Consider the following 57,671-nt stretch of genomic DNA (forward strand, 5'->3'; position numbering starts at 1 on the left):
TCGAGGTATCCAAAATCCGTGACGCGCGTACACGCGGAAACAAGGCTCGTTTCCCTCTAGGACTTCGGGCCCGCCATGCACTGTTCAACAAGGTGCTTTATCCAAAGCTGCGCAATGTCTTTGGCGGCGAATGCGACTACGCCATCTCTGGCGCCAGCGCTCTGACCCAAGATCTTGCGCACTTCTTCCGCGGGGCAGGAATCAAGCTGGTGGAGGGTTACGGCCTGACCGAAACTACCGCGCCGGCAACGGTGAATGAAGGATCTCGAACCCGTGTGGGAACGGTGGGTCGGCCCATCCCTGGCACCAGCGTGAAAATCGCGGAGGACGGGGAAATCCTCATTAAGGGCATCGGCGTCTTCTCCAGCTATCACAACAATCCAAAGGCAACCGCCGAAGCTTTTGATGCTGACGGATTCTTTAAGACTGGCGATACCGGTGTACTCGATGAAGCAGGCTTCTTGAAGGTGACCGGGCGCAAGAAGGAACTAATCGTCACCGCTGGTGGCAAAAACGTCTCCCCGGGCCTTTGGAAGAAATGGTTCGCGCCGGACGAATTGTTGCTCAGTGTGTGCTTGTTGGTGACCAGCTTCCGTTCATCGCGGCTCTGGTGACCTTGGACCATGAAGAACTGGTCTTGTGGGGCAAAGCTAAGGGACTGGGCGAGCTGTCCCTTGCTGAGGCAGCCACTCATCCTGAGGTCATTGCGGAGGTGCAGACCTACGTTGATACGGCAAACCTGACGGTCTCCAAGGCCGAATCAATCCGTAAGTTTGTGGTCCTTGACGACGAATTTACTGAAGCCTCAGGACATCTGACCAACTCACTAAAGCTCAAGCGTCAAGCCGTCATTGAGCAGTTTGATCAGACGATCCAGGGCCTTTACACAAAATAAAATCCTGACTTAAACGAGCTGAGGTGCCGCACTTTTTTGTGCGGCACCTCAGCTCGTTTTTATGCAGTTTTCTCTTAGCCACCCAGACCGAAGGCGCGTGCTTCCTGCCGAAGCCTTGCGGCCTCACGGCGGCGTCCGGTTGGCCAGCAACTGATAAGAACCACAACAACGGTGGCAACAACCAATACAGCGATTCCAATGGCACTGTCGACCCAGAACTGCTCAGGATACAAGCGAATCAAGGTGTCCTTGACGCTGAAGGTCCATGTACCTTGCGAGAAGAACAACGCGTGGAACTGGGTAAAGAAGTTTTCCCAGCCCATCAGCGCGGCGACAGTCAGGACCGCAATCATCACCAAAGTGAGAATAGCTCCAGAGAACAGGGCCCGGCGTACCCCCCGGCATAACGTTTAGCTAGGTACCAAACACCGACAATCAAGATGACTGCCAAGATGATGCCAAGGATGTAGGAGAAACCAATAAGGTGCTTGACGTCCACCATATGCTGAACCTCGCCCTCGGTGAACATAGCTGAACCGGTGGAAAGCTTAAGCCCCGACAAGTATTCCGGGCCAGCAAAGTTGTTCAGGTAGTCCAGTCCGTAGCTGCCGTAGGTCAGTCGTTCATCGTCGCTGAATCCGAAGAGGTCACTAGGGAATCCTGGGCGGCCATAGGACAGCGCTAGGAATGCCGGGGTGGCGATCAGGCGAATGGCCGTAATCAAGGTGAGCACGGGGAAGATCAGGGCAACAACAACCTGTGCAGTGCGCCCCAGTGGTGGTTTGGAGTTCAGCGCCCGCTCACGAGCAACCCGACGCTTCTGTGCTGCTTCGGATCGCTCTGGCTCTGGTTCGTAGCTACCAAAGACACGATTGCGTGCCTGGGCTACGGCTGCTTTGGTGGTTGGCAGTGAGCCGGTTTTCGGTGCAACTGCTACCGGTGGGACCTGCTGAACGGTAGTTTTGCTCTCGGTCTCAGCCTTGGGTTGAACGGTAGTTGCTGGAGCAACAGGTTCGTTCTTGGCCTTTTTCTCTGCTTCAAGTTCGTGAGGCAGTTTGATGGCGCGGATGACGTCTTCTACCGGCTCTTGAGCTTGAGGCTTCGCTGCTGGCTTGGCAGCGGCTGGCTTTTCAGCAGCAGATTTGGCTGGAGTGTTGGCCGGTGCAGGCGTAGTTGCCGCTGGCTTCTGCTGCTCAGTCTTAGCTGCTGCGGGCTGGGCCGTTGCTGGCTTCTGCTCTGCAGGCTTTTGCGCAGTTGGCTGGTCCGCGGTCGACTTTTGCTCTGCAGGCTTCTGTTCAGGCCGCTTCTGCTCAGCCAGCTTTGCAGGTGACGATTGTGAATCAGCTGGATTGGTCTCGGATTCGTTCGTGCCAGACTCAGACTTGCCAGACATGGCTCGGCGAACAGCTTCCTTGCGGGCAGCTACTTCGGCCTGAGCCTGATTCTTATGAGCTTCCAGACGCGCGGCAAGCTCTTCTGCTTTTGGCTCAGTGACGCCTTGGGTGCTCGCTCCGGGGCAGCCGGTGCAGGCTGACCCGCATTTCCTTGCCCCTCGGTTGGGTTTTTCGCCGCCTCAGCCATGAGCAGACCTCCTGCAATTCGCGCGATGGTGTGATGTTTTAGGTTACTGGTAAGCCACCGAGGGCTCACGCGCCTTCAGCTTATCCACCGCAAGGGCTCAACCGACGGATTACCACACCTAAATCACGTTTGGGCTAGGAGGTAAGCAGGACGTCAAAGGCTAAATACGTGAGCCTAGACTACTTTTCTTCGTCAGGGAGCATGGCCAAACGGACCCGAGAGTCAAAACGCTGGCTGCTGATATCGCGAGAGCGCACCGAATCTGCTGGCGTGCTGGAGGAATGACGTGATTCATGAGGTTGCGGCTGCTTATCACGCACCGCGTCCACGAGGGCGTTCAACTCATCTTCGGGCTCAAGCACTTCAGGCATGGCACCTCGAATCAGCGACCAACCACTGGGAACAGTGAGTCGATTGGCGTGCCGAGCGCAGAGGTCGTAGCAGTGCGGCTCGGGGTAAGTAGCCAATGGACCTAGCACGGCCGTTGAATCGGCGTATACGTAGGTGAGGGTGGCACGAGCCGTTTCACGGCACGCTGGGCGAGAACAAAGACGAAGACCTTCCACGCTATTTATTCTACTCGTGGGATGCCCTGATGCTGGGGATCTAGCAGTGTTCGTGGGCCGGAGGCGATCCATGAGCGTGCTAAGCGATAGGCTGAGACGATGAACTCGAAGTTGCCTGATCGTCCCAGTGGTCCGCGGCGTAATCGCCATGGCCGCGGACGGCGCGGGCCACTGATCCCCATTCATTTGCCGGCCTACCGCTCCCGTCCGGAACGGTTCGACGACGCAGTAATGGCCAGCGCTCAAAGGCTTTCTGAACGCTGGCCAAATAAAGTTGAACAGATTGATTTCCTCATTGAGCCGGTGCCCAGCGAGAAACTCATCAATCAGGCAGAAGCAGTCTCCGATCGTATCCCGTTGGCATCGTCAACTCCGGCCACCGCTCATAAGCGTGCCGAGTTGGTGATCTATCGTCTGCCGATTGAACAGATCGCCGATAGCACCGCAGAGCTGATGGACCTCGTTCACCAGTGTGTGGTTCACGAGGTGGCACAGTTATGGGTGAAACCGATCAACGAGATTGACCCGTCCTACTTCCCCGAAGATCCCGAAGACTTTTAGCTTCGCGTAGCCGCCGGCACTTGTGCTGGCGCGTGGGTGGCGAGCATCAGGCGCACCGCCCCGATCCATACCAGGGCCGAACCCACCAGGTGACAGACCACCAACAGTTCAGGCAAATGGGTCAGCGCCTGAACGATGCCAATCACACCCTGAGCGGCGAAAACCAGAACGTAGATCTTGGCCTTACGAGACACCGCTGCGACCTGCTGGGTCTTGGCTTTGCGCCAGATGATCAAGGTAACTGCCAACGCCGCAAAGGCCGCGATAGCGTGGATGAGGGTGATGCTTAGCCAGTCAAAGCCCATACGTGGAACGTCGGCCGAATCTCCGGCATGCGGTCCGGAACCCGTGACGGCGGTTCCCAAAACAACCAGCACCGCGTTGATGATGACCGCGATGGTGCCCCATCGCCTAAGTTCACTGGTGCTCGACGGTGGTTCGCTGGCTTCAAGGTTCTGAGTTTTATCCCAGGTAATAGCCGCAGCGGTCAGCAACAGAGTCGCTGCAAGGAAGTGCCCGGCGACCATAAACGGATTGAGCTTGACCCATACGGTCACGCCACCAAGTACCGCATTCAAAACGACCAACCAGAACTGTAGCCAGGCCCACCGAGTAATGGTGGGAACTGGTTCGCGTTGCAGACGAGCTGCAATGATGACCCAACCCACCGCGACGCAGAGCACCGTGGTGAGCATTCGGTTGGCGAACTCGATGGTTGCGTGGATGCCCATCTGCGCCGTGGGTGCAAGTGACCCATCGGTGCAGGCCGGCCAATCCGGGCAGCCTAGCCCGGAGCCGGTCACGCGAACCACGCCGCCACCCACGATGATCAAGATGGCAGCAGCTAGTGCCGTGAAGCTGGCCGCACGCAAGGCACGACGCTCCAAGGTGTATCGGCTAGCTAGCCAGCCGAAGGGGGTAATCATAAAACTGTTCCTTGGTGACGGGGCGCTACCCGCCGATATTTACCACAATGCCGTCGCGACCGGCATTAGCCTGAGGCATCGCAGCCCAAGCAATCGAACGATCCGAACCGAGCGCCACCTGAGCAATATAGGTATTGGCGTCGGTTGAGAAAATTACTGCCTGAGCATCATCCGAGACTGATTTTGGATCAAAAACAATAGAAGAACCGGCATCAATCTGTAGCTTCTTTGCTTTCTGCAGTTTGCCGTCCTTGGTTACTACGGTGGCTTCCACGGAGGAATCCGAATCTACGGCAGCCAAAGCAAATTTTCCGGTGCCGTTGGCAGAAATGGGCATGGCCTGAGTGCCAGCAAGAACATTGGAGCTCGCTGCCCACGCGGTGTCCGAAGAATCCTTCGGGTTAGCACCTCGTACCATGCGTACTGCTGCGGTCACCGGAGCGTCAGATTCAACCACGACGGTGTAGTAGCCACCGGCCAGCTGCTTCAAATCCACAACACTGGTTGCGTTTGATGCTGCCGCCAAGTTCTCGTCAAAGCTTGCTGCTACTTCACCATTTTCTCCAAGGACCTTTACCTTGTAGCCGGCCCCTGAAGACCCGGTGGCAGAAACGTGCAACTGTGGCACCAAGGAGCTATCGTCCTTGCTCAGCGAGGAGATGTTCTCCTTGCTATCAATCCAGACGCCCGGGATTACCTGACTGTTTGAAGCCGAAGCATTGGCACCAACAAAGTCCACACCCGAGGGGTCAGGCCGCGAAGCGCTGCCTGCTGAACCGTTGCGGTGATCTTTCCACCAACGCTGGTGACCTCAGCCGAAACAGAGCCCATATTCTGCGCGTAGCCGCCGAGGACCAAGGCTTTGTCCTCCCCCGGAGCAAGAACAATGCTCTGCAGGGTTGGGGTATCGATCAGTCCATCTGGACCACGCAGCTGCAGTGCAACCTGAGCGGTGGTGTGTGTTGGGTTGGACAGGTGCATTACGCTGGTTGATCCGGTGCTGGTCTGCAGGCCGGTGAAGCGCCAGTTGGAGGCAGGTGCCTGGCAGGTAGCCGTGGCCAAACCTTCAAGGTCACCGTCCGAGGCTTGGTAGCTGCGTAGTGCGCTACCTTCCGAGGCCAGGCCGCCTAATGGCTGCAACGAATACGACTGGATACCCTCGACGTTATTCAGCGTTGAAATCTTGCTGACTCGCCCGGTCTGTCCAGCATCATCTGCGCCGCGAGCTTCTACCGCTTCGGCTTCCTTGATGCGTTTGGTCAGTGTGCGGGGTGAGGAACCATCAAGTTTGGCAACCGAGGAGCCCGGGATACGTTTGGCTAGGTCTGAGACCGCAATGGAACGCACGTTGCTGTTCACGTTTTTGGCACCGGCAGCAAACTGCGGATCCGTTCCATCAACACCCTTGAGCAGCTGTGGAGTTGAAGCACAGATACTCGTGGCGTCACCTGCAGGCAGGTTGGTCACCGCCGCTGGCAGAGTACTTTCTGCCGCCTTGGGGGCGATAATCGATCCGCCACCAACAACCGCGCAGGCTGCAACAACGGCGGCCAGACTCAGGAGCACTGCCCCGGTCTTCTTACGAGTAGGAGCCGTTGCGGCATCCTTGCTCGCCGCAATACGTGCCTTTTCTAGCTTGCGTCGACGGGCGCTGACCTTTGAATCTTTTGGTTCGGACGCCGGGACGGTAGCCACTGCCTCCGACTTCTGCGACTGTTCTTCCTTAGCTGCCTCAGCAGCACGAATCTTTTCCAACTTACGGCGGCGCTTGGCAGCCTGTGCGTCTTCTGGCTCTTGCGCGGCAGGAACCTGATTCTTCTCATCTGCGGAATTCGATGCTGCGACACCGCCAGCGGCAGCTGTAGCACCGGCAACAGTTGCAGTCCCGGCAGCAGGTGTTGCTGAACTCTTTGCTGGTTGCGGGGCACTCTCAGGATCCTTGGTCGCCGCCGAATCCGAAGCCTTATCGGCAGCTACGGGTGCACCTAGCTGCTGCGAAGCAGGCAACGGTGCAACTAGCTGTGCAGGTTTTGAGGTTTCATCCTGCTGTGGCTCTGCCTTATGCGATGCGTGGCTTGGTTCCTCGGCCTTATGCGAGGCGTGCTTGTGCTCTTCAGCCTTGTGAGCAACCGGCTCAGGCTTCTGCGCAGCGACTGGCTTTGCAGGCTCCTGCGCTGGAGCATTTGCCGGTTCGGTATTCGATACTGCAAGAGGCACAGAAGTTGCAGACTTCTGGGAAGTCTCAGGCTGCTGAATGGTCTCGGATTTCTCATCCTTGGCAGACTTATCAGCCTGGTCAGACTTTTCAGCCTTGTCAGGATCGGCAACTGGTGCCGGGGTCACTGCAGGCTTCTGCTCGCTCTGATTCTGAGCAGTTGGCTTGTTCTCTGCCTTGGCGGCAGCCTTCTGCTCAGCTTCAGCCTGCTTGGCGGCCAGGGCTTCGGCCTTTTTGTCAGCCTTGGCCTTTTCGGCAGCGTCAGCTTCCTGCTGCGCTAAACGAGCCTTTTTGGCTTTAGCTTCAGCCTTGGCATCAGCTTCCTGCTGCGCCTTCTGAACCTTTTCAGACTCAGCAGCGTTTTTGGCGTCCGCCTTGGCGCGTTGTGTTGCTTCCTTCGCCCGAGCCTTGTCCAACTTTGCGTCGATTTTGGCTTTGATCTTGGCAGCTTTTTCTTCGGCGCGGGTCAGCGCTGCAGACATTGGATGCTTGGATTGCTCCGAAGCCTTGCTTTCAGGCTTATCAGCAGAATCCGCTGAGTTAACGTTCTTCTCGTCGCTCACTACTTCTTCTCCTGCTCGGCTTCATCGTCCGAAATTCGGTCGTTGAGCTTCGGGGTCAAGTTTTCTCGGATCTCACTGGCCCGCTCACGAGCCTCGCGACGGCTTTGTGGCAGGACGCCAGTAGCCGTTGAGGGGCTGCGAACTTCAGCTGCGGCCAAGACTTCATGACCATCAGCCAGCTCTTCGTCCGCAGCGCGAGGTTCGCGGAAACGATAATCGCTATTGCGGTAGTTGGCGAATCGGCGCGAGCTTGGAACCGGAATGGCCAGCAGCACGGTAATCAACAAGACCAAGGCGCCTAGAATCAGAACCGGGGTGTCCATGCTTTCCTTGTGCGTCAGCGACAACTTGCCACCGGAATTAGGGATTTCGTAGGCCTGAGCCCAGCGGGTATCCGAATTTTCCGGATAGGCCACCGAACGCAGTGCCACATCCCCGAGGCTGGCGCGCAGCTTCGAATCGGCAGTGGTGGACAGCACCAAGGTCCGCTTCAATTTGGACTCCGGCAGCTCAACGTTGCTCATCTTGCCACGCTCGGTTGGCAGTACGGTCACGCCACTATTTTCATCAATGATGCGAGCAAATCCAGCGCCTTCGGTTTCACCCGAAGTTTTGTAATCCACACGCCACAGCCAACCGCTGTCGGTCTGTCCTACTGAAGCCAAACCGGTAGCTGCGTTCAGGGTGCGCACGGTGGCGGGAACGGACTCACCGGTTTCGTTCAGTACAACGTAACCAATACCTAAGTCACGCAGGGAATCGCGAGAATCCAGTGCGGACTCGGAGAGCAACTTGGCAACTGCCTTGCTCTGGGTCGAGGAGGTAATCGAGCTTTCGTTGCGTTCCGGGTTTAGCAAGCTTCCATCAAGCTGCTTAACCTGCGAGTAGCGGCTGATGCTATCGAGGGTCTCACCTGAGCTGGAAACCAGCTGGCTGTCGATTTCACCCGATGAACGTGGGCTGAGTACCAAGGTGCGCTCTTGGAATTCAGAGCGTCCGGCGTCAGCGGCCGTGGCCGGCAAGGTGCGTGGCTGGGAGGACTGAACTTGCTGGGTATCCACCAGCTTGGTCAGCTCCTGCGAAGCTGCCGTTGGGTTCAGCTGGGAGGCCAAAAGTACGCTTCCTGAGCCGGCAACAGCGATCACGCTCAGGACTGCCATCAGCGAAACCAAGGATCGTGGTGCGCGTGCACGCAGGGTGCGAGGCTGGTTTTCGTGACGCAGTGCAGCCAATGCGTTGGCAGCTGCGGCCATCAAAGCAAAAACGGTGAACGAGACAAACGGTCCGGTGTAGGCGGTTACCGAAGTATGCGATTGAAGGCTGACCGGAATAAATCCAACAGCCCAACCAGCGGCCAACGAGATCACGCCGGCCCAGAGCAGACGGCGCGAGTTGCGGCGCATGGTGGCGTTGTGGCTGAAAGCCGAGCTCAACGTACCAATAAGGGCCATGATGATCACCGGTGCGCCAATAAGCAAAGCTGCTACGAGCGCCCAAGGGCCAGCGGGCAACATATCCCAACCGACCAAGCCCGCCTTGGCATCAAAAGCTTCTGGGAAACCAAGAAGCATCTGCCATGGCAATGCTGGCGAGAAAGCGGTAGGAGCTCCTGGCTCGGTGAACAGTAAACGTGGTTCGCTCAATGCTGCGAAGAGCAAAGGCAAGTTCCACACAACAGCTGGCAACGGGATCCACCACAGGCTACGTGCCCGGTGGAGGGAGGACAGCGCCAGAGCGTAAATCAAGATGGTCGCTGCCAGGAAGAACGCCATTGAACCGGCGGAAACTACCCACAGCAACAATGCGGCACAGGCCGACGCGGTCCATGCAGAAACTGACTGCGCCTTGGCCGTCTTTGGCCTGGCTCCCTCAACGGCAACCTGCGCGTTCATGGAGCGGATCACTACCATCACAAATACCGGCAGCACGATGTGAACCAAAGCTGAGCCGATTCGGCCCGAGGCCAGTGAAGAGGTGAGTGATGGAAGCAGGGCCCACACCAGTGCGGCAAAGAATCGCACAGCGCGCGATCGGCTGACTACCCCGATGCCCCACCAAGCGCTCAAGGCAGCCAATGGCATGGCGGCAAGGAAGAGGTAAGGAGCTACCTGGTTGGCGTGGCCAAAGGTCACTACCGAGTACAGCCAGAACAACGCATCCGTATTATCTGGTGGAGCACTCAGCCCGGTCCCAATGCTCTGCCACCAGGAAATCGCATTGGCTCCGATTTCCTTGGTGCTCTGCGAGAACGGACGCAAGGCGCCACCCGAAAGCGCAGACGCACCAAGTACGTTGCGCCAAGCGATTAGCGAAGCGGCCGTGGAAATCAGCAGGGCAAAAATCAGTGACAGTACCGCGGTGGTACGCGGTGGGCGGGCGATGCGAACAAAGTCCGAGAAGTTGTCGCCACTGGGTTCAACCATGGCATCGGCACCGCTTCCGTCGCCAAAGACTTCTGCATCATCGCGGCCGGTGGTCAGATTGCGTCGATATTCGCGAACCTGCGACGCCGAGGTCATCAGCTTGCGGACCTGGCGGCGTGGAATCTCACGAATTGTGCGCACATTGCGCCGGGAGGCCGACAGCTTGCCCGGGGTGAATAGACCGCGCAGCGTTGCGCGCAGGTGACCAAAACCGTGGCCTGGGTCCTTAGCCAGCAGAGCCAGCAGGAAGTGGCCGATACCGCCGAGCAAAAGGCCGATCCAGAGGAACGGCAAAGTTAGTGGGGCGGCAAACTTCAAACGCTGGAATACTTCCGAACGCTTGGCTTCGCTAGGCCCGGCCAGGGAGTCAACTACCTCAACCTGGTGGTACATCTTGGCTTCGGGGACAACAACAACACGGTATCCGGCCAGGCGGTTGCGCCAGCACAGGTCCACGTCGTCGCCACGGCCTGGAATTGCTGGATCAAATCCGCCAAGGTATTCAAAAACGTCGCGGCGGATGAACATACCGGCAGAGGACACTGCGAAGTAGTCGCTGCGTGCGTCGTACTGTCCCTGATCAACTTCGTCGGTATCGATCATGGTCAGTCGCTGAGCCTTGCGGTCTACGCTCAGTCCCACCTCGACGAGGTGGCGGGGGTTATCAATGTCCAGCAGTTTGCACCCGGCAATGGACACCGATTCTGACGCTTCAACGGCTCGGGTCAGTGCTTCAAGTGCCTCGGGTGCCGGCATGGAGTCATCATGGACGATCCATAACCATTCGTCGCGGTCTTCTCGTGCTTCTGGCAGTTGCGAGACTGCCGCTTCCATCGATAGGCCCAAAGAGCCTTCCTCGGCTTGCAGTAAAGCAGCGTTGGAAGGCAGATTGGCACGCAATACCTCAAGGGAAGCGTCGGAGGAAGAAGCGTCTACTCCGACAAAGCGTTCAATAGGCCTCGACTGGTTTCGCAGTGCGGCCAAAGTGCGTGGTAAAAGTCAGCGCCATCGTGCGAGGCAACGATGGCGGTGACATGAATTGGCGGACGAATTAGATTGCTCGTTTCCGTAGACGGCGACGTTCGCGCTCTGAGAGCCCTCCCCATATGCCGAAGCGCTCATCATTGCTCAAGGCATATTCTAGACATTCTGAGCGAACAACACATGCGCCGCAGACGCGTTTCGCGTCTCGAGTCGATCCGCCCTTTTCAGGGAAAAACGCTTCTGGGTCTGTTTGTGCACACAGTGCGCGGGCTTGCCAGCCCAATTCACCTTCATCAACTTCGCCGCCGACACCAAGCCAAACGGCCTTGATGCTCTCGCGTACGTCGTCGTCCTCGTCAAGCTCCGGTGCCCAAGATCCTACGGAAGGGATCTCTTCAGCATCCTGAGATGAGTCATGCTCTTTAAGATAATTGTCGGCTGCAGTTTCAAGATCAGCTGCGAGCGCCACTCGTGCGGACTCACCGGCTTGAGGGTCGACAAACCAGTCAGACGGTGCGTCTTCGAGCCCGTACTGAGCGGACGCAACAGCCGAGGTCGAAAATTCGGAGTACCCCTGCTCCAGATTCGCCATGGTGATGTTGACCTTTCGATTGGTTTGAGTGGATTGGGCCATCTATGGCGCCTACCCATCCGGCAGCATTTATTCCATCAAACTAGAGAATGTGATGGATTCCGCCGGACTCACCATCTAATTACATCCGTGTAACTCCGCTAGAGTCAAGTGGGGAGGTCATTCTAAGAACAATTTTCAGGAAACTCCCGGCACAACACGCCGTCAAAACGGGCAGAAGAGCGGGCGAGTCTCGACTTGCTTGAATTCCCGGTGAATTCTCAGTAACTAGTTTCAAAGGACGATCAATGAGTAGCAACCAACAACTTGGAACTTTCGTCGAAGCACTGCTCGCGGTGCGACGGTCCTCGGCGTCTCCTTGGCTTACTTGGCATTCTCAAAGTGGTGAACGCATCGAGCTCTCTGGACGGGTATTTGACAACTGGGTGGCTAAAAGCGCGAATTTGCTGGGCGACCTTTACGACCTCGGCGAAGAATCCATCGTCGTCATAGGCCTCGCCCCACACTGGAAATCGCTGGTTCTGGCCCTAGCTGCATTGCACCACGGCGCCAAACTTGTCGACCCAGCTCATCAAGATGCGCAGAGCGCGGCCCTGTTTATTACGGCCACGCCCAACGATGAAAACATTCCAGCAAGTAGCGAGATCCTCGCAGTGAACCCGGCAGCTCTCGCGCTGTCCTTCGGTTCGGATCTGGGGCCCGTTGCTGAAGACTTTAATGCCACGGTACGTTCTTATGGCGACCAGTTCTACCCATCGGCAGTAGCTGGTTCTACCGCGGCCATTGCCACCCCTGCTGGCGCAGAGCTGAGCATCGAAGAGCTCTTCGCACCGGCGGCAGATCCCAAGGGCACGATCTTGGTACGTGCGGATCAGCCAATTTTGAAACTACTCCCCTACCTAATTGGGCAGTGGAAAGCCGGGGACGGCGTAGTTCTGGTTGAAGATTCTCTAGAGGTCAGCGACCGCCTACGAGATGGTGAGCGCATCACCTTCGACTACGTGCCTGGGGCCTAACGAAAGACCTTAGGAGTAGAGCCGGTGTCGGTCGGTCCATTGGAACCTGTTGCTAGGTCCTTGCCGTCCGCACCGGTTTCGCTCTGTGGTCGACCCAAAATCTCGTGGTCGTGGGCGAACTCTTCTTCCTGATCCATTTCCTTACCAAAGACCCAGAAGCGGTAAGCGAAGAAGCGGAAGATGGTGCCCAGGATCAGGCCGACGACCGAACCGGCAATGAAGACCGAAGTTGCATCGGTTAGACCCAGCCAGTACTTGGTGACCCAAACACACGCGGCCGCAATGCCCAGACCGATTGCGTTCATGATGATGAACATCACCAGCTCGCGCACCACATTCGCTTGGCGACGATGGCGGAAGGTCCAGTATCGGTTAGCGACCCACGAGAAGATGGTCGCAACGACACCTGCAACGATTTTTGCCTTAACCTGCGAATCGCTCATTGAGCCATGCAATAGCCAGACATAGATGCCCGAGTCAATGATGAACGCGACGCCACCGACGACACCGAACTTCGCAACTTCACGCCAAAACAGCGATATGAGTCCGGCAATTTTTGATTTGATGCGCTCGAGCAAGGGTCCTCCAGGGAATCAAGTTCCCGTCTGGCTAGCAGTAACAGGGCGCGCAGAGCAGAACTCAGAGAACGCGACCTTGCTATTTTATCGGTAGTTTCTGGTGATTGACCGAATTCTGAGAGTAATCAGACAACGCGCATGCGAATCTACCGCGTGATTTCGATACCCTAGATATCGTGAGCTTTCCAAAAATTGGTGTGATTGGTGGCGGGCAGCTAGCCCGAATGATGGCCCCCGAGGCCCTGAACCTAGGTTTTGAACTTCATGTTCTGGCCGAAGGGCCCGAGGTGTCGGCAGCCCGAAGTGTTCCTGATGCACCCATTGGTGACTACAAGGACCTCGAAACCCTGCGCAAATTTGCTCAGGGTAAGGACGTGGTCACCTTTGACCATGAACATGTTCCCAACGAATTTCTCACCACGCTAATCAATGAAGGCGTAAACATTCAGCCGCGCCCGGCCGCCCTGATTCATGCACAGGACAAGCTGGTAATGCGTGAAGCTATCGAAGCTCTGGGCTTGCCCAATCCTGCGTGGGCCAAGGTAGATGATGTTGAGCAGCTGATCGCTTTTGGTGATCAAACCGGCTGGCCCATCGTGCTCAAAACCCCTCGCGGCGGATATGACGGCAAGGGCGTGCGCATGCTGGATAACGCACAAGACGCCAAAGACTCTGCCGACTGGTTCGCCAACGGTCCACTGCTGGCCGAAGACAAAGTCGATTTCTCCCGAGAACTTTCAGCCATGGTGGCACGCACCCTCCGGTGAAGCCAAGGCTTGGCCAGTAGTGCACACCATCCAGGTTGATGGAGTCTGCGACGAAGTTATTGCACCGGCCCAGGAACTGGATCAGGCTACGGCCCAAGCCGCTGCGCAGGCGGCACTGCTGATCGCCAATGAATTTGGTGTCACTGGTGTCATGGCTGCAGAACTTTTCGAAACGCCCGGCCAAGGGGCTGGTTTTGTGATTAATGAATTGGCCATGCGTCCACACAACACCGGGCACTGGACCATGAATGGTTCTATCACCAGCCAGTTCGAACAGCACCTGCGGGCGGTTCTAGATTTACCGCTGGGTGAAACGAGCGAGTTGGGTCTGACCGTCATGAAGAATTACCTTGGCGGAGCCAACCAAGATCTTTACTCTGCGTTTAGCGCTGCCCTGGCCGCCGCGCCCGAGGTGAAGGTCCATGCCTACGGCAAATCGGTGCGTCCGGGACGCAAGATCGGACACGTAAACGTAGTCGCTAATGCCGGGCAGAGCGTGGATGAACTTCGCTCCCAAGCCAATAAGGTCGCCGCGATAATCCGCGACGGCGTGGATGCTGACCACTAATCTTTTGACCGCCAAGAGCCACTGCACCCAACAACGCAGTGGCTCTGACACTTACTTATCCCAAGGAATATTCTGATGTCTGTTGCACCTCTTGTTGGCCTTGTCATGGGTTCGGATTCCGATTGGCCAGTACTGCGCCTCGCCGCACAAGCCCTGGCTGAATTTGGCATTCCCTTTGAAGCTGACGTTGTCTCTGCTCACCGGATGCCCACCGAAATGATTGAGTACGGTACAAAAGCTCACGAACGCGGACTGCGTGTGATCATTGCTGGCGCTGGTGGCGCAGCTCACCTGCCGGGCATGCTCGCAGCAGTTACTCCGCTTCCTGTCATCGGAGTGCCAGTTCCACTGGCTAAACTTGATGGAATGGATTCTTTGCTGTCCATCGTTCAGATGCCTGCAGGAGTCCCCGTAGCAACTGTTTCCATCGGTGGTGCACGCAATGCAGGATTGCTTGCAGTGCGCACTCTCGCATCGGGAACCGACGAGCTTGCACAGTCATTGCAGGTAAAGTTGCTTGAGTTCGCAGAATCTCTGCGCGAATCAGCCCACGCTAAGGGTGCTGCACTGCGCGAAGAAGTTGCCAACGAGAATTTCGCTTCCTAGGGAAAGTCACATAAGTACATGGGTTCTGCCAATCATCGCGCACAAGGTCCGTTGCGCAGTCCGGAGACCATAAGCGCTCCGCAACGCAGCAAACGTGCGCTGATCTTGGTCCTCTTGACCATTTTCTTCCCGGGCAGCGCTCAGCTCGTTGCCGGAAACCGCAAACTTGGACGTATCGCCGTCACGGTCACCATGATTTGCTGGGTGGCTATCCTTGCCGTCCTCGCAATCTATTTCATTAACCGTTCGGTGATCCTTGGCTGGGTCGCGCACCCGAACTTCCAGATGTTCCTGATCATCGTGCTCTCAGTATTGGCCGTCGGTTGGTTCGTCATGTTCGTTAACACCTTGGTGATCATCAAGCCAAGAATGTTGGCACCAGGTATGCGCGCTATCGTGACCGTGTTTACGCTAGCTGCGGTTGTGGCCACCAGTGGCGTGTTCATTTACGGAGCATCGATTCTGAACACCGGTCGCGAAACCATCGTGTCCGTCTTTGACGAAGGACCGGCCTTTGAACCGGTCAACGGGCGCTATAACGTCGCCGTGTTCGGTGCCGACTCCGGTAGCGACCGCGAAGGTGTGCGTACTGACTCAGTGGCACTGCTTTCGGTGGATGCCAAGACCGGCAAGACCCTATTGATCTCCATCCCGCGTAACTTCCAGGGTGCTCGCTTTGCCGATGACTCACCGATGAAGAAGATCTGGCCTGACGGCTACAACTGCGGTGACGAATGCATCTTTAACGCCATCTACCGCAACGCAACCGACGAGCACGCTGACGCTTTCCCAAGCACAGTTAAGAACGTCGGTGCGCAGGCCGCGATGGACGCTTTGGAAGGCACCACTGGCCTACCTGTTCAGGGTTACGTCATGGTCGACATGGCTGGCTTCGAGCAGTTTGTTGATGCCCTCGGCGGCGTGAACATCGATTCGGGTGGCTGGGTTCCTTACAACGGTAAGCGCTACGAAAACAGCACCATTCGTACCCACTGGTTCGCTCCGGGCAACCAGACCTTCACCGGAAAGCAGGCCCTGTGGTTTGCTCGCTCCCGTGACTTCACCGATGACTACCACCGCATCAAGCGCCAGCAGTGCTTACAGCAGGCAATCATCAAGCAGTTCACTCCGCAGACCATTCTGAGCAACTTCACCAGCATCATGTCCGCCGGTGAACAGCTGGTGGAAACCAACATTCCAGCCGGTCAGCTCGGTTCCTTTGTCTCCTTGGCAGAAAAGGTCTCCTCGCAGCCAATGGCTCGACTGACCCTCGGCGCTCCGGACTTCGAACGCACCTTCTCCACCTACCCAGATTTTGATAAGTTGCAGGGTCGAATTCAGACCTTGATTGCAAAGCAAAACGAATCGGATGATGAGAAGAAGGCTAAGAAGAGCGCCGCGGCTGAAGCAAGTGAAGACTCAACGGATTCCTCCAAGTCTGAAGAGAGCACTGAGAGTACCGAGGCTTCCGAGGACGCTTCAGATGCTGGAGATATCAATAACGCGCCGAAGCTGTCCGACAGTGGCGACGCGGAGTTCACCCAGCCTGATGGCAGCCCGATCACCGAGGAATACTTGGTTGAGCTGGAAATGGCCGGCGCAACCACCAGAATTTCTCAGATTGCCGCCAACAACGACGAGTGCACCGTTCCTTAGACGGATCATGCACTGCAGTACCAACGGTTAGACCCCCGACCGCAACGCAACCCAATCACTGTTAATGAAAGGCTATGGTCAAGCGACGTGTTCGAGTTGAATAACGCGATCAGGGACTACCACTGGGGATCCGATTCTGAGATCTCTGACTTGCTGAATCTGCCTGCGGAGATTACTCCGCAGGCAGAGATGTGGCTTGGTGCTCATCCTGGGTGCCCAAGCCGTCTGGCGGATGAAGATGTTGCGCTTAATGACTTCATCGCGCAAGACCCACAACACATCTTGGGTACTACTGTGGCCCAGCGTTTTGGCCGATTGCCATACTTGTTCAAAGTACTCTCGGCCACCCAGCCGCTATCAATCCAAACCCATCCAACGCTCAAGCAAGCTCAAGAACGTTTTGCCTCGGAAAATGCCAGTGGCAAGGCTTTGGATGCAGCTGATCGTAACTACAAGGATGACAATCACAAACCGGAGATGCTCTATGCGCTCACCGATTTTGTGGCTCTGTCTGGATTCCGTCAGCCAGCTCAAATCATCAAAGATCTACGCTTGGTATCCGGTGAGCTCCCAGCCAATCAGCTGGGTGAGGTCAAGCGGATCATCGGTCTGTTGCAAGGATCGGATCCTTTAGCCCAGACCTTTAAGCACATTCTCACCGCGGGTGAACCCGTGGCCCAAGCCGTTGAGCAGATCTGCGCAGCCATCGAGTCTTCGGCAAAGTTGAGCTCTAATATTCACTTTGCGGAGCTTGTCTCGATCAACAAGATCTACCCGAACGACCCGGGCGTACTTGTTGCTCTGTTGCTGAATTTGGTTTTCTTGGAGCCAGGACAAGCCATCAGTTTGGGTGCCGGAAACGTACACGCTTATCTGCGTGGACTCGGCATCGAGGTCATGGCCAATTCGGACAATGTATTGCGAGGCGGACTAACCAGCAAGCACATTGATGTTCCAGAGCTCTTGGACGTCACCATAGCCCAGCCCTCCCCCGCACCAATTCTGGAGCCGGTAGCGTTGGCTAACCATGACCGCTTGTACAAGCCAGAGTTTGAAGAGTTCCAGTTGCAGGTTCTGGATCCGACACAACCAGGCCAAGCATCGGATCTGCAATTGCACGGGGCCGCCATTATCTTGTGCACCGCAGGCGAATTCTTGATCAGAACCCAAGAAGGCCAACGGACAATTACCCGGGGCCAATCCTTGTTCATCACCGCTGCGGAACTACCAGCTTCAGCAACTCTCCAAGGTGATACTCGGGGCCAGCTCTTTGCTTCCAGCTCGCAGCTGGACTGACATCTCTGACACCAGCCGCTACGAACGTTGAGCGATTAAAGTCCTGCGGCCATGGACTTACGTGAGTCCATGGCCGCAGGTCTTTGTCTTACCTGGATTTAGCGGGTGTAAGCTTCCCACTTGTCCTGGTGGTGTTCGCCTTCAACGAAGCGGATGGTTCCGGACTTCGCGCGCATAACGATCGACTGGGTGCTGATGCGGTTGCCCTTGTAGCGCACACCGCGCAGCAGGTCGCCGTCGGTGATGCCGGTAGCTGCGAAGTAGCAGTTATCCGAGGTCACCAAATCGTTGGTGGTGAGAACGCGGTCCAACTTGTGGCCAGCGTCCAGCGCCTTCTGCTTCTCGTCATCGTCGGTAGGCCATAGACGTCCCTGGATGACACCGCCCAGTGCCTTGATAGCGCAGGCGGTCACAATGCCTTCTGGAGTTCCACCGATACCCATCAGTGCGTCAACACCCGTGCCTTCACGAGTTGCCGCGATAGCACCGGCTACGTCGCCATCCATGAGCAGCTTGGTGCGAGCACCAGCAGCACGGATCTCTTCGATCAACCCTGCGTGACGCGGGCGGTCCAAGATGGTGACGGTAATCTGGCTGATCTTCTTGCCTTTGGCCTTAGCGATCAGGTGCAGGTTTTGCTTCACAGGCAGACGTAGGTCAACTAGGTCTGCTGCTTCTGGTCCGGTGACCAGCTTTTCCATGTAGAACACTGCTGACGGATCAAACATGGATCCGCGGTCAGCTACTGCCAAGACCGAAAGTGCGTTGTTCAGGCCCAGGGCCGTTAAACGGGTTCCGTCGATTGGGTCAACGGCTACGTCGCACTCCGCACCGGTGCCGTTGCCAACTTCCTCGCCGTTGAAGAGCATTGGTGCTTCGTCTTTTTCGCCTTCACCGATAACAACAACGCCATTGAAGTTCACGGTGGAGAGCAGACCACGCATTGCATCAACTGCAGCGCCGTCTGCCGCGTTTTTGTCTCCGAAGCCAACCCATGGCGTGGAAGCGATAGCGGCCGCTTCTGTAGCGCGCACCAACTCCAGTGCTAGGTTGCGGTCCGGCTCCGCGTCGGTTAACGACAATCGCGGAGAAAGTTGGGCATAATTGTTCTTTTCGGTCACGAAAGATCCCATCACTGAGTCGTAGTCATTGCGCCTATGCAAACACTGACATTCTAGCTCTTTAGAAAATTACGTGACAGTTCATGTCGACGGTCCCTGCAACACATCAGCGTGGGCTTGGGCACGCAAGTTCGAATTACACAGACTCTTCAGGGAGAATAGAAGACGTGCAACTTGAGAACAACAACGGGAACAACGTGCCTGTCAACGAACCGCTGGATCAAAACGCCGAGCTAGATTCGGCCCCACGGCGCGATCTAAACGATCCCGAAGCTACCTTTGACGATCTTCCGTTCAAGCCACAGCTCACCGAAAAAGCCGCCAAGCGTGCCAATCAGACTTACAAGGGCATGATTCTTTCGGTCGGTTTCACCCTGGCGATTCTCATTCCGTTGATTCTTCTCAACCCGGCTCCTAAAGAACAAGCCTTTAAGAGCGATGTTAACCTGGCCCAGACTGCCGAGCAGACTGAATCCATCGCAGGATTCAAGATTTTTGCACCCGAGCTGGCCGAAGACGAGTACGCGAATTTTGCGCGTTGGCAGGCTAACAATGCCCAGGGCGTTCCGTACTGGGAATTTGGCGTTGTCTCCGATGACAAGAATTTTGTATGGGTTCGCCAAGCTGCCAAGGCCAACCAAACGTGGATCGCTTTGACCACGGACGCTGCCGTTCCTACGGGCACCAAAACAATTGGTGGCTGGAAGTGGGAAGAACGTGTGAAAGACAAAACTACCTACCTGATCGCAGAGCGCAAAGACTCGACTCTTATCCTTTCGACCGACACTTCCACCGAAGAGTTGGAGAACGTCGCAAAGTTGGCAGAATCGACGATGAATTAGTTCGCATTATGACTGCGACCTGACGCGACGAATTCGATATTCGAATTTGTTCCCGTAGACTTTAGCTTATGCCATCTGATTCAAATGCTCAGTCCCTGTCGCCCAACGAGGCATGGGAAAAACTCAGCGCCGGCAACTTACGCTTCGTCAATGAAGAGACCGAGCACCCCAATCAGGACAGTGCACGACGCCAGTCCTTGCTCACTGGTCAAGAACCCTATGCAGTGATTTTTGGTTGCTCAGATTCCCGACTTGCTGCTGAAATCATTTTTGATGCCGGTTTGGGTGACATGTTTGTGGTGCGCACCGCCGGTCACGTGATTGACCCGGCTAGCTTGGGCTCATTGGAATTCGCGGTTGAGAGCCTGAACGTCCCGTTGATTGTGATCCTTGGCCACAACTCCTGTGGTGCAATCACCAGCGCCATCAAGGTTAAAGAAACCGGCAACATGCCCAAAGGCTTTGTTCGGGACTTGGTTGAGCACATTACCCCATCGGTACTGGCCGCTGAGCGCAAGGGCATCACCGATGTAAACGGCACCGCCGTCGAGCACGTCAAGCAGACCACCGATCGTCTTGTTGATTTGTCCACCATCATTGCGCAAGCCATCGAAGAAGGCCGCACGGCAGTAGCTGGCGTGGCCTATCACTTGCACGACGGGCGAGCACAGCTGGTCTCCAGCTTGGGTCTGGACTAAGCACCCGAACACTGTGCAAACTGCCTTGTAGATCAACATTTATTCCCGATTTTCTGAAGCGTCACTGTGGGTTGTGATGTTTGCATCAGGGTCCTGTCTTTCGCCTGCCAAACAGGCGTAATCTGGGCGCATGACTAACAGTGACGATTTCCGCATTGAACACGACACCATGGGCGAAGTCCGAGTTCCAGCTCAGGCTTTGTATCGCGCACAAACTCAGCGTGCGGTGGAGAACTTTCCCATCTCAGGCAAAACCCTAGAGCCATCGCACATCAAGGCTCTCGCGCAGGTAAAAAGGCCGCAGCTGCCGCCAACCTCGCTTTGGGCGTCTTGGATGCCGAACGCGCCGAAGCAATTACCGATGCGGCCCAAGAAGTGGCCAGCGGTAAATACGATGCGCAGTTCCCTATTGACGTCTTTCAGACCGGCTCCGGCACCAGCTCAAATATGAACACCAACGAGGTTCTAGCTGAGCTTGCCACCCGCGCCTTGAAGGCCAAGAACAGCGACACCGAAGTTCATCCGAATGATCACGTGAACGCTTCGCAGTCTTCCAACGACGTGTTCCCTACTTCGGTACACGTGGCAGCTACCAGCGCATTGATCAACGACCTGATTCCAGCCTTGGGCCAGCTCGCTTCCTCGTTGGAGTCCAAGTCGACCGAATTCAAGGACGTTGTAAAGTCCGGACGTACTCACCTCATGGACGCTACCCCGGTGACTTTGGGTCAGGAATTTGGTGGCTACGCTGCACAGGTTCGTTACGGCGTTGAACGTATCGAGGCTGCCTTGCCACGAGTGGCCGAAGTTCCTCTGGGCGGCACTGCGGTGGGTACCGGCATCAACACCCCGGACGGTTTCCCACAGAAGGTCATCGAGTTCCTCCGCGAAGATACTGGCCTACCTATCACCGAAGCCCGCAACCACTTTGAGGCGCAGGCAAACCGTGATGGCCTGGTGGAAGCATCCGCCGCTCTTCGCACCATCGCAATTTCGCTGATCAAGATTGCCAACGACTTGCGTTGGATGGGCTCCGGTCCAAACACTGGTTTGGGTGAAATTGCCATTCCAGATCTGCAGCCAGGATCATCGATCATGCCGGGCAAGGTCAACCCAGTCATCTCTGAAGCCACCATTCAGGTTGCGGCTCAGGTGATCGGCAATGACACCGCTATCGCCTGGGCCGGAACGAACGGTGCCTTTGAACTGAACGTCGGCATTCCAGTGATCGCCTCGAACCTGCTTGAGTCAATTCGTTTGCTCTCCAACACCACTAAGGTCATGGCTGAGAAGATGATTGACGGCATCAAAGCCAACGTTGAGCGTGCTCGATTCTTGGCCGAGGCCTCACCATCGATCGTGACACCACTGAACAAGTTGATTGGCTACGAGAACGCCGCAAAGATTGCCAAGAAGGCCGTTTCCGAAGGGCTGACAGTGCGTGAAGCTACCGTCGCTTTGGGCTTTGTCGAGCGTGGCGAAGTCACCGAAGAACAGCTAGATCAGTTGCTCGATGTTTCCACCATGGTTGGTAAGCACTAATCAGGGATTTCATGGGGTTTCGCGTCGAACTGGCGCGGAGCCCCATTCTTGATTACAAAACATTTGTTTGCCGCAGTATTGCAAGTCAAACTGTATAAATGAACGATGAAAACCGGACTTCCAACCGGTATTTGCTGACGCCTAATTCGGCGCAATGGTCTTCGCTTCCCTTGCGTCGCTCAAGGCGATTCGCCGGTAATGTCGCGCTTGCCATCTTGGCGGCAACCCTGCTGGGCATTTTCCTTGGCTTCAAGCATTGGCTTGATGGTGACGTGCCTTCGTGGACGGGTGAGTACCGGCTGCTCGACATGTTGGGGCTCTCCAGCATTTCACTGATTATGGCCACGGCCATGTTCGGTTGGTTTTTCGCGCGCTACATGGTGTTTCTAGCCCCGCTATTTCTAGGCTACGCGGCAACGCTTCACACTTTGGATAGCAGCGCTGAGGCACCTTTCTGGTGGCTCGGAGCCCTTACCGCCCTGGCGTGGGGACTATACGATCTAGGTTCACTCGTCCATCAGACGAAGCAGGTCGGCAACCTAGCCCAGGCTCTCAGCGGCAGCAAGACTGTTGCGCTGACTGAAGATTCACGCGACGACTTACGCTTTAGTGCCTTCGTAGATGTCGCATTGGCCGCCGTATGGTTCGGCCTTGCTGCTGCAGGCTGGTGGTGGACTTTCAAGGTGTTCGCCGACGAAAAAGGTGCCACCGCAGCACAGATCGAAGAAACATCTTATGCCGACTTCATTGCAGCGGCATCAGTAATCGCCACGGCCTTTGGCCTATTGCTACTTCTTAGAGCAGTCACCGGGTGGTGGGCACGATCCACAGTCGGACTACACGTCTGGCGTATTCCTCTGCTTCAGGGGCCATTGGTTGACTTTGGCTCACTGCAGGGGGTGCCCACCGGATGGGTATCTAATGACCCTAAGCATGCTGTTGCCCGTTGCATCTGCACTGCTGAACTTGTTCAGATGTACCCGCACGATGCTGAGGAAATCCGGGAAAGTCTTGACGTTGTTGCCAGCCCTCATTGCCCAATTCACGGCATTGATGCCATCAATTCAATGAGCCCGACTGAGTTTACGCACGCTGCTGATCAGGCATGGCTCTGGGCGGCAGAATCGCCGTGGCCTTCACGAAATGGTCAGGGGTCAGGGTCAACGGTAGTTCTAGGCTTCACTGGGGCTGCGTTTACTGGCTATTACGCATCAATCGATAAAGACGGCCGAGTGGATACTGGTGAAGATTCGGACCGCGCCGAAGAATTCATAGGCCAGCAGCTTGATGAGCCTGAGGCACTTTCGGCACCTCCCCTGGGAGGCATCGACAAAATTGACCTTCATGGCTCAGGCTTCTCCGGTTTCGCAGTGCGCTACAAGCATTCGAGGGCTTGGTTTGTGGCAGATGAAACTCCAGCGGATTCTGATCAATCTACAGATTGATCCAATAACGTCGAACTGAATCGACCGAACCAAAGCGTGGCCCAACCTCGCTGAGAGGGCGAATTTCTTCGAGTACTCCCCGCTGGATTCAATGGTGCGAGCGGAGCCGATGTTGGAGTCACTACAGGTAATCAGTACTTTCGAGAGACCCAGTGCTCGCGCTTGCTCCAATGATCCGGCGAGCGCAAATTTGGCGAGCCCTCTTCGTCTGGCGCTAGGGCGAATGCCGTAACCGATGTGGCCGCCGACTTCCAACAAGTAGTCATTGCCTAACTCGTGCCTCAAGCTCACGGCACCTAAGTATTCGCCGTTTTCCACGACCCATAGCGTGCTTTGCGAGACGAATCCCGGCAGGGGTGTGAAATCCGGCTTTGCCAAGTCATTGAGCAACTGCACCCAATGCTCAAAATCAGTGCGGTCAGCCAAGTCCCAGCCATACTTTTCGGCGAAGAAGACTGAGGCGCCATCTTGGTCGACGCCGTTCCATTCGGCAGTACTTTGCATAAATGATGCATGGAGTTCAGGACTTGGTTTGCGCAGTTCTATTTGGGCCATAACCCAACCCTATGACACCAAGACTATGAGCTGTTTTCGGTGACCCTGAAGGCCACAATGTTGCAGATCACATAAGTTGCACCCTCGTTCCCATAGTGCAATACTGCACTATATGAACAATAGTGCAACAAGCGAAACTGAGGTACCTTGCGGGGCACCAACGCTTAGCGATCGCATGCAAAAACCAAAACGGCCATCACCCGCCACTGTCGCGAGTTGACCGCAGATCTTGGATTTACTGGGTTCACTATTGAAAATGTTTGCGAACGCGTAGGCATATCGCGTCGCACCTTCTTCAACTACTTCCCCAGCAAGCTTGATGCCGTCTTTGGCCATGAATCCGATGCTTTGCCAGAGGGAAGCATTGAACGTTTTATGGCCGCACGTCCTGAAGGCATTGAAGGAATCTCCCCAACATTGCTGGCCGACTTGGTGGAATTAGTCCTTGAACGACTAAGCATCGATGAGAACGAGATCGTGAGCACTCACGGGTTCTTCACCATGGCCCACCGCGAACCGGAGCTACTCCAACACATGGTTCAGACCGGCCCGAAAAAAGAGGCAAAGTTCCGTGAGCTCATCGCTTCGCGTGAAGGAGTGGATCCCCAAGATCCACGACTCAGCAGCCTGATGCACATCCTGAAACACACCATGCTTCAAGCTATCGATGCCTACGTTGCAGGATCCGGGAAACGCTCACTTAGCGAAGAATTCCTGAATTTGATGTCCCAAGTTCAAAGCATCATGGGCCAGCAGCTACGTCGCACCAACGACTAAAAACTTTTCGCACAAAATCTCGCAAGGATAAACATGGCTACAACCGTTAGTTCCCGGAAAACCCCGGGCGACGCGCCACTGGTATTAACTCAGCGGCGCATCTGGATCATCTTCTCGGCCCTGATCGCAGGCATGCTCCTGTCCTCACTGGACCAGACCATCGTTTCCACCGCGATGCCAACCATCGTTGGCAAGCTCGGTGGCGTTGAGCACCAGGCCTGGATCACCACTGCCTACTTGCTGGCAACCACTATCGTGATGCCGATTTATGGCAAATTTGGCGACGTCCTTGGGCGACGCAATCTGTTCCTAATCGCTATTGCCCTGTTCACCTTGGCATCGGTTGGCGCAGCCTTCTCCACCACCTTCTGGATGTTCGTGATTTTCCGCGCCCTTCAAGGTCTGGGTGGCGGTGGCTTGATGATCCTGTCGCAGGCCATCATCGCTGACATCGTTCCCGCTTCCGAGCGTGGCAAGTACATGGGTCCACTAGGTGGCATCTTCGGCTTGTCCGCAGTCGCCGGCCCACTGCTGGGTGGATTCTTCGTTGACCACCTCACTTGGGAATGGGCTTTCTACATCAACATCCCTGTTGGTATCGCCGCTTTCGCCATTGCATGGTTCGCACTGACCCTGCCAAACAAGAAGGCCGAAAAGAAGATTGACTACTTCGGTGTCTCTACTGCTGTCGATTGCAACTACCTGCTTGATCTTCTTCACCGACTTCGGTGGATCTGCAACCCACGGTTGGAACGCACCGGAAACCTGGGCATGGGGCGCAGGACTGGTTGTTGCTGCTTCGTTGTTTGTCTTTGCTGAAGCCAAGGCACAAGATCCAATCATCCCGCTGAGCCTATTCAAGAACCGGGTCTTTATTACCGCCACCGCCATCGGCTTCACCTTGGGTATTGGCATGTTCTCGGCTATTGCCTTCGTGCCAACCTTCCTGCAGATGTCCTCGGGCACCTCGGCTGCGGTATCCGGCTTGCTGATGGTTCCAATGATGGTCGGCATGATGGGTACCTCCATCTACTCCGGTATCGCAATCTCCAAGTCCGGTCGATACAAGGCGTACCCAATTGCGGGCACCCTGGTGACCATCGTGGCACTGCTGGCTTTCACCACGCTGACTGCTCAGACCCCACTGTGGCTGATCTGCGTTTACCTCTTCGTATTGGGCGCCGGCATGGGTCTGATCATGCAGGTTGTTGTCCTGGTGGTACAGAACGCGGTGGATCCCGAGATGATCGGTACCGCAACCTCGACCAACAACTACTTCCGTGAAGTTGGCGCTTCGCTCGGTGTTGCGATCTTCGGTGCACTATTCACCAACCGCCTCTCCGAGAAGCTGATGGACGTGTTCTCCGGTGCTGGCGCCAGCGCTGCCGAAGCTGGTCAAGCAACTTCGTCCTTGGACCCACAAACACTTTCCTCGTTGCCTCAGGCACTGCGTGACGGCATCGTGGATGCCTACGCAGGTTCGTTGGCTCCAGTGTTCTGGTACCTGGTTCCATTCCTGGTTGTCGCGTTTGCTTTGGCACTGTTCCTCAAGCAGATTCCACTGTCCGACACCGCCGGCATGGTGGCTCGTGGCGAGGCTATCGGCGGCGAAGAAGCAATCGCTTACGAAGAAGCCCACCTCGTACAGCACACTGATTCGGTTGACCCGGCCTTAGAGGCCGAAGGCTCTGTCCTCGTAGCTGAAAAGCCAACAGGCGAAGCCGATAGCGACATCAAATAAGACTGCCTTAGCCTGTAGCTAAAGCGTCGAAAGGCAGCTGGGGTGCGAACCATTATTGGTTCGCACCCCAGCTGCCTTTTCTTTGTCTCTACGCGAAGTAACCACCGGGACGCGGATCCAGCGCCCACGCCAAGGCTCGTTCGTGAAGTGGAGGTAGTTTTGGACGGTCCGCTAGGTCGAAGTAACCCACTTCAAGGTTTTCATCATCGTTGATTTTTGCCTTTCCAGAAACGTGGCGTGCTCTAAAGACGATATCTAGATACTGGGCGTGATCCCCATTGGGATAAACGGTCGGGGCTGTCACCCCAACACCAATCAGATCCGTAACTTCGCACGATACCCCGGTCTCTTCTAAAACCTCTCGCGCAGCCGACAACGATGGTTCTTCGCCGGGGTCAATGATTCCCGCTGGCAGGGTCCACAACCCGTTATCCGCGCGACGAACCAACAGAACTTTATTATCTTGGAAAACCACGACTTTCACCCCCGAGAGCCAAAGCATTTCGTGTCCAATATGCGTACGAAGACTAGTGATGAATTCCGGAGTTGCCATAATTTCATCGTGCCACAAGCAGCACCGCTAAGGCGCCAATGATCATGAACGGTCCGAAAGGAACAGCTGATTTTAAGGTCAGCCTTCTAGCAATCACTCCCCCAAGAACCCACAGCGTAGAGAGCACAAAAGTTACCAGCGTGGCCAGAAACAAGGACGCCAACGAATAGTAGCCAAGATTTATCCCGAGAACAGCGGCAAGTTTTACATCTCCCATGCCCATTGCTCCTAAGGACACGACACTGATCAACAGGTAGGCGCCACCAAGTAAGACCAGACCCAGGACCCCTTGCACGATGCCCAACCCATCGCCGCGTGCGATGCCCAAACCTACGATCACTAGGGTGCTGGCTACCAGCCAATAGCCCACCAGCCGGTTGGGTAAACGGTGGCTGGAAATGTCCTCCTTTGATAACAAGAATCCAAAGATCACAAAGCACAGCAACTGGAGCGCAACTAGGACGCCGATGACCGGTCCTTCGTGGGATACGCTCCAAATCTCTGACATGTAAAGAGCATAGGCAACTTCTGCGCCCAGTGGGAGAAGGAGATTGCCCTTGTGAATAATAGGGACACTTCTACAATTGAAGTATGGACGTACCATCAGCTCCGCTTTACTTCCCCGGCCATCCGGTTCCCGATTCGGCCACCCGGCGAAGGTACCGCGCGCTGGCTCGTTCGGCCCCTTGGCTGAGCACTTCAATAAACCTAGAAATTCAGGTGCCAACGCAGCTGGCGCAACAGCAACTCAATTTGGCCGGCACCGTCACGGTAAAAATCCGTGGGCGCGAAGCAATCGCTGTGCACAGCGCTGAAGGCGAACTGCTCTTCCAAAAGGAAACTTTCAGCGCGCAACGAAGCCGCGGGTACGTGGCATCCACCAACGCTTCCTGGCAGTTGCCTTCCGAACTTAGCACTCCAGTGTTCACCGCAGATCAATTGGTCCTTCGACGACCTGAAATCTCCGGGTTTGGCACGCTGCTGCCAATAGAGTACTGGCAAGCAATTCTGGATCCAGTAGAACTTGCTGGCGCTGAACCAGCTTCGCTGGATTTGGCTTTTGATCACCCGACGTATATCCATGAGGCCGTCGAGCTGATCCATGAGGGTCGCCCTGCACTAGCCGCCGTGCTCAGCGCCGGACATACTTATCAACCTGCAGTCGCCCACTGCCCACTCGTGCCAGAAAACACCCGCACCTTGGTGGTCTTAGATCAGCACACGGGAATTTGTCTGCTGCGAAAGGTAATAACTGAGGATGGTTCGGCCCCGGTTGCTCCCGATCTAACGGCTAGAGTCATTGCGCAAGACGAGTACTACATCAATTCTCAGTTCCAGAAAGTTCACTGGCTAGATCAGCCGACCGTCAATCCCTAAGGTTCTCGAACCCTAAGGACCCCGTTCCACAGCTCGCAATAGCGTGGGCTCCCCCTGTCCCGTTATTCTTTGAGACAGGAGGAGCCGGAGAACTATCGACGGTTAGGGAAGAGTTGGCGAGTCCAGCATTTGGGTCACCAACGCAGCGATAGCAGAACGTTCAGATCGAGTCAGCGTTACGTGGCCGAACAGCGAGTGGCCCTTGAGCTGCTCCACCACCGCGGCGATACCGTCGTGTCGTCCAACATGCAGGTTGTCGCGCTGGGCCACATCGTGGGTCAACACCACTTTTGAATTCTGACCGATGCGCGAAAGCACCGTGAGCAGCACATTGCGTTCCAGTGACTGAGCCTCATCAACGATGACATAAGAGTCATGCAGGGAACGGCCTCGAATGTGCGTGAGCGGAAGGACCTCGAGCATGCCACGTTCCATGACTTCATCGATGGCGTTCTTTGACACGATTGATCCGAGAGTATCGAATACCGCTTGCGCCCAGGGGCCCATCTTCTCACCTTCGGAACCGGGCAAATAGCCTAGCTCCTGGCCGCCCACGGCATACAGCGGACGGAACACCGTGATCTTACGATGTTCTCGACGCTCCAGCACCGCCTCCATGCCGGCACAGAGCGCCAGCGCTGACTTACCGGTACCGGCGTTACCACCGAGGGATACAATCCCCACCGAAGGATCCATGAGCAAGTCCAATGCGATGCGCTGTTCTGCGCTGCGGCCATGTAGTCCAAACGCTTGCTGGTCTCCGCGAACCAATTTCAACGTGGTGGCGTCGGTCTTGCGAGCCAAGGCGCTTCCGCGCGTTGAAGTGATGACAAAACCGGTATTGATCGGCGCATCAGCGACGGCTTTAAGGTTCAAGAGCTGTTCGTGCTCATAAAGCGTCGCCATGGATTCTTCGTCAAGCTCCAGCTGTTCAATGCCGGTCCAACCGGTGGAGGCGATCAGCTCGTTGCGGTACACCTCTGCGTGCAGACCCATGGCTGATGCTTTGATTCGCATCGGCAGATCTTTGGTCACTAGGGCAACGTCGAGACCGGAATCCAAGAGGTGTTTTGCCACGGCGAGAATACGGGCGTCGTTATCTCCCGAACGCATTCCTACCGGAAGCACGTCAGGGGCAATATGGTTTAGTTCAATGCGCAGCGTGCCACCGGAAGAAGAGACGGGAACCGCTTGGGCGAGTCCGCCGTGGTTGGCAATCAAATCATCAAGCAGGCGCAAGGCTTGACGGGCAAAGTAACCCAGCTCAGGGTCTTTGCGTTTCTGTTCCAACTCGGTGACCACGGTTAATGGAATCACCACATGGTGCTCTTCGAAGTGGAACATTGCTTTCGGATCTGAAAGCAAAACCGAGGTGTCAATGACGTAGGTTCGTACACCTTGTTCGGCAGTTCGGCTCATGGCAGCGCACCCAATCTCGAATCCGGCGTGAGGAATTTCCCCACGCGTCAGTGGGGAACCCCAACACCGGATGTCCAAGGCGTTTCCGGCAGTGGTACCGGCTTGCGCTGCTTTTGGTCATCTAGTGCGGAACCCTTCAGTCAGCTAGGGCTTGATGCCCCGGCCTTATGAACACCATAGACCTGTGAAGGTCACCATTAAGCAACAGCTGGGTAACGATTATTTTAACTCTGCGCGCTGCACAAAGATTTGACACGCTAAACCGAGAAAGAAACTAGGCGCCGAATCGGCGTTGGCGATCCGCAAAGTCGCGCAAGGCTCGCAGGAAGTCAACACGGCGGAAGTCAGGCCACAAGGCTTCGCAGAAGTAGAACTCTGAGTACGCACTCTGCCAGGTCAAGAATCCGCTCAGGCGCTGCTCACCGCTGGTGCGGATAACCAAGTCTGGGTCTGGCTGACCTTTGGTATACAGGGCCGATTCGATGTCGTCGGTGGACAGGTTTTCGGCCAGCTCTTCGATGGTGCGTCCGTCATGGGCGGCCTGCCCCAAGAGCTCTTTAAAAGCATCCAAGATTTCACGGCGTCCGCCATAACCGATGGCCACGTTCACGTGGACACCAGTACGGTTTGCGGTAATGGTTTCCAAGGCGGACAGCTTCTGAGCCAATTGAGGTGGCAGCAAATCCTTGGCGCCAACCTGTTGAACTTTCACCCGGTTGGTTTCGCCCAGTCGATCCAGGGTTCCACCGATGACCTCCAAGAGGTCTCGCAGTTCGCTGGCCTCGCGGTTCAGATTGTCGGTGGAGAGCATGTAGAGCGTGACCATCTTGATGTTGAGGTCTTCGCACCAGTCCAGGAATTCAAGAATCTTGTCTGCTCCGGCCTGATGACCGGCCATGGTGGGCGAACCGGCAAGCTTGGCCCAGCGCCGGTTGCCATCGACCATAACCCCGATGTGGTGAGGGAGCTTGTCGGCAGGCAGTGACTTCGCCAAGCGCCGTTCGTAGTAACGATACGCAAGGTTGGGAAGCTGCACCGTGGCACTGCCTTTCAATCGATTCAAAAAGTCTAGGTTCTAAATCTACCGCGAATCACTCGTTGCTTTGCGGATCTTGCAATCCCAGCAGTCCAAAGACACTCCTCGCTCACCGTTTTTTCGCCTAGTTGTTGTGGCTCACGCGCAGCAGCTCCAGTAGATCTTCAATGGATTCAACCGGCATTTGGCACAGTTCTTCACGGCAGGGTTGAATCTTCAGTGTTGAGCCTGAACCAGCGAGCTGCGGATCGTGATGGGCATTGAGGTCTAGGGCCCAGGCGATCTTGCGCGCTTGCGCAGCTTGAGGACCTTCCCAGTCGGAGAGTCCCACGTAGTGCACGGTGCTAGAGATGATGTTCTGGACTTCTAGGGCGGTAGCTACCTGGGTAGGCGCGTCAGCAGCCAACGCTGCAGCGTGGGCGCTTAGCTTGCGTGCACGTTCTAGTTCTTCTGCATGGGTTTGGGAGTATTCTCCCTTGGCCATGGCCCTAATTGCATGCATGGACAACGCCTTGGCATAAAGCGCTCCGGCTGCTGGCAACGCATCGTCAAGCACGCTCACGGAGGCAACATCACTGCGTTGCGCGGTAATGCGCTCATCAGCTTGAACGCTATCGCGTGGCACTCCAGATTCCGGATCCACAAAATCCTTGGCCCGTACTAATAACTGTCCTGCTCGTTCGGACCATTGGTCATCTTTCGTAGCTTGTCCCAGGGCCAGGAAACCAACAGCTAAAGCGGCATAGTCTTGCAGGGTTGCTTCGTTGCCGGTGGCCGCATGCGACGCAAAACTTACCCGCGCTAGACGTTGGGTGGATGAATCCCATTGTGTTTGCCACACACTATTTCCAACTTGCTTGGCCAGTTCTAATGCTTCTGAATCATCAAGCAGTACGGCGGCATCGCACAATGCTTGAATGGCTAGCCCGTTCCAGCCAGCGATGATTTTCTCATCACGGACCGGCCTGATGCGTGAGGTGCGCATATTGCGTAGGGCAGTTATCAGCTCGGTGATCACAGCTTGCTCGCCAGGCTTTGGCATTCTGGCGAAGGAGAAGCAGAAGTGCTCGGCGTCCTCGGCGATAGGCGCAAAACGGATCAGCCCCTGAGGCAAAACCTGCGTCAGCGATGAAGTGACGCTGTTGATCTCTTCGCGGCTGTAGCTGTAGTAAGCGCCTTCAACTTGGGCGCCATCTCGGGTGGAATCCGCGTCCAGTGAGGCGGCAAAGGCCGGTGCTGAAGTGGAATCTACCAGCAGTTCTTCCTTGAGGAACGTGATAATTCCCCGCGCGCTGCTTGCCGCCAGTGTTGCTAGCGCTTGTGCACGAGGGGCCGATTCGCGCTGCGTATTCGAGGCAACTTCTTTGGCCAGCACCGCGCTGCGCGCAGCTAGCGAAAGCAAGCCAGCATTGTCGTAGAGCATCTTTTCAAAGTGTGGGACCGACCAATTTTCATCCACACAGTACCGGGCGAATCCGCCATCAATATGGTCTTGTAATCCGCCCAAGAAAATTGCTTCAAGGTGAGTTGCTACGGCGCCAAAGGCGTCTTCGGCGGTGTCTGGACGGGTAAAGACCGAACGCCACATGGTCTTCAAAGCCCAGGTGGGAGGGAACTTAGGCGCAGGCGTAAATCCGCCTTCAGGATTTGTTGCAGCCAGCCAGCGTTCGGTGGCAGTGCTCAGTGCCTGCGCCGCTGGTTCTGCAGATTCTAAGGACAGCAACGCACTCTGCCGGGTACCAAGTTCAGCTAGGTGATCCGCGAGCATCTGGGCTTGTTCTTCTAAGCCCTCGCGCTTGGATTCCCACGCTTGGTGCACAGCATCAAGTACTTGCCTGAAGCCAGGAGTTTTGCCGCGCTGCTGTGCTGGGTAATAAGTCCCAGCGTGCACCGCGCGTCCATCAGGCATAGCGAAGATGGTCATAGGCCAGCCACCAGCACCGGTGAGCGCTTGGGTGGCCATCATGTACGTGTCATCCACCAAGGGGTGCTCTTCACGGTCCACCTTGATGGCCACAAAATTTTCGTTGAGTAATTCAGCGATTTGGGGATCGTCAAAAGATTCGTGGCTCATCACATGGCACCAGTGGCACGCGGCATAACCGATGGAGAGCATCACTGGTACATCGCGCAACCGAGCCTGTTCAAAGGCTTCGTCCCCATAAGGGAACCAGTCCACTAGTTGATGCGCATGTTGTCTAAGATATTGGCTGGCAGCGCCAGCGAGTCGTTGAGCCACGCAATAATGCTATCGCGCAGCTCACACAACTGTTTACCGCTCTTCGCTGGTCTTAGGGGCGATCGGCTCTTCAGGCTCCTGAAGTTTGCGTTCGTTGCCCTTGGTAACCATTTCCTGCTGCTTGGCTTCAGCTTCCGAGGTGTAGCGCACCCGGCGAACACGGCGAACCATGTCACGGATCAGGAAAATCACTGCGATGACCATGACCGCGGTGAAAATAAATCCAAGGAATCCGGGACCGTAGTCGCTACTGGTCTCCGTGCCCAATTTGGTGGTCTCGGAGGCTACTGCGAAGGACGCGAAAATCGTATTCACGATATACGGACAACTCTTTTCTACAACTGGGAAGTGCTTAGTGCTATCTTAGTCCGGCAAACAGGTCCGACTCGGGCAACTCGGTAGCCACCTTCGAAGAGATCAAGGTGTAATCCTCCCACGGCCAGCGCTCTGCGTACACATGTTCAGGGACCGCGAAGAAGAAACCCTCCGGGTCAATCTGGGTTCGGTGAGCCAGCAACGCTTGATCACGCTGCGAGAAAAAGTCTGCGCAGTGAATCTGAGTAGTGGTCGTATGTGGTGAAACCCACTGGAACATCTGGTTATCTTCATCGGTTTCCCACTGCGCAACACGTTCTGCGTACGGGGACTCGATGCCGGCCTCGACCATCGCGTAGTGCAATGCGCGGAAACGGTCCGGTGCAAAAGCACGGTCGTAGTACAGTTTGCCTACCGACCATGGCTCCCCCAGTTCTGGGTACATCTCTGGGTTATCGGCATGCTCAAATGCGAAGGTTGCCACCTTGTGGCTGTGGATGTGATCCGGGTGCGGGTAGCCACCGTTTTCGTCATAAGTAGTGATGACATGTGGACGGAATTCGCGGATCAGCTTAATGATGCCAGCGGCAGCCACCTCCACTGGTTGTAGCGCAAAAGCGCCAAAGGGAAGTTCCGGTAGCGGGTCACCTTCAGGCAGGCCGGAGTCAACGTAGCCGAGCCAGCGGTGCTTAATGCCCAGCACCGAAGCGGCTTCTGCCATCTCGGTACGGCGAACCCCTGGTAGATCGCGGTGCGCGTGAGCCAACTCGCCTGCAGCTGCATTAAGAATGTCGCCACGTTCGCCGCCTGTGCAGGAAACGACCATGACCTCAGCGCCGGCGTCAACGTAGGCAGCCATGGTGGCAGCGCCCTTCGAAGATTCATCATCCGGGTGCGCGTGAATCGCCATGAGACGCAAACCTTGCGATGGGGCAATTTTCTTCACGTTGTGAATCTCCACTTATCTACTTTCCTTCGTCACTATGCTGCACAGTCGAAAATATTGATGACTGTCCACCACTCATAACAACTGATACTCGACTGCCGGTTATTCCCGATTCAGCTCAGGCGGTAAACTTGTCGAAGGAACCAACATACGGCATTCCCTGTTCAAATGCCGCCAAGGCATATAGAGAGTGGTGCAAGACAAGCAATGTCTGATCCAAGCTTAACGGCTCGCTACAACAACCCCAAGAAACGCAACCTCAGCAAACGAGCACGTAACTGGCTTATTGGCGCTGCGCTGAGCATTGGTGTTGTTGGAGCTGCATACGTCGGGTTCAATAACTACAGTGCCATCACGGCTCAGGACGTGAACTTTGAGGTTGTTTCTCCAACCTTGGCCAAGAGCAGCATCGTCGTTGAGTACAACTCCAAAGATCGTGTTCAGTGTGATATCCGGGCCATGAACGAGTCCAAAGCTGTTGTCGGTTACAAGACCGTGTTGCTTGATCCGGGCGAGCAGTCAGGCGTGATCAAACAGCAAATCGATGTTGACCTTCATACCGACAACCTTGCGGTGACATCCGGTGTTGAATCCTGCTATAAGGTTCCGCAGAACTTCAAGGGTTAATATTTCTGCCAGTTCATTCCCTAATAGCTGAACCTATTGGGCTTAAAGCGTTTTGGCGACTACTATCGTTGAAAAGATACGTTTTGCCCCGCATCGGTGAATGAGCCAGCTTCGAACTGTTTCATGCAGCTGGCGGGGTCTTTGCTTGCAACGCTAGAACAACGCAAGCCCGCAAAACTGTACCGAATTCGACTTCGTCGACGCCACCGCACTGGTGGCGTTCGGCTTTTGTGGCTCTTTGAGCCCCAATGGCCGCCGCGAAGTCCTAACTGACCAAAGGAAGTACAACGTGAGCACCAACAGCAACGAACCTGTCGTTTGGCTGACTCAGGAAGCCTTCGACCGCCTCCAGACCGAATTGACCTTCCTCTCCGGCCCGGGACGCGCCGAGATCGTTGCGCGTATCGAGCAGGCCCGTTCCGAAGGTGACCTCAAGGAGAACGGTGGCTACCACGCCGCTCGTGAAGAGCAGGGTAAGGCCGAAGCACGCATCCTGTACCTCAAGGACCTACTGCGTCGCGCCAACGTTGGCGAAGCACCTGCCGATGATGGCATCGTTGAACCAGGCATGATGGTTGTTGCCAACATCGCTGGTGACGAGACCTCATTCCTCTTCGGTTCCCGCGAAGTTGCTGGCGACACCGATCTGGAAGTTTACTCGGAGCAGTCGCCTATCGGCGTAGCCGTTCACGGCGCCAAGGTTGGCGACAAGCTTTCCTACGTGGCTCCAAACGGCCGAGACATCAAGGTCGAAATCATCTCGGCTAAGCCTTACCAAGCTTCCTAATAAAGCTAATAAGCACAAAGTCCACGGGCCGCTAACTCAATTGAGTTAGCGGCCCGTGGACTTTTATGCGTTGAGATTAGCCGACTGATCCGCCGGCGTTGTTAGTGATCTGTGGATCAAATCCCTCGGCACGAAGATTATTGAGCACTGCCTTGGAATGTTCGTGTCCCTTGGTTTCCAGATCAATGGTGATGGCCACGTCGCCCATGGACAACGAGCCACCGATACGGGTGTGGTCCAGGCGCGTCACGTTGGCATCTGATTCAGCGATGATACGCGAGATCTGAGCCAGCGCGCCGGGACGATCCGGAAGCATCATTCGCACGGTCAAGAATCGCCCGGCCGCCGACAGACCACGCTGAATAACCTTAAGCATCAGCAACGGATCGATGTTGCCGCCCGAGAGGATCACCGCGGTGGTCGCTGGATTGATTCCATGTTCTTCCAGACGGTTCTCCAGCAGCGCGGCAACACCCACGGCACCAGCTGGTTCAACCACCAGCTTGTTGCGTTCTAACAGGACCACCAAGGCGCGAGCTAGTGCGTCTTCAGATACTGTCACCACATCATCAACAAGTTCCTTGATGATGGTGAACGGCAGTTGCCCTGGCTTGCCCACTGCAATGCCGTCAGCGATAGTGTGCACGGTATCCAGCGGAACTAATGCGTCAGCTGCCAGTGACGGTGGGTAGGCTGCAGCATTTTCTGCCTGCACACCAATCACCTTGATGGTTCGTCCCAGTTCTCGCGCTTTTTCCTTCAACGCAATGGCTACACCGGCAAGCAGACCGCCACCGCCGACGCCCATAAGAACCGTTTCCACTTCTGGAAGTTGTTCTAGTAGCTCCAGGCCGATGGTTCCCTGGCCGGCGATGATGTCCGGGTGGTCAAAGGGGTGAACAAATACTGCGCCTGATTTATCGGCGAAGCGCTGGGCTTCGGCCAGTGCTTGGTCCACGGTGTCTCCAAAGAGCACTACTTCCGCACCGTGATCGCGAGTGGCGGTGAGCTTGGGCAGTGCAACTCCACGAGGCATGTAGATACGAGCCTTGATACCCAGCTGGCTGGCGGCCTGCGCTACGCCTTGGGCGTGGTTACCGGCGGAAGCTGCGACAACACCGCGTGCTTTCTCTTCATCGCTGAGTTTGGACATGCGAACGTAGGCGCCTCGCACCTTGAAGGATCCGGCACGCTGCATGTTTTCGCATTTGAGGAAGACTTCGGCACCAATGTGCTGGGACAGTACCCTGGAATGCTCCACAGGGGTCAAAGCAATAACTGGCTTCAAGACCTGGGCAGCGGACTCGATGTCGGCCAGGGTGATTGGCAACTTAGTTTCTGTGGTCATGGCTTAGTCCTCGTCTGATGTCTGCTCAGGATGCCGGGTCTCCGGCGAAGTTGGTGGTTGGGTTGACGCAGGCTTTGGCGGTGGAGTCGCTGCTGCATCTTGTGCTGGTGGCTCGGTTATGGGTTGAGTTCCATAGTGCTCTAGCACTATCGGATCACTCTCCCAAGCTCTGGCCGAAAGGTATTTGACGACGGCGTTGACTACAGCCAACAGCGGTACTGCGAAGAGCGCACCGGGGATTCCGGCCAGCATGGTGCCGCCGGCTACTGCCAGCACAACTGCCAGTGGATGCAGGCTTACTGCCTTGCCCATGATCAATGGCTGCAGAACGTTGGACTCCGCCTGCTGTACTAGCAGGACCACCGCGAGCATGATCAGTGCGTTCACCCAGCCGTTGGCTACCAGGGCCAGCAGCACTGCCAAGGCGCCGGTAATCAGTGCACCAACTACCGGGATAAAGGATCCGATGAAGACCAGTACGCCCAGTGGCAATGCGAGCGGAACGCCAAGGAACAACGCACCGAGCCCAATACCGATGGCGTCGATGAGCGCCACGAGCATTTGCACTCGTACGTAACTGACCAAAGATGCCCATCCGCGGGTCAGCGCTCCGTCCATGGCTGGACGAGCGCGTCGTGGCAAAAGGTTGATCAGGAACAGACCGATTTTCCGGCCGTCGAGTAGTAAGAAAATCAGCACAAAGAGTGCCAGCAAGGTTCCGGTGAGGAATTGGCCAATGAAAGATGTCCAACCCAAAGCTTCGCTCAGGATGTTGGTAGCGTTGCCGCGCAGCTGGGCGATCATGTCATCGATGACGCTCTGCAGGTCTGCGTTGGTCAGCTTCAGCGGACCGTTAAACAGCCAGTCTTGGACCTGCTCGATACCAAATAGGGCTTGGCTCCACAGGGCGTTAAAGCCAGAGGTCAGTTTCTGTCCGGCCATGGATAGCCCGGCGATCACCAAGGCTAGGAAGCCAATGAGCGTAATGCCCACGGCTAGTCCACGCGGTACTGCCATTCGTCGGTTCAACGCATTGACCACCGGCGAAAGTAGGCCGGATAGAAGGGCAGCGACAAGGACGGGAATCACTAGCAGTGAGATCTTCGAAAGCGCCCAGACAAGCACACCGAGTGCCGCCACAATGATCAAGAAGCGCCAAGCCCAGCTCGCTGCCAAACGTACGGCATACGGCATATCTTCAGCGCTCTTAAAATCTACAGTTTCAGCGCGGGGCTCTGCAGTTTTTTCTGCGATCCTGCCCGGAAGGGTGACGCGTATGCGTCGTAAACGTTCCAACCGGCTACTCTTCATGCGTCTACGCTACCGCGTTTAAAACCTAGCTTCTTGATCCATGTCGGAATTGTGACAAAAAACAAGGACCAGTGCCCGATTTGGGCACTGGTCCTTGAATTCGGATTCAATTTGGTTAATCGTCGCCACGCAAGATGGCCAGAATGCGCAGAATCTCGGTGTAGAGCCAGATGAGGGTCATCGTCAGGCCGAAAGCACCTCGCCAAGACATGATGGCTGGAGCACCCTGGTTGGACAGTTCCTCGATCATGGTGAAGTCAGAAACCAGTGCGTAGGTCGCCAGCAAGACGGCGACAACACCGATGACTAGACCAAGTACGCCACTGCGCATGCCGAACATTCCGTCAACAACACCGGTCATCGAGAGAACCATGTTCAGCAGCGAGAAGACGATAAGACCGATCATGCCGACCATGAAGATCTTGTTCAGCTTTGGAGTCATACGGTACTTACCTGAGCGGTACAGCGCCAAGGTGACACCGGCAACGCAGATCGTTGCCAAGACAGCCTGGATGGCAATGCCTTCCATACCCGGACGGTGTTCCAGAACGCTAGATAGTCCACCAAGGAACAGACCCTGAGCAGCCGAGTACAAAAGAATCAGCACTGGCGATGGGCGCTTCTTGAAGATGTTAACCAGGCCAAGAACAAAACCTACGAGGGCACCTGGCAGCATGAGCGCTGGCATGATCCAACCGGCTGCTGCACCGATGACAACAAGTGCAAGACAGAAGATGGTCTTGTTGATGGTGTCGCCGATAGTCATTCGACCAGTATCAGCACTGGTCGCTGCAGGCTGCTGGTACATGTTTTGCAGCTGGTCGGCACTCATATTTGCATTGTCACGGAAGCCAACAGGACTTCCAGGCTTGGTTCCCCAAGCGTCAGATTGGCTCTTTGAACCAAATACCGGGTTGCTCAACGTCATTCCCCCATAGGTTGCGATTGTGCAGACTCGCAGAAAGCGAGAGTTCGTTGCTGTCAATCCTATTGAGCATTACTGTGAAATGGCTCAGTCGGAAGGATGATATTGGCTGTTTTCTCGCGGAAAAACTACTCTCTGAGCGATATTCTTGAAAGTTCTAGCAAACAACCATCAAACAGTTCATGAAATAGAACTGCGAGGCCGCACGGGAAGATTCGCGAACCGAGTGTGCTCACACTGTGCTCACATTGCGCCCACTTACCTGTCTCTGGAAACAGCAAAGACCGCTACTGCCCTGTGTTTACAAGGATGTAGCGGTCTTATTGTGTGGTGCCCCCAGCGAGACTCGAACTCGCAAGCCTTTCGGCAGCTGATTTTAAGTCAGCCGTGTATGCCAATTCCACCATGGGGGCAAGACTCTCAAATCTTACGTGATCTCGAAAGCAAATATAAAATCCACAATTCGCACGTGCGCGAGGGCCGAATATTCGGCCCCTCGCAACGTAGTCGATCAGCTAAGTCTGAAGCTTACTTCTTTGGCTTAGCCGACTCTTCGAAAGCAGTGCGTGGTGCTTCAAGGTTGTTCAGCTGCAGGCCGTCGCGCTTGAAGAAGATTGCAACTAGCCAGTCGCCGACAACGCGGAACTTGCGCTCGAAGGTTGGCATGGCCATACCGTGGTAACCGCGGTGAGCCATCCATGCTGGCCAGCCCTTGAGCTTGATGCCAACAACCTTGGCAACACCCTTGTTGCGACCGAAGCCAGCAACTGCGCCGAGGTTTGAGTGCTTGTATTCCTTGATGGTGCCAACGCCGTAGCGAGCAGCATAAAGGTTCTTTGCCAACAGCTTTGCCTGACGTACGGCGTGCTGAGCGTTAGGAACGCAGGTTCCGTCTGGCAGGCCGCCGGTGACGTCCTTGACTGCCGAGATATCGCCAGCTGCCCAGGCACCTTCCAGTGGATCGCCGTTGGCGTCCTTGACGCGCAGGTCGGTGCGGGTCTCGATGCGGCCGCGCTGCTCGATTGGGAAGTCGGTGGAGCGAACCATTGGGTTAGCCATAACACCGGCACACCAGATCAGGGTGTCTGCGCCGAATTCGCCAGCGGAGGACTTGTCGCCCATGTTGATCAGCTCAAGGTTGCCGTCCACTGCGCTGTTCAGCGAGGTGTTCAGCAGTACCTCTACGCCGCGGCTACGCAGGTGTTCAACAACCCACTCAGCCTGCTCTTCGGTAACTTCTGGCATGATGCGACCCATGGCCTCAACAAGAACGAAGCGAGCTTCCTTCTGGTCAACGCGGTCGTTGAGCTTGATCAGGTCGCGAGCCATATCTTCAAGCTCGGCAATGGTTTCGATACCTGCGAAGCCGCCACCAACAACAACGAAAGTCAGTGCGCGCTTGCGGGCTACTGGGTCAGTCATGTTCGAAGCGGACTCGATGCGCTCGGCAACCTTGTTGCGCAGTGCGACAGCCTCTTCGATGGTCTTCAGACCAATGCCGGTCTCAGCAAGACCGGTGATTGGGAAGGTACGAGTGACGGCGCCAGCCGACATAACAACGTCGGTGTATTCCAGCTCAAACTGCTCGCCGTTGACTGGAGCAACTACTGCCTTCTTGTTGGCGTGGTCGATGCTCAGCACGCGACCGTTAACAAGTTCGGAGTGCTTCAGGTGCTGGCGGTGCGAAACCACAACGTGGCGTGCTTCGATATTGCCACCGGCAACTTCTGGCAAGAATGGCTGGTAAGTCATGTATGGGTTCGGGTCAACAACGGTAACGATACCGCCGTGGGCCTTGACCTTCTTCTGCAGTTTCATCGCGACGTAAAGGCCAACGTAGCCACCGCCGACGACAAGAATGCGTGGACGCTTCTGGGAGGATTCGATGATCGACATACTCTTGATTCTACGCGGATATTCCGAGTTAGTGAAAACATTCACTAGCAATTTCCGTCAGATGCGTCACGCTTACTTCATGAACTTGCCTTCGAGTACTTCAGCCAGCAAATCTGTATCCAAGCCACAACACAAATGGGAACGAAACCGCGAGGTTTCGTTCCCATTTTTTAGTCTCTGCTATTTTTCGTCTTCGGGGATGTCATCAAAAAGATCGTGATCCCCTGCAGACTTACCAACCTTCAAGGAGCTCAGCGATGCCGAAGCTGCACTTTCGGTATATCGTTCGCGGCGTTTACGGAGCAAGGTTTGAATCCCGCCAGCCAGGATCACCAGAACCAGTAATGCCGCACCACCGATGATAATCAGTGGCTGCAAAATCGGAGTAGATTGCTCGGGCTGAATCGGAGTCGGAGCGGCTACCTGCTTAAGCGCGGACTTTTCCATTGAGACGCCAGGTGCTGGAGCCTCGGTGGTGTCCGACGCGTTGCGGCGATGCACTCGAATCCATTCTTCAATGGTGCCCAGTGGATTTTCGGATACCGAAGGCACATTGTTGTTCACTGCCGCATTGGCATTGATGATTCCGTAGCCATACAGGTTGTCCACCCCAGGGGCTCCAGTATCCCGTGCAGTCTTCAGGATCCGGTTAATGACATCCGGAGCCTTCATATCTGGGTACTTTGAGCGGATCAGGGCTGCCACTCCGGCAACCAGCGGAGCTGCACCGGAGGTACCAGACCAGCGGGCGTAACCATTGTCCGGCAGGCCACCCACCAGCTGTTCGGCAGGAGCCGCTACACCAATGGAGATGCCTTCAGTGGAAGAATCCTGGGACGCTTTGCCGCTTTCATCCACACCGGCCACGGTCAGCACACCCGGAATTGTCGCAGGCGCACCTACCTGGCTCATGCCCCCGGAACGGTTACCGGCGGCGGCCACAATAACAACGTCGTGGTCTTCAGCGTATTTGAACGCATCGTCCCAACTTTCGGGCCAGGCTGGGCTGGTTGAGCCCAAGGACATGTTGATGACCTTGGCCCCGTTATCTACCGCCCACTTCACAGCGCGTGGAATCTGCTCTTCAACAGGGATGTTGGCAGGGTTGCCTTCACCCATCCACAGCGAAACGGACAGTAGCTTCGATTCCGGGGCTACACCCAGTACACCGTCGCTGCCGCCGCTTGGTTTCGGAACCTCTTCATACTCAGGCTCTTTGGGGATTTCAACCTTTTCGACGTCGTCTTTTTCGTCGTCTTTGGCCTCGTCTAGGCGCTTTTTGTTCTCGTCTTCGGCAGACTTCTTAGATTTTTCCCACGCTGCTTTGAGGCGTTCGTTTTCGGACTTGACCTTGGTGATCTCGCTTTTGTTGTTGCCGCGTCCGGCAAGCAGGGTCGCGACAAGGGTGGCGTGTTCACTCATGACGCCAATTGGCTTGTTGCCTTTTTCGTCGCCAGCGCCCGACATGTCCACTCCCCTGCGACGGCCCCCTTGAGGTCCGTATGCGAGGTATCGATGCCTGTGTCAATCACGGCAACCTTGACGCCCTCACCTTTGGTGGTCTGTTGCGCGTCATTCACTTCAAGCGAATTCAACCAGTACTCAGAATCTCGCATGTCGTCAGCGTGGGCTGGGGTGAGCCCGGTGAGCATAGCTAAAGTGAGTATCGCAACGACAAGTGCGGAGCCACATTTTTTCAGGCTCGCATTGTTCTTGGCGCGCAGAGCTGAGCTCAAGAGATCTCTCCTTGGTCGGTTCCGAAATTGCGGATTAGGCGTTGGATGCTGCTGTAGCAGCAATTCCGTCGAGAATATCGTGTTCCGATGCAATTAGTCGCATCGGGCGATTGCCGCTAGTCGTTTCCAAGTAATGAAGGATGCGCTCAACGATGGCCGCGCCGGCCTGAATAACATCTACTCGCCCGGGGTGCATAAAGCCCAGCGCTTCACGTTCTTCTCGCGAGTACGACAGCATGTCTTGGGTAGCAGCACGCATCTGGTCGAAGCTGAGTTCTGCGCCATGAATCTTTTCAGATTCATACTTTTTTAGACCCAGCGCCTGTGCTGTCAGGGTAGTGAAAGTTCCGGCAACCATGATCACAGCATCAATCTGCGAAACATCCACCTGGCCGTTGAGGGTACTCAGCGTGGTGTCCATGAAGTCAATTGCTGCTGGGGAATCTAGGCCCAATTCTTGGAACCGCTCGGTGACTCGAACACAACCCATGTCCAAGCTCTTGGCTGCCAAGGGACCAGTCGAATCGCCTACAACAAATTCGGTGGATCCACCGCCCAGATCAATGACCAAGCTCTTTCCACTTTGGCCGGCACGCACCGAAGCAGCACCGTTGAAGGATAGCGAGGCTTCTTCATCTCCACTGATTACCTCTGGCGCAACACCGAGGATACGGGAAATTTCTTCCGCAAAAACATCGCGGTTTGAAACATCACGGGCTGCCGAGGTCGCCACAAAACGAATGGCCTGAACCTGATGCTCATCGCACATCGCTTTGTATTCGCGGGCGGCAGCAAAGGTACGTTCGAGTGCCTCCGGAGCAAAGGCACCGGTGGCATCCACGCCCTGCCCTAGACGGACAACACGCATGGTGCGCACAACATCTACAAGCGTGGTTCCGGTGCTTTCATGGTGCACATCGGCAATGAGCAGGCGGATGGAGTTGGTTCCGCAGTCAATTCCGGCAACGCGCATTACGCGTCATCTCCGGCGGCGCGTTCAGCGGCTTCACGTTCAGCACGCTTAGCGGCGCGCTGTGCACGTTTAGCTGCAGGGTCCTGCATCTCTTGGGTCTTCACGTGGCGGGAACGGTCATGGCTTGGCGCCTCAGACTCGGTATCCCATGCGCCAACGCAGTAGCACTTGTCCTTGGTCCACCACTCGGCAATGCCGTTCAGCGCTTCATCACCCAGTGGGTTCACGCCTTGGCCCGCGGCCAGTGAGTGTCCTACCAAAACGTGCAGGCATTTCACACGAGTGGGCATGCCACCGGCGGAAACGCCATCAATTTCGGGAACCGCTCCGGTGCCCGAACGCTCACCAATGGCAGCACGGTTAGCTAGGTAAGATTCGTGAGCTTGTACGTAGGCCGCAGCCAGCGCCGAGTCTTCACCGAGCTTTTCGTTCATCTCGTTCATCAACCCGGCGGCTTCTAGACGGGAGACCGCCGCGGTGATCACTGGATGTGCCAGGTAGTACGTGGTTGGGAATGGGATTCCGGAGGAAAGCCGGGGTGCGGTGGTGGCAACCAACGGGTTTCCGCAGACGCAACGAGCGCCGATTTCCACCACGTCGCGCACTGGTCGGTTCAGCTGGCGGGAGAGAGTCTCCAGGTCGGATTCACTTGGTACTCGTCCGGCAGCGTCAAGGGCTTCGCGGATTGGCTGTTCAGTCACGGGTCTTAGTTCTCTTCAGTCAAAGTGGTTAGTCAGTGGCGGAACGACGTACCGAGTCAAGCAATGCATCAACCCAAGGAAGTTCTTGGCGCACCTCAAAGGTGCTGCCATTGCCCTCAGCTGCGGTGTCGTCATCTTCCGGGCGATCGCCTACAACCATGTACAGCTTTTCGCCAGGCATGACCAAGTTTATCCGCTCGCGCGCTTGCTGCTTGATGTACAGCGGATCATCCCAGCGCGCAATTTCGGCTTTAAGGTCATCACGCTGAGCTTCAAGGGACTCGATGGAAGCGTTGAGCTCGTTGAGTTCAGCCATCTGCTTCCGGTAGTAATTTACCGTTGGCACCAGCATCACAGCGAAGAAGGCCAGGACCACAAGCAAAGCAGCGATACGCCCGGAAAAACGGTGTGCTGCTACCGGTTCACCCTCTGGGACCGGCTTGTTGGTGACAGGTTTTTCACCTGGTTTACGGCGCACCGCGGCCGAGAACTTCATCCGGTCATCGCGACGGCGTTCGTTCTGCTTTTCCTTGGCACGCTCAACTAGAGGCAACTTAGATTTTGATGACTCGTTGCCAGCATATTTTTGGAACGAGGTGACGCATCTGACGCTTCATCTTCGCTCTGCTCATGCTTTGGTGCAGATTTTGGAGCTGTTGAATCCGCCTTGTTGCTGGCACCTGAAGCAGACTTAGGACGCGGCACCGCTGGAGCTTTTTGGCTGGAGTCACAGGAGCAACTACGTGCAACGCATCGGTGGGTGGTTCACCCATTGAATCTAGGCCGGAATCCTCAGGCGTCTGAGCAGGAATGTTTTCAGACTGCTCTACCGGTTCCGGAGTATTACGCCGAGGCATGCGTGGCGGTCGCTGTGCCATACTCCCCCAATTTCCCATCGTGCTTTCGTACAGTACTGCCGTGGAAACGGCACATATATCCATTAAATAACGAAAAGCTCGCCGGTATCCACTACCGACGAGCTTATTCGCTTTAAATGTTAATTAGCTGTTGAAACGCGGGAACGCATTGCGTCCAGCGTAAACAGCTGAAGCGCCCAAGTCTTCCTCGATGCGCAGCAGCTGGTTGTACTTAGCTACGCGCTCGGAACGAGCTGGTGCACCGGTCTTGATCTGACCTGCGTTGGTTGCAACACAGATGTCAGCGATGGTGACGTCTTCGGTTTCACCCGAGCGGTGCGAGGTGATGGTGGTGTAACCAGCGCGCTGAGCCATGGTGACAGCGTCGATGGTTTCGGTCAGGGAACCAATCTGGTTGACCTTCACCAGTAGCGAGTTAGCGGTGCCCTTGGCAATGCCGTCGGCAAGACGCTCTGGGTTGGTTACGAACAGGTCGTCACCAACCAGCTGAACCTTGTCACCGATTGCATCGGTAAGGGTCTTCCAGCCGTCCCAGTCGTTCTCGTCCAGTGGATCCTCGATGGAAACCAATGGGAAGTCGGCAACGAGCTCAGCGTAGTAATCGCTCATCTCCTGAGCGGACAGTGCCTTGCCTTCGAACTGGTATGCACCGTTCTCGAAGAACTCAGAGGAAGCAACGTCCAAAGCCAAAGCGATCTGCTCACCTGGGGTGTAGCCAGCGCGGGTGATAGCTTCGGTGATCAGTTCCAGTGCAGCACGGTTGCTTGGCAGGTTAGGAGCGAAGCCGCCCTCATCGCCCAGACCGGTGGACAGGTTCTTTTCCTTCAGTACGGACTTGAGGTTGTGGTAAACCTCAACGCCCCAACGCAGGCCTTCAGAGAAGGTTGGTGCGCCCAAAGGAACAATCATGAATTCCTGGATGTCCACATCGGAGTCGGCGTGGGAGCCACCGTTGAGGATGTTCATCAGTGGAACTGGAAGTACGTGTGCGTTCGGGCCGCCCAGGTACTTGTACAGAGGAAGGTTGGAGCTCACTGCTGCTGCGTTAGCAACTGCCAGCGAAACGCCCAAGATAGCGTTTGCGCCAAGCTTGCCCTTGTTGCTGGTTCCGTCCAGTTCAAGCATTGCCTGGTCGATCGCGCGCTGATCGGTTGCGTCGAGGCCTTCAAGTTCGTCAGCGATCTCGTCGATGACGGACTCTACTGCTCCGAGAACACCCTTGCCCAGGTAACGATCCTTGTCACCGTCGCGACGCTCAACTGCTTCGAACTGACCGGTGGAAGCACCGGATGGAACTGCTGCACGGCCGTGCGAACCGTCGGAAAGCAGAACCTCAACCTCAACGGTTGGGTTGCCGCGGGAATCAAGAATTTCGCGCGCGTGGATGGCGTCAATCAATGCCATGAGTATGGGCTCCTTGTAGAAAGGTGTGGTCTAAGGAAGGTCAGCCAGCAGTCGCTGAAAAGACCGTCGGCGCCTTTGCCAGTCTCTAGCCTAGCGCTTCGAAGGTGATTTAGGCGATATCGTGGCGTCGATTTCAGAACCGTAGCGTTTCGATAGCGTTACGCGCAGAACAGATTCGGCATCTAGGCCCAGTTCTTCTGCCCTTGCCGTCAGCGCCAGCAGCTCGGCGGCCAGGGTGTCTTCATCAGTAATTCGTTCCCTGACCGAATGGCTGACTAACTGATCATCGACCTTGTCAGAGCCCGCTCTGGTATGCCTGTCCAGTAGCTTTTGGGCCAGTGTGAGGGACGGCAATCCAGCAGGGAGGCCAGCGTTTTTGCGTGCCTTCGGCTTGCCTTGTCGCTCGGCTTGTTTGGCTGCGTCCCAGACGCGAATAATCTCGTCAACATCATCGGTAATGAAATGGCGAACTTCGCCATCAGCATCAAAAACATGTTGGTTTCGACGCAACAATTTTTCATTGAGTGTTTGTGAAATGTCTTCTATCCCGAAGTTGCCCTGCTCGTCTTCAATCAGTGCATGCAGTAACACTTGGAAGTAAAGATCGCCTAGTTCCTCTTTGAGCAGCTCCGGATTGTTTTCGGAGATGGCATCAAGAACCTCGTAGCTTTCCTCAATGAGGTAGGTGCGCAGGGACTCGTGGGTCAGTGCTGCGGTCCAAGCGCATTTTTCACGCAGGATGTTTATCGTCTGAATCAACTGTTGCGTCGGTGTCTGCTTCTGCGCCATAACGACCATGCTAGCGAAGTCTGGCACCGCCCAAGGCAAAACAAAAGACCAGCTCCTCCAATCAAGGAGGAACTGGCCTTCAGCATCAACGTTCTAGCGACTGACGCTTATTAGTCGGCGACGTTTTCGTATTCGTCTTCGTCGAATTCGCCCTGCACGTCGTCGTCTTCCAACAGATTGTCGTAGTAGTCGTTGATGTATTCAACAAGCAACTCACGCATTTCCAATGGAACAAAGGCGGCTTCTGCAGCATTGAGCGTCAGGTCCAACAGGTCTTCGAGGTCGTAGTCGAAGCCTTCGACCAGTAGCTCAAATTCGTCGGACAGGCTGGTGCCGGACATCAGTCGGTTATCTGGTGAGATGGTGACGTTAAAACCAGTCTGGACCAACAGATCGATCGGGTGGTTACGAATACCCTCACCGAACTTGGCGGTGGCGCCGGTCTGCAGGTTAGACGATGGGCAGATTTCTAGTGGGATACCGCGTTCGCGTACCCAGTTTGCCACTGGACCCAGCGAAACCAAACCGGTGTCATCACTGAGCTCTTCACCGTTTTCATCGATGGCGCCGAATTCAATTTCGATGTCTTCAGCAACTCGAACACCGTGTCCCAAGCGCTGAGCGCGACCGATCAAGATTGCTTCCTTGATTGAATCTAGGCCTGCGGCCTCGCCAGCGTGAACGGTGGTTGGGAACAGGTTTTCGGCCAACAGGTCGAAAGCTTCCTTCAGGCGTGATGGCGGGAAGCCATCTTCCGGGCCGGCGATGTCAAAGGCGACAACCCCGTGGCCGCGGTGGCGCAGCGCCAGCTTGGCGATTTCCACGCTCTGATCACTTTGGCGCATGGCGCTAAGTACTTGACCAACCTGCATTGGGTGGCCTTGGGCGTTCAGCACTTCACAGGCTTGGTCCAGACCTTCTTGAACGGCGTCCACAACGTCATCCAGGCTCAGGCCTTCGCGCAGGTGCTGCTCTGGTGCGTAGCGAACTTCGCCGTAGATCACGCCGTCTTCTGCGAGGTCTTCAACAAACTCGCGGGCTACGCGGATCAGTGCGTCACTGGTCTGCATCACTGCAAGGGTGTGCTCGAAAGTTTCCAAGTAACGTGGCAGAGAGCCGGAGTCGGCCGATTCACGGAACCAATCGCCCAAAGCTTCAGCTTCGGTCTCAGGCAGTTTGTGGTTTACCTCAGCGGCCAGTTCGATGATCGTTTGAGGTCGCAATCCGCCATCAAGGTGGTCGTGTAGCGAAACTTTAGGCAGATCCCGGAAGTCGAACGCAGGATCATAATCAGTATGAATCAATTCTTCAGTCACACCACTGAGCCTAGTCGCTATTCCCGTGAACTGACAGTTCCAGCAGGTAAAGATCTTCGAGCCACAATGTGACCCTGCTCAATACTGCAGGTTAACCCTCGTCGGTGGTTGGTGGGACGGTCTCACGTTCAACTTGTTCACGGTGCTCCTTGGCCAGCTCAGCACGCCGGTGATAGCGATCAAGCGCCCAACTGACAATCCGATCAATGATGAATCCAAGCACCACGGCAATCACAATCGAGATTGCGATGCCGAGCAGCTTATTATCATGCATCCAGTTGCCAGCCAGAGCACCGATGCTCACCGAGTAGGTGGCCCAGGTCAGCACCCCGATGGTGTCAAAGAGCGTGAAGCGCTTATGGCTGTATCCGGTGGCCCCGGCGGTGAGGTTCACCGCCACACGTCCCACTGGAATGTAGCGGGCGGTGAAGATCAGCAATGCTCCGGAAGTCTCTAACTTCTTCTCAGCGTAGTGAAGTACCCGTTGAGCACGTCGTCCGCGCATCCAGCTAAATCGACGAGAACCGATCTTTCGACCGATCGCAAAGGTGATCTGGTCCCCCAACAGTGCACCGGCAGCGCCGAGGACACCAACAAGAATGAGGTTAGGTGTGCCGGAGTGGATACCAACTACGGCCAGTGAGACGAGGAAAGATTCGCTGGGAACGATGGGGAAAAACGCGTCAATAAGGCAGAACAGAAATAAGAGCGGCAGAACCCACCATGCACTGGCAGCCTGCGTAATGGCCTCATTGACTAGTTCCATACGTACTTACATCTTCTTTCCCGAAACGCTTACAGCGTTGTCCACTACTTCATTTTCGCTCGAGAGTCTGCAGGTTCGCATCATACTGTTGCGTCAATGTGGACTTCTTCTACCCACTACCCAGGTAGGAGCTAATGGGTCAACGATTCGGTACCTCAAAATGGTTCCCAACCCATGCGCAAAAGAAGGGCCGAAAAACGTCTTTGACGTTTTTCGACCCTTCGATGATTCAAGCCAGTTACCTAGCAGCAATACGATCCATAATCAGACGCATATCGGGGCGGTCGTCCTTGGCGCCGATCATGATGGCGTGCTCAACTAGCTCGATAGCACGTGCCATCTTTTCTGGTGTGTCGGTCAGCAGGGTCGCGATGGGCTCCCCACGACGAACCATGGCTCCGGGCTTCACGTGCATGCGCACGCCAGCTCCGGCCTGAACGCTGTCTTCCTTGCGGGCACGTCCTGCACCCAAAGTCCACGCGGCCAAACCAATGTCCATGGCATCAAGTTTGATCAGTACACCTTCGGCCGGAGCTACGACGGTGTGCGATTCCTTAGCTACTGGCAGTTTTGCGTCCGGATCTCCACCTTGAGCTGCGATCATGGCACGCCAGCTGTCCATGGCCTGTCCATTGTTCAGCGCTGCACGCACATCAACATCGTGAATGCCGGCACCGGCCAGCATTTCGACAGCCAGGGCAACGGTCAGCTCAATAACGTCTTCTGGTCCCCCACCGGCGAGCACCTCAACGGACTCTTCGACCTCGATGGCATTACCTGCGGTGAGGCCCAGCGGAGTTTCCATATTGGTCAGCAAGGCGACGGTGTTCACTCCGGCGTCGGTGCCAAGGTTGACCATGGTCTCGGCGAGTTCGCGGGCCATGGATTCGTCCTTCATGAACGCGCCGGAGCCAACCTTCACGTCCAGAACGAGAGAGCCGGTACCTTCGGCGATCTTCTTGCTCATGATTGACGAGGCGATCAGTGGGATTGCTTCGACGGTTGCGGTGACGTCGCGCAGTGCGTAGAGCTTCTTATCTGCCGGCGCCAAGCCAGCACCGGCAGCACAGATCACCGCACCCACGGTGGAAAGCTGGGAGAAGAGTTCTTCATTGGATAGGTTTGCACGCCATCCGGGAATCGCTTCAAGCTTGTCCAAGGTGCCACCGGTATGACCCAGACCGCGGCCCGAAAGCTGTGGCACGGCAACACCAAAGCTTGCCACCAATGGCGCTAGCGGCAAGGTGATCTTATCTCCCACGCCGCCGGTGGAATGCTTGTCGGTGGTTGCGAGTTTTTTGCCCTGAGGATCAGCCAAGGTGGAGAAGTCCATGCGCTCACCGGAGTTGATCATAGCGGTGGTCCAGCGGGAAATCTCGCTACGGTTCATGCCCTGGAAAAAGATCGCCATATTCAACGCGGACATCTGCTCTTCAGCAATGACCCCGCGGGTATAAGCGTCGATGGTCCAGTCAATCATTTCGTTGCTCAGTTCTCCGCCGTCGCGCTTGGCACGAATGACTTCAACTGCACTGAATTTTTCGGTAGCCATCGTTGGCACCTTTCGTTCTGGAGTTCACCGGTAAACCGGTGTTACACGTTGAGGTTTTGCGGCCCGAAGGCATCAGGCAATAGATCTTCAATCCCCACGATGCCGCGGGCAGTTTTGATCTTTAGATCTGCCCCTCGGTGTTCAAAGAGGATTTGGCGGCAGCGCCCGCAGGGGTGATGAGTTCCAGTTGGTTCTCTTCGAGTTGGCCGAAGCAAACGAAGTATTCCAAGGTGCCGCCGCCGGTAGCAAAGAGCTGTCCGACCATGGCGCATTCGGCGCACAGGGTGACACCGTAGGCGGCGTTTTCGACGTTGCATCCGGAGATTGTGCGGCCGTCGCTGGTCAAAGCCGCGGACCCTACCCGGAACTTGGAGTAGGGTGCGTAGGCCTGAGACAGCGCGGCCGCGGCGGCAGCTTCAAGCTGCGACCACGGCGCGGTGTTGGTATTCATGGGTACCAGTTATTCCTTCACGTAGGGTTCGCCGGCGGCTGCCGGCCCGCGGGATCGTCCCACCAGTCCAGCTACGGCGAAGATGGTCACGAGGTAAGGCATCATGGCCATGAACTGGCTTGGCACCGGAGTACCAATGATGGTCAAGATGACCTGCAAGTTATCGGCAAAGCCAAAGAGCAAGGCAGCCAGGAATGCACCAATAGGATTCCAACGGCCAAAGATGACTGCGGCCAATGCGATGAAGCCACGACCGCCGGAGATTTCCTTGGTAAAGGAGTCGATGGCGACCAAGGTGAAGAAGGAACCACCGATACCGGCCACGATGCCACCCAAGGTGACATTCCAGAAGCGGGTGCGGTTGACCTTGATACCCAGGGTGTCAGCGGCCTTCGGGTGTTCGCCCACGGCACGCACGCGCAAACCCCATTTGGTCTTGAACAAACCAAACCAAACGATGAAGACCGCAAGGTACATCAGGTAACCGATGACCGACTGCTTGAACAGAATTGGACCGATCACTGGGATCGCCGAAAGCAACGGAATTTCAATCACTGGAAGGTGAGCTGGCGAGTTGTACAACTCTGGATCTTCCTGCATCACGGTGTTGAACAGGAAGCCGGTGATACCGGAAACCAAAACGTTGAGCACAACGCCGACGATGATCTGGTTGACCAAGTATTTGATGGAGAACAGCGCAAGGATCAAGGAGACCAAGGCACCGGCAATACCGGCTGCGATCAGACCGGCAAAAGCATTTTTGGTCAGTGAGGAAACTAGCGCTGCGGTGAATGCACCACCCAGTAGCTGACCTTCAATGGCAATGTTGACCACGCCGGCACGCTCACAGAGCACACCGGAGAGTGAACCGAAGACCAGTGGGACCGCCAGCACCACAGCACCGGCCAGCAGACTTGCCAGCGAGATGGTGGTGATATCGGCACCGGCAACAACCCAGATGAGGAAGGCTAGGACAAAGAGGATCGCTGCCAGAGCGATAATCCAGGTGGCTAGGGTCTTGCTCTTTTTGCGCTGCAACCATGAGTAGACCGCAGCTGCAATGAGCAGCAGGCCAATAACAATATTGCTGGCTTTTCCAGGGAAGACCAGCTCGGGAAGCTTAAACGCGTCGCCGGCGCTGTTCAGCGCGAAGTGCGCGCTTTGGCTGTTGCCCATCAGACCGAAACAGAAGAAGACAATTACAGCGATCGCCGTCAGGATGATCGGGGTCTTCTTACTTGGCAATACGGTGATTGCCGGCTGCAAGGTGGAGGAGGTCACTTGGCACCTGCCTGGGTAGTTTCGAGCTTAGGGCTGCGTTTCTTCTTGCGGTTCATACCGAAGATCGCCTTGACCAGTGGTGGAGCGGCGATGAACAGAACGATCAGCGACTGCACCACCGAGACAATGTCGATCGGGGTACCGGTAGTGATCTGCATGTTCACCGCACCGGCCTGGAAAGCTCCAAAGAGCAGGCCAGCAAAGAAGGTGCCCCACGGGGTGGAACGGCCGAGTAACGCGACGGTAATCGCGTCGAAGCCGAGCGAACCGGCAATACCGTTGGTCAGTACCTTTTCGGTACCCGCCACCTGAGCCACACCAGCGGCACCGGCAAGGGCGCCGGCCAAAGCCATGGCAATGATGGTGCTGCGAGCAACGTTGATACCTGCGGTTTTTGCAGCCTCAGGGTTGTGGCCCACGGCGCGGAATTCAAAACCGATGGTGGAGCGCTTGAACATCCACGAAACTAGGATCACCAGCAGCACGGCCATGACAAAGCCCAAGTGCAGGCGTGAACCTGGAATAGCTGGGAACGTCGCGGTGGTATCCAAGATCGGAGAAATTGGGTTGGTTTCGCCTGGCCGACGGAACGCCTGAGTGTTCATCAAATAATCGATCAGATACAGCGCAACGTAGTTGAACATGATCGTGAGGATCACTTCGTGGGCGCCGGTCTTGGCCTTAAGCAAACCAACGATGCCGCCCCAGATCGCACCGCCGATCAGTCCGAAGACGATCACCAGCAAGAGGTGCAGAACAACTGGAAGGTGCCAGGCAAAGCCAACATAGCCGGCCAAAACCGAACCGATGATGATCTGACCCTGCGCGCCAATGTTAAACAGGCCAGCACGGAATGCCACTGCCACGCCGAGGCCGGCACAGATCAGTGGGGTGGAAACGGTGAGGGTTTCCAAGAACGGCTTGAAGCCCTGGGTGGAGTTGTAAACTGCTCCGTTGAACAGTGCCACGTAGCTTTCGGTGGCTGCACGCCAAACCTCAGCGAAGAAGTCGGCAGGCCGGGCGAAGAGGTATCCGGCGGTCTCGGCAACCTTCTGATCGGTCACGGCGATCAGCAGACCGCCGATCACTAGGGCAACAATCACGCCGAGGACTGAAACTAGTCCCGGTCCCTGGGTGATTTGTTTAAAGAGGTCGTTGCCCGGTTTGTCGGAGTCGGGAATGACCGGTGATTTTGTGTCGCTCACTGGCCTTCTCCTTCCTGGTTTTCGCTGCGCTCGCTAGTGGGTACTGCTTCCACGGGCTCATTATCTGACTTAGTGAATTCGGCTTGTTCTGCGGCTTCTTCGGCAGTAACTCCGGCCATCATCAAACCGAGCACTTCGCGAGAAGTATTGCCCGGGACAATTCCGTTGATCTTGCCCTTGTAAAGCACGGCAATGCGGTCAGCCAGCTCCATGACTTCGTCCAACTCGGTGGATACGATCATTACCGGGGTGCCCTTGTCGCGTTCGGCGACAATGCGGCGGTGCAGGAACTCGATGGATCCCACGTCCACGCCACGGGTTGGCTGGGAAGCAATAAATAGTTTCAGGTCGCGGCTGAGCTCACGCGCCATGACAACCTTTTGCTGGTTGCCACCAGAGAGGCTGGAGGCTGGGTTCAGCGCGTTGTCGGTGCGAACATCAAAGTCTTTGATCTGCTGGGTTGCGTTCTTCTTGATCGCATCCAAGTTCATCGAGATGCCCTTGCCAAAAGGTGCGCGGTCATAAAGATCTAGGACCAAGTTCTCTTCGATGGAGAACTGGGTGACAAGACCGTGGACCGAACGGTCTTCGGGAACAAAACCGACGCCTGCGCGCAGAACCTGCTTTACCGATTTGCCAACAAGTTCTTCACCGGCCAACTTCACCGAGCCGGCGGTCACCGCTTGGGTTCCCAAAATGGCTTCGGTCAGTTCAGTCTGTCCGTTGCCCTGCACACCGGCCACTGCCAGAATTTCACCTTCGTGGATATCGAAGGTTACTGCGTTCAAAGTGGTGGAGCCCGCCGGATCAATCACGGTGAGGTCTTTGACCTGCAAGACTGCCTCACCCGGGGTGGCAGCGGACTTGTTCAGGTTCAGTTCCACGGAGCGGCCGACCATCAGGTTAGCCAGCTCGGTGGTGGAGGATTCTGGTGACACCGAATCGATGACTTCACCGCGACGGATCACGGTAATAACATCGGAAACGGCTCGCACTTCACGTAGCTTGTGCGAAATGAAAACGATGGACGTGCCATTAGCTTTGAGCTGGCGCATGATTTCCAGCAGCTCGTCGGTTTCCTGTGGGGTCAGCACCGCGGTTGGTTCATCAAGGATTAAGATCTTGGCCTCGCGTACCAATGCCTTGATGATCTCCACGCGCTGTTGAACGCCCACTGGCAAATCTTCAACGATGGCGTCCGGATCAACGTCAAAACCGTAGCGGTCTGAAATTTCGCGGATCTTCTTTCGTGTGACCTGCAGGTCTAGCACGCCGCCAGCTTTGGTGGTTTCTGAGCCGAGGGCAATATTTTCTGCCACGGTGAATACCGGCACGAGCATGAAGTGCTGGTGCACCATGCCAATACCGGCAGCCATGGCGTCGCCTGGGCCGGAGAACTCGACGGGGTTTCCATCAAGCAGGATTTCGCCCTCGGTCGGTTGGTATAGACCGTAGAGCACGTTCATAAGCGTGGATTTTCCAGCACCGTTTTCGCCGAGCAGACAGTGAATCTGGGCGTCATCAACCAAGAGGTCAATGTTCTTGTTGGCGTAGAAAGAACCGAAGGCTTTCGAGATTCCCCGTAGTTCGAGTTTCACGATTCCACCATCTTCATAGTTCGTTGTGCGAGGTAGTTGGCCGGTTTGGCCTCTAGGCATTCATAAAGCGCGTCACCGACTCGCCGAGTATCGGCAAGGGGTGACGCGCTATATGGATTAGATACCTAAGCCTACTTTGGGCTTGCTGCCGATTCGACCTTGAGGTCACCGGAGATGATCTGTGCCTTCAGGGCTTCGATCTCCTTCTTGGTGTCGTCCCCGATAGTCGAGTCGAAATCGTGGAACGGTGCCAGTGCGACACCTTCGTTTTCCAAGGTGCCTACGTATGGAGTGGCGTCGAACTTGTCTTCGGAGTCAGCCTTGATGACATCTTCAACAGCCTTGTCCATGGTCTTGACGACCGAGGTCAGCATGTAGTCCTTGTAGTCAGGTGCGGTCAAGTAGCCATCGGAGTCAACCCAGATGAGCTTGGTCTTGTCGCCGCCCTTGTTAGCGTCAGCTACTGCAGCTCCAGCGCCCTTACCTACTGGACCGGCAACAGGCATGATCACGTCTGCACCAGCAGAGATGAAGTTCTTGGTGATCTGCTTGCCCTTATCCTGCTTTTCGAAGTCGCCGGAGAAGGTACCGTTCTGCTTCTTCTTGTCCCAGCCAAGCAGCTTGACGTTCTTGCCCTTGTCTTCGTTGAACTTGGCAACGCCATCAGCAAAGCCGTCCATGAAGATGGTGACGGTAGGGATCTGCATACCACCGAAGGTAGCAACGGTGCCGGTCTCGGAAGCCGCAGCAGCAGCGTAACCAGCTAGGTAAGCTGCCTGTGCCGTGTTGTAAATAATTGGCTTGACGTTCTTGATTGGCTTCTCGTACTGGTTATCGACGATAGCGAAGTGCGAGTCTGGGTTCTTTGCCGCAGCATCTGCGGTGGCATCTGCCAGCAAGAAGCCCACGGTGACAGTCAGGTCGCACTTGGCGCTCATCATGCCGTTGAGGTTGGTGGAGAAGTCAGCGTTGGACTTCGACTCGGCCTTCTTCACCTTGATGCCCAGGTCCTTTTCGGCCTGCATCAAACCGCGGTAAGAAGACTCGTTGAAGGACTGGTCATCGAATCCACCGGAGTCAGAAACGATACAACCGGTGTAGTCTGCGTTTGCGCCAGCTGAGCTGGACTCTTCCGGTGCAGCGCCGCAGGCGCTCAAAGCCAATGCCGAGATGCCGAGCATGGCTGCAGCCATACCGGTCTTGCGCGATACGAAGCGCATCTGTTCCTCCAAAGTTGGTGCGAGATCGTGTGGGAAAGTAGACACCAGCCACTCGTGCCGGTTAGCAGCATGCTAAGCCTCACGCGAGCGCCCCAAATGCCGTAGCATACCCATCGTTTCCATAGCCTATCGGAGATATGTCACAGGTAAAGACGATAAAGATTACAAACATATAACTAAGTGGCTTCAAAACGGCAAGCGCTTAACGTCAACGCCCAAGTCACCAAAAGAATTCACTAACTGTCAAAGAGTTGTTAAAAAGTTTTGAACCGACTGTGACCAACGTACTACTTAGCGTTAGCCTCTCGGACGGCCTGCACGGCGGCCGCAGTCATGATACGCACGCCTACACCAATGCATGATTCATCAGGAACGTAGTCTCCACGATGCAGGTCATAGGTCTTACCGCCAGGAGTTCGAGTACCTAGGCGCAACATCGCGCCAGGAACCTTCTGGGTCATCCAGGCAAAATCTTCCCCGCCCATGGACTGCGGGGTCAGTTCAATGG

The 57,671-nt window shown here is 55.8% G+C and carries 50 protein-coding genes, 1 tRNA gene and 5 pseudogenes (2 of these 56 running past the window's edge); 17 read left to right on the top strand and 39 right to left on the bottom strand.

The features are described 5' to 3' along the window. Positions 1–614: the final stretch of an AMP-dependent synthetase/ligase gene (locus N6V40_RS15895; protein WP_315973717.1), read on the top strand. 946 nt of this gene lie to the left of the window's left edge; 614 of the gene's 1,560 nt are visible here — the last part of the coding sequence; its start codon lies off the left edge, out of view; its stop codon occupies positions 612–614. After that, positions 572–895: a hypothetical protein gene (locus tag N6V40_RS17475; RefSeq protein WP_315973718.1), complete on the top strand. Its 324-nt coding sequence runs from the start codon at positions 572–574 to the stop codon at positions 893–895. Before N6V40_RS15895 ends, N6V40_RS17475 begins: the two co-directional genes overlap by 43 nt. Before the next feature lie 74 nt (positions 896–969). Here the strand turns inward: N6V40_RS17475 and N6V40_RS15900 are convergent, their stop codons facing one another. From N6V40_RS15900 to N6V40_RS15910, 3 genes are all read right to left on the bottom strand, one after another. Beyond that, positions 970–1,248: a lipoprotein intramolecular transacylase Lit gene (locus N6V40_RS15900; RefSeq protein WP_262199761.1), complete on the bottom strand. Its 279-nt coding sequence runs from the start codon at positions 1,246–1,248 to the stop codon at positions 970–972. Continuing rightward, complete coding sequence (locus N6V40_RS15905; RefSeq protein ID WP_262198206.1) at positions 1,248–2,288, bottom strand: lipoprotein intramolecular transacylase Lit; 1,041 nt, start codon at positions 2,286–2,288, stop codon at positions 1,248–1,250. The genes N6V40_RS15900 and N6V40_RS15905 overlap by 1 nt, the downstream gene beginning before the upstream one ends. 367 nt (positions 2,289–2,655) lie before the next feature. Continuing rightward, complete coding sequence (locus tag N6V40_RS15910; protein WP_131090164.1) at positions 2,656–3,042, bottom strand: DUF3499 domain-containing protein; 387 nt, start codon at positions 3,040–3,042, stop codon at positions 2,656–2,658. Between the two features lie 99 nt (positions 3,043–3,141). Here N6V40_RS15910 and N6V40_RS15915 point away from each other — a divergent pair, with 99 nt between their 5' ends. After that, a complete protein-coding gene (locus N6V40_RS15915) occupies positions 3,142–3,603 on the top strand; it encodes a metallopeptidase family protein (RefSeq protein ID WP_131090165.1) in 462 nt (153 codons plus the stop codon). Here N6V40_RS15915 and N6V40_RS15920 read toward each other — a convergent pair. From N6V40_RS15920 to N6V40_RS17480, 4 genes and pseudogenes are all read right to left on the bottom strand, one after another. Continuing rightward, entirely contained in the window at positions 3,600–4,529 is a 930-nt protein-coding gene (locus N6V40_RS15920; protein WP_131090166.1) for a COX15/CtaA family protein, read from the bottom strand. The genes N6V40_RS15915 and N6V40_RS15920 overlap by 4 nt on opposite strands. A gap of 25 nt (positions 4,530–4,554) precedes the next feature. Then, positions 4,555–7,226 (bottom strand): annotated as a pseudogene (locus N6V40_RS15930) (DUF5719 family protein). Between the two features lie 80 nt (positions 7,227–7,306). After that, complete coding sequence (locus N6V40_RS15935) at positions 7,307–10,714, bottom strand: glycosyltransferase family 2 protein (RefSeq protein WP_262198209.1); 3,408 nt, start codon at positions 10,712–10,714, stop codon at positions 7,307–7,309. A gap of 67 nt (positions 10,715–10,781) precedes the next feature. Next, positions 10,782–11,306, bottom strand: coding sequence for a WhiB family transcriptional regulator (locus N6V40_RS17480; protein ID WP_131090373.1), 525 nt, complete (start codon positions 11,304–11,306; stop codon positions 10,782–10,784). Positions 11,307–11,593: 287 nt separating this feature from the next. Here N6V40_RS17480 and N6V40_RS15945 point away from each other — a divergent pair, with 287 nt between their 5' ends. Further along, a complete protein-coding gene (locus tag N6V40_RS15945) occupies positions 11,594–12,322 on the top strand; it encodes a TIGR03089 family protein (RefSeq protein WP_131090169.1) in 729 nt (242 codons plus the stop codon). Here the strand turns inward: N6V40_RS15945 and N6V40_RS15950 are convergent. Continuing rightward, positions 12,319–12,900 (bottom strand): GtrA family protein, encoded by a 582-nt coding sequence (locus tag N6V40_RS15950; RefSeq protein ID WP_131090170.1) that lies wholly within the window; start codon positions 12,898–12,900, stop codon positions 12,319–12,321. The genes N6V40_RS15945 and N6V40_RS15950 overlap by 4 nt on opposite strands. 224 nt (positions 12,901–13,124) lie before the next feature. On the opposite strand from N6V40_RS15950, the pseudogene N6V40_RS15955 reads away from it, so the two are divergent. From N6V40_RS15955 to manA, 4 genes and pseudogenes are all read left to right on the top strand, one after another. Beyond that, positions 13,125–14,235 (top strand): annotated as a pseudogene (locus N6V40_RS15955) (5-(carboxyamino)imidazole ribonucleotide synthase). 75 nt (positions 14,236–14,310) lie between these two features. After that, a complete protein-coding gene (gene purE / locus N6V40_RS15960) occupies positions 14,311–14,841 on the top strand; it encodes a 5-(carboxyamino)imidazole ribonucleotide mutase (protein WP_131090172.1) in 531 nt (176 codons plus the stop codon). Between the two features lie 18 nt (positions 14,842–14,859). After that, positions 14,860–16,497, top strand: a complete 1,638-nt coding sequence (locus N6V40_RS15965) for an LCP family glycopolymer transferase (protein WP_131090173.1) — start codon at positions 14,860–14,862, stop codon at positions 16,495–16,497. Between the two features lie 87 nt (positions 16,498–16,584). After that, positions 16,585–17,793 (top strand): mannose-6-phosphate isomerase, class I, encoded by a 1,209-nt coding sequence (gene manA, locus N6V40_RS15970; protein WP_262198210.1) that lies wholly within the window; start codon positions 16,585–16,587, stop codon positions 17,791–17,793. Positions 17,794–17,891: 98 nt separating this feature from the next. Here manA and glpX read toward each other — a convergent pair whose 3' ends face one another. Beyond that, positions 17,892–18,926 (bottom strand): class II fructose-bisphosphatase, encoded by a 1,035-nt coding sequence (gene glpX, locus N6V40_RS15975; protein WP_131090374.1) that lies wholly within the window; start codon positions 18,924–18,926, stop codon positions 17,892–17,894. 155 nt (positions 18,927–19,081) lie between these two features. Between glpX and N6V40_RS15980 the strand changes: the two genes are divergently transcribed. The 4 genes and pseudogenes from N6V40_RS15980 (at position 19,082) to N6V40_RS15995 (ending at position 23,441) form a co-directional block, all read left to right on the top strand. Further along, on the top strand, positions 19,082–19,756 hold the full coding sequence (locus N6V40_RS15980; RefSeq protein WP_262198212.1) for a DUF4245 domain-containing protein: 675 nt from the start codon (positions 19,082–19,084) through the stop codon (positions 19,754–19,756). A 68-nt stretch (positions 19,757–19,824) separates the two neighbouring features. After that, entirely contained in the window at positions 19,825–20,454 is a 630-nt protein-coding gene (locus N6V40_RS15985; protein ID WP_131090176.1) for a carbonic anhydrase, read from the top strand. Between the two features lie 130 nt (positions 20,455–20,584). Continuing rightward, positions 20,585–21,996 (top strand): annotated as a pseudogene (locus N6V40_RS15990) (class II fumarate hydratase). 98 nt (positions 21,997–22,094) lie between these two features. After that, entirely contained in the window at positions 22,095–23,441 is a 1,347-nt protein-coding gene (locus tag N6V40_RS15995; RefSeq protein ID WP_262198213.1) for a hypothetical protein, read from the top strand. Here the strand turns inward: N6V40_RS15995 and N6V40_RS16000 are convergent. Beyond that, positions 23,346–23,996 (bottom strand): GNAT family N-acetyltransferase, encoded by a 651-nt coding sequence (locus N6V40_RS16000; protein ID WP_262198214.1) that lies wholly within the window; start codon positions 23,994–23,996, stop codon positions 23,346–23,348. The genes N6V40_RS15995 and N6V40_RS16000 overlap by 96 nt on opposite strands. Before the next feature lie 216 nt (positions 23,997–24,212). On the opposite strand from N6V40_RS16000, the gene N6V40_RS16005 reads away from it, so the two are divergent. Continuing rightward, on the top strand, positions 24,213–24,773 hold the full coding sequence (locus tag N6V40_RS16005) for a TetR/AcrR family transcriptional regulator (protein WP_262198215.1): 561 nt from the start codon (positions 24,213–24,215) through the stop codon (positions 24,771–24,773). Between the two features lie 33 nt (positions 24,774–24,806). Next, positions 24,807–26,514 (top strand): annotated as a pseudogene (locus N6V40_RS16010) (MDR family MFS transporter). Positions 26,515–26,602: 88 nt separating this feature from the next. On the opposite strand, the gene N6V40_RS16015 reads toward N6V40_RS16010, so the two are convergent. Continuing rightward, positions 26,603–27,067 (bottom strand): NUDIX hydrolase, encoded by a 465-nt coding sequence (locus N6V40_RS16015; protein WP_131090183.1) that lies wholly within the window; start codon positions 27,065–27,067, stop codon positions 26,603–26,605. A 4-nt stretch (positions 27,068–27,071) separates the two neighbouring features. Further along, positions 27,072–27,575 carry a prepilin peptidase gene (locus N6V40_RS16020; RefSeq protein ID WP_165477365.1) on the bottom strand — a complete coding sequence of 168 codons (504 nt, stop codon included), beginning with the start codon at positions 27,573–27,575 and terminating at the stop codon, positions 27,072–27,074. 83 nt (positions 27,576–27,658) lie between these two features. Here N6V40_RS16020 and N6V40_RS16025 point away from each other — a divergent pair, with 83 nt between their 5' ends. Continuing rightward, complete coding sequence (locus tag N6V40_RS16025) at positions 27,659–28,444, top strand: hypothetical protein (RefSeq protein WP_131090185.1); 786 nt, start codon at positions 27,659–27,661, stop codon at positions 28,442–28,444. 102 nt (positions 28,445–28,546) lie between these two features. Here N6V40_RS16025 and N6V40_RS16030 read toward each other — a convergent pair whose 3' ends face one another. The 5 genes from N6V40_RS16030 to mca form a co-directional block, all read right to left on the bottom strand. After that, positions 28,547–29,863, bottom strand: a complete 1,317-nt coding sequence (locus N6V40_RS16030; RefSeq protein WP_131090186.1) for an RNA 5'-3' helicase PhoH2 — start codon at positions 29,861–29,863, stop codon at positions 28,547–28,549. Positions 29,864–30,137: 274 nt separating this feature from the next. Next, the gene (locus N6V40_RS16035) at positions 30,138–30,899 is read right to left on the bottom strand and encodes an isoprenyl transferase (protein ID WP_131090375.1); all 762 of its coding nucleotides are present in this window, start codon (positions 30,897–30,899) and stop codon (positions 30,138–30,140) included. A gap of 124 nt (positions 30,900–31,023) precedes the next feature. Then, positions 31,024–33,138: a thioredoxin domain-containing protein gene (locus N6V40_RS16040; RefSeq protein ID WP_262198216.1), complete on the bottom strand. Its 2,115-nt coding sequence runs from the start codon at positions 33,136–33,138 to the stop codon at positions 31,024–31,026. A gap of 33 nt (positions 33,139–33,171) precedes the next feature. Beyond that, positions 33,172–33,453, bottom strand: coding sequence for a hypothetical protein (locus N6V40_RS16045; protein WP_262198217.1), 282 nt, complete (start codon positions 33,451–33,453; stop codon positions 33,172–33,174). Between the two features lie 43 nt (positions 33,454–33,496). Continuing rightward, a complete protein-coding gene (gene mca / locus N6V40_RS16050; protein ID WP_131090376.1) occupies positions 33,497–34,363 on the bottom strand; it encodes a mycothiol conjugate amidase Mca in 867 nt (288 codons plus the stop codon). Positions 34,364–34,606: 243 nt separating this feature from the next. Here mca and N6V40_RS16055 point away from each other — a divergent pair, with 243 nt between their 5' ends. Together N6V40_RS16055 and greA are read left to right on the top strand one after the other, a co-directional pair. Continuing rightward, positions 34,607–35,026, top strand: coding sequence for a DUF4307 domain-containing protein (locus N6V40_RS16055; protein ID WP_165477366.1), 420 nt, complete (start codon positions 34,607–34,609; stop codon positions 35,024–35,026). 289 nt (positions 35,027–35,315) lie between these two features. Next, positions 35,316–35,813: a transcription elongation factor GreA gene (gene greA, locus N6V40_RS16060; RefSeq protein ID WP_131090190.1), complete on the top strand. Its 498-nt coding sequence runs from the start codon at positions 35,316–35,318 to the stop codon at positions 35,811–35,813. Between the two features lie 76 nt (positions 35,814–35,889). Here greA and ilvA read toward each other — a convergent pair whose 3' ends face one another. The 22 genes and pseudogenes from ilvA to N6V40_RS16170 form a co-directional block, all read right to left on the bottom strand. After that, on the bottom strand, positions 35,890–37,161 hold the full coding sequence (gene ilvA, locus N6V40_RS16065; protein WP_131090191.1) for a threonine ammonia-lyase: 1,272 nt from the start codon (positions 37,159–37,161) through the stop codon (positions 35,890–35,892). A gap of 3 nt (positions 37,162–37,164) precedes the next feature. Beyond that, positions 37,165–38,472 (bottom strand): AI-2E family transporter, encoded by a 1,308-nt coding sequence (locus N6V40_RS16070; RefSeq protein ID WP_262198218.1) that lies wholly within the window; start codon positions 38,470–38,472, stop codon positions 37,165–37,167. 115 nt (positions 38,473–38,587) lie between these two features. After that, on the bottom strand, positions 38,588–39,400 hold the full coding sequence (locus N6V40_RS16075) for a Bax inhibitor-1/YccA family protein (RefSeq protein ID WP_131090193.1): 813 nt from the start codon (positions 39,398–39,400) through the stop codon (positions 38,588–38,590). Between the two features lie 325 nt (positions 39,401–39,725). Continuing rightward, positions 39,726–39,810, bottom strand: a tRNA-Leu gene (locus N6V40_RS16080). 115 nt (positions 39,811–39,925) lie between these two features. Next, a complete protein-coding gene (locus tag N6V40_RS16085) occupies positions 39,926–41,293 on the bottom strand; it encodes an NAD(P)/FAD-dependent oxidoreductase (RefSeq protein ID WP_131090194.1) in 1,368 nt (455 codons plus the stop codon). Positions 41,294–41,473: 180 nt separating this feature from the next. Beyond that, positions 41,474–42,715 carry a S8 family serine peptidase gene (locus tag N6V40_RS16090; RefSeq protein WP_262199764.1) on the bottom strand — a complete coding sequence of 414 codons (1,242 nt, stop codon included), beginning with the start codon at positions 42,713–42,715 and terminating at the stop codon, positions 41,474–41,476. After that, complete coding sequence (locus tag N6V40_RS16095) at positions 42,712–43,029, bottom strand: S8 family serine peptidase (protein WP_262198219.1); 318 nt, start codon at positions 43,027–43,029, stop codon at positions 42,712–42,714. Before N6V40_RS16095 ends, N6V40_RS16090 begins: the two co-directional genes overlap by 4 nt. Before the next feature lie 34 nt (positions 43,030–43,063). Continuing rightward, positions 43,064–44,002 (bottom strand): Ppx/GppA phosphatase family protein, encoded by a 939-nt coding sequence (locus tag N6V40_RS16100; RefSeq protein ID WP_131090195.1) that lies wholly within the window; start codon positions 44,000–44,002, stop codon positions 43,064–43,066. Then, on the bottom strand, positions 44,002–44,703 hold the full coding sequence (locus N6V40_RS16105; protein WP_262198220.1) for a DUF501 domain-containing protein: 702 nt from the start codon (positions 44,701–44,703) through the stop codon (positions 44,002–44,004). Before N6V40_RS16105 ends, N6V40_RS16100 begins: the two co-directional genes overlap by 1 nt. A gap of 28 nt (positions 44,704–44,731) precedes the next feature. Further along, a complete protein-coding gene (locus tag N6V40_RS16110; RefSeq protein WP_262198221.1) occupies positions 44,732–45,256 on the bottom strand; it encodes an FtsB family cell division protein in 525 nt (174 codons plus the stop codon). 1 nt (position 45,257) lies between these two features. Beyond that, a complete protein-coding gene (locus N6V40_RS16115; protein WP_262198222.1) occupies positions 45,258–45,581 on the bottom strand; it encodes a hypothetical protein in 324 nt (107 codons plus the stop codon). Between the two features lie 123 nt (positions 45,582–45,704). Then, positions 45,705–46,985, bottom strand: a complete 1,281-nt coding sequence (gene eno, locus N6V40_RS16120; RefSeq protein ID WP_131090197.1) for a phosphopyruvate hydratase — start codon at positions 46,983–46,985, stop codon at positions 45,705–45,707. Between the two features lie 90 nt (positions 46,986–47,075). Then, the gene (locus N6V40_RS16125) at positions 47,076–47,774 is read right to left on the bottom strand and encodes a MazG nucleotide pyrophosphohydrolase domain-containing protein (RefSeq protein WP_262198223.1); all 699 of its coding nucleotides are present in this window, start codon (positions 47,772–47,774) and stop codon (positions 47,076–47,078) included. A 110-nt stretch (positions 47,775–47,884) separates the two neighbouring features. Next, a complete protein-coding gene (locus tag N6V40_RS16130; RefSeq protein ID WP_131090198.1) occupies positions 47,885–49,090 on the bottom strand; it encodes an adenosine deaminase in 1,206 nt (401 codons plus the stop codon). 91 nt (positions 49,091–49,181) lie between these two features. Continuing rightward, positions 49,182–49,856 carry a DedA family protein gene (locus N6V40_RS16135; protein WP_131090199.1) on the bottom strand — a complete coding sequence of 225 codons (675 nt, stop codon included), beginning with the start codon at positions 49,854–49,856 and terminating at the stop codon, positions 49,182–49,184. A 238-nt stretch (positions 49,857–50,094) separates the two neighbouring features. Next, the gene (locus N6V40_RS16140; RefSeq protein ID WP_262198224.1) at positions 50,095–51,408 is read right to left on the bottom strand and encodes a thymidine phosphorylase; all 1,314 of its coding nucleotides are present in this window, start codon (positions 51,406–51,408) and stop codon (positions 50,095–50,097) included. Between the two features lie 41 nt (positions 51,409–51,449). Then, positions 51,450–51,859, bottom strand: a pseudogene (locus N6V40_RS16145) (cytidine deaminase). Positions 51,860–51,868: 9 nt separating this feature from the next. Then, positions 51,869–53,140, bottom strand: a complete 1,272-nt coding sequence (locus N6V40_RS16150; RefSeq protein WP_262198225.1) for an ABC transporter permease — start codon at positions 53,138–53,140, stop codon at positions 51,869–51,871. Continuing rightward, the gene (locus N6V40_RS16155) at positions 53,137–54,345 is read right to left on the bottom strand and encodes an ABC transporter permease (RefSeq protein WP_315973719.1); all 1,209 of its coding nucleotides are present in this window, start codon (positions 54,343–54,345) and stop codon (positions 53,137–53,139) included. Before N6V40_RS16155 ends, N6V40_RS16150 begins: the two co-directional genes overlap by 4 nt. After that, positions 54,342–55,943, bottom strand: a complete 1,602-nt coding sequence (locus tag N6V40_RS16160; RefSeq protein WP_262198226.1) for an ABC transporter ATP-binding protein — start codon at positions 55,941–55,943, stop codon at positions 54,342–54,344. Before N6V40_RS16160 ends, N6V40_RS16155 begins: the two co-directional genes overlap by 4 nt. A gap of 131 nt (positions 55,944–56,074) precedes the next feature. Then, positions 56,075–57,163, bottom strand: coding sequence for a BMP family lipoprotein (locus N6V40_RS16165; RefSeq protein ID WP_131090205.1), 1,089 nt, complete (start codon positions 57,161–57,163; stop codon positions 56,075–56,077). Positions 57,164–57,450: 287 nt separating this feature from the next. Then, positions 57,451–57,671, bottom strand: partial view of an amidohydrolase gene (locus N6V40_RS16170; RefSeq protein WP_131090206.1) — the end only. Its footprint extends 988 nt past the window's final position; only the last 221 of its 1,209 coding nucleotides appear in the window; its start codon lies off the right edge, out of view; its stop codon occupies positions 57,451–57,453.

It is taken from the genome of Glutamicibacter sp. M10 (assembly GCF_025452055.1).
GTDB lineage: Bacteria > Actinomycetota > Actinomycetes > Actinomycetales > Micrococcaceae > Glutamicibacter.

What these genes read in the sequence shown, in the direction of transcription:
- N6V40_RS15900 (WP_262199761.1), bottom strand. Translation starts at nt 1,248, where the DNA reads ATGATTGCGGTCCTGACTGTCGCCGCGCTGATGGGCTGGGAAAACTTC.
- N6V40_RS15905 (WP_262198206.1), bottom strand. Translation starts at nt 2,288, where the DNA reads ATGTCTGGCAAGTCTGAGTCTGGCACGAACGAATCCGAGACCAATCCA.
- N6V40_RS15915 (WP_131090165.1), top strand. Translation starts at nt 3,142, where the DNA reads ATGAACTCGAAGTTGCCTGATCGTCCCAGTGGTCCGCGGCGTAATCGC.
- N6V40_RS15920 (WP_131090166.1), bottom strand. Translation starts at nt 4,529, where the DNA reads ATGATTACCCCCTTCGGCTGGCTAGCTAGCCGATACACCTTGGAGCGT.
- N6V40_RS17480 (WP_131090373.1), bottom strand. Translation starts at nt 11,306, where the DNA reads ATGGCGAATCTGGAGCAGGGGTACTCCGAATTTTCGACCTCGGCTGTT.
- N6V40_RS15945 (WP_131090169.1), top strand. Translation starts at nt 11,594, where the DNA reads ATGAGTAGCAACCAACAACTTGGAACTTTCGTCGAAGCACTGCTCGCG.
- purE (WP_131090172.1), top strand. Translation starts at nt 14,311, where the DNA reads ATGTCTGTTGCACCTCTTGTTGGCCTTGTCATGGGTTCGGATTCCGAT.
- N6V40_RS15965 (WP_131090173.1), top strand. Translation starts at nt 14,860, where the DNA reads ATGGGTTCTGCCAATCATCGCGCACAAGGTCCGTTGCGCAGTCCGGAG.
- glpX (WP_131090374.1), bottom strand. Translation starts at nt 18,926, where the DNA reads ATGGGATCTTTCGTGACCGAAAAGAACAATTATGCCCAACTTTCTCCG.
- N6V40_RS15985 (WP_131090176.1), top strand. Translation starts at nt 19,825, where the DNA reads ATGCCATCTGATTCAAATGCTCAGTCCCTGTCGCCCAACGAGGCATGG.
- N6V40_RS15995 (WP_262198213.1), top strand. Translation starts at nt 22,095, where the DNA reads ATGAACGATGAAAACCGGACTTCCAACCGGTATTTGCTGACGCCTAAT.
- N6V40_RS16000 (WP_262198214.1), bottom strand. Translation starts at nt 23,996, where the DNA reads ATGGCCCAAATAGAACTGCGCAAACCAAGTCCTGAACTCCATGCATCA.
- N6V40_RS16015 (WP_131090183.1), bottom strand. Translation starts at nt 27,067, where the DNA reads ATGGCAACTCCGGAATTCATCACTAGTCTTCGTACGCATATTGGACAC.
- N6V40_RS16020 (WP_165477365.1), bottom strand. Translation starts at nt 27,575, where the DNA reads ATGTCAGAGATTTGGAGCGTATCCCACGAAGGACCGGTCATCGGCGTC.
- N6V40_RS16025 (WP_131090185.1), top strand. Translation starts at nt 27,659, where the DNA reads ATGGACGTACCATCAGCTCCGCTTTACTTCCCCGGCCATCCGGTTCCC.
- N6V40_RS16030 (WP_131090186.1), bottom strand. Translation starts at nt 29,863, where the DNA reads ATGAGCCGAACTGCCGAACAAGGTGTACGAACCTACGTCATTGACACC.
- mca (WP_131090376.1), bottom strand. Translation starts at nt 34,363, where the DNA reads ATGGCGATTCACGCGCACCCGGATGATGAATCTTCGAAGGGCGCTGCC.
- N6V40_RS16055 (WP_165477366.1), top strand. Translation starts at nt 34,607, where the DNA reads ATGTCTGATCCAAGCTTAACGGCTCGCTACAACAACCCCAAGAAACGC.
- ilvA (WP_131090191.1), bottom strand. Translation starts at nt 37,161, where the DNA reads ATGACCACAGAAACTAAGTTGCCAATCACCCTGGCCGACATCGAGTCC.
- N6V40_RS16070 (WP_262198218.1), bottom strand. Translation starts at nt 38,472, where the DNA reads ATGAAGAGTAGCCGGTTGGAACGTTTACGACGCATACGCGTCACCCTT.
- N6V40_RS16075 (WP_131090193.1), bottom strand. Translation starts at nt 39,400, where the DNA reads ATGACGTTGAGCAACCCGGTATTTGGTTCAAAGAGCCAATCTGACGCT.
- N6V40_RS16085 (WP_131090194.1), bottom strand. Translation starts at nt 41,293, where the DNA reads ATGTCGATCATCGAATCCTCCCAGAAGCGTCCACGCATTCTTGTCGTC.
- N6V40_RS16090 (WP_262199764.1), bottom strand. Translation starts at nt 42,715, where the DNA reads ATGAGTGAACACGCCACCCTTGTCGCGACCCTGCTTGCCGGACGCGGC.
- N6V40_RS16100 (WP_131090195.1), bottom strand. Translation starts at nt 44,002, where the DNA reads ATGCGCGTTGCCGGAATTGACTGCGGAACCAACTCCATCCGCCTGCTC.
- N6V40_RS16115 (WP_262198222.1), bottom strand. Translation starts at nt 45,581, where the DNA reads ATGGCACAGCGACCGCCACGCATGCCTCGGCGTAATACTCCGGAACCG.
- eno (WP_131090197.1), bottom strand. Translation starts at nt 46,985, where the DNA reads ATGGCATTGATTGACGCCATCCACGCGCGCGAAATTCTTGATTCCCGC.
- N6V40_RS16125 (WP_262198223.1), bottom strand. Translation starts at nt 47,774, where the DNA reads ATGGCGCAGAAGCAGACACCGACGCAACAGTTGATTCAGACGATAAAC.
- N6V40_RS16135 (WP_131090199.1), bottom strand. Translation starts at nt 49,856, where the DNA reads ATGGAACTAGTCAATGAGGCCATTACGCAGGCTGCCAGTGCATGGTGG.
- N6V40_RS16140 (WP_262198224.1), bottom strand. Translation starts at nt 51,408, where the DNA reads ATGGCTACCGAAAAATTCAGTGCAGTTGAAGTCATTCGTGCCAAGCGC.
- N6V40_RS16165 (WP_131090205.1), bottom strand. Translation starts at nt 57,163, where the DNA reads ATGCGCTTCGTATCGCGCAAGACCGGTATGGCTGCAGCCATGCTCGGC.